Annotated in this window: 53 protein-coding genes, 1 other RNA gene and 1 pseudogene (2 of these 55 running past the window's edge); 22 read left to right on the top strand and 33 right to left on the bottom strand. The window is 61.0% G+C overall.

The features are described from left to right. The 12 genes from murB to AACL53_RS01010 all read right to left on the bottom strand — a co-directional run. Positions 1 to 758, bottom strand: partial view of a UDP-N-acetylmuramate dehydrogenase gene (gene murB, locus AACL53_RS01065; protein WP_339081587.1) — the 5' portion only. 220 nt of this gene lie to the left of the window's left edge; the window shows 758 of its 978 coding nt (coding positions 1-758); the start codon lies at positions 756 to 758; its stop codon lies off the left edge, out of view. Then, positions 758 to 2,194: a UDP-N-acetylmuramate--L-alanine ligase gene (gene murC / locus AACL53_RS01060; protein WP_339081585.1), complete on the bottom strand. Its 1,437-nt coding sequence runs from the start codon at positions 2,192 to 2,194 to the stop codon at positions 758 to 760. Before murC ends, murB begins: the two co-directional genes overlap by 1 nt. A gap of 49 nt (positions 2,195 to 2,243) precedes the next feature. After that, positions 2,244 to 3,392: an undecaprenyldiphospho-muramoylpentapeptide beta-N-acetylglucosaminyltransferase gene (murG, locus tag AACL53_RS01055; protein ID WP_339081583.1), complete on the bottom strand. Its 1,149-nt coding sequence runs from the start codon at positions 3,390 to 3,392 to the stop codon at positions 2,244 to 2,246. An 11-nt stretch (positions 3,393 to 3,403) separates the two neighbouring features. Beyond that, positions 3,404 to 4,585, bottom strand: coding sequence for an FtsW/RodA/SpoVE family cell cycle protein (locus tag AACL53_RS01050; protein WP_339081581.1), 1,182 nt, complete (start codon positions 4,583 to 4,585; stop codon positions 3,404 to 3,406). After that, positions 4,582 to 5,997 (bottom strand): UDP-N-acetylmuramoyl-L-alanine--D-glutamate ligase, encoded by a 1,416-nt coding sequence (gene murD / locus AACL53_RS01045; RefSeq protein ID WP_339081579.1) that lies wholly within the window; start codon positions 5,995 to 5,997, stop codon positions 4,582 to 4,584. The genes AACL53_RS01050 and murD overlap by 4 nt, the downstream gene beginning before the upstream one ends. A 36-nt stretch (positions 5,998 to 6,033) precedes the next feature. Beyond that, the gene (gene mraY / locus AACL53_RS01040) at positions 6,034 to 7,116 is read right to left on the bottom strand and encodes a phospho-N-acetylmuramoyl-pentapeptide-transferase (RefSeq protein WP_339081577.1); all 1,083 of its coding nucleotides are present in this window, start codon (positions 7,114 to 7,116) and stop codon (positions 6,034 to 6,036) included. 34 nt (positions 7,117 to 7,150) lie between these two features. Further along, positions 7,151 to 8,569 carry a UDP-N-acetylmuramoylalanyl-D-glutamyl-2,6-diaminopimelate--D-alanyl-D-alanine ligase gene (locus AACL53_RS01035; protein WP_339081575.1) on the bottom strand — a complete coding sequence of 473 codons (1,419 nt, stop codon included), beginning with the start codon at positions 8,567 to 8,569 and terminating at the stop codon, positions 7,151 to 7,153. 7 nt (positions 8,570 to 8,576) lie between these two features. After that, positions 8,577 to 10,022: a UDP-N-acetylmuramoyl-L-alanyl-D-glutamate--2,6-diaminopimelate ligase gene (locus tag AACL53_RS01030; RefSeq protein ID WP_339081573.1), complete on the bottom strand. Its 1,446-nt coding sequence runs from the start codon at positions 10,020 to 10,022 to the stop codon at positions 8,577 to 8,579. A gap of 95 nt (positions 10,023 to 10,117) precedes the next feature. Beyond that, a complete protein-coding gene (locus tag AACL53_RS01025) occupies positions 10,118 to 11,845 on the bottom strand; it encodes a penicillin-binding protein 2 (RefSeq protein WP_339081570.1) in 1,728 nt (575 codons plus the stop codon). Next, positions 11,835 to 12,149, bottom strand: a complete 315-nt coding sequence (locus AACL53_RS01020) for a cell division protein FtsL (RefSeq protein ID WP_339081568.1) — start codon at positions 12,147 to 12,149, stop codon at positions 11,835 to 11,837. The genes AACL53_RS01025 and AACL53_RS01020 overlap by 11 nt, the downstream gene beginning before the upstream one ends. 40 nt (positions 12,150 to 12,189) lie before the next feature. Beyond that, positions 12,190 to 13,224 (bottom strand): 16S rRNA (cytosine(1402)-N(4))-methyltransferase RsmH, encoded by a 1,035-nt coding sequence (rsmH, locus tag AACL53_RS01015; RefSeq protein WP_339081566.1) that lies wholly within the window; start codon positions 13,222 to 13,224, stop codon positions 12,190 to 12,192. After that, on the bottom strand, positions 13,221 to 13,724 hold the full coding sequence (locus AACL53_RS01010) for a division/cell wall cluster transcriptional repressor MraZ (protein ID WP_339081564.1): 504 nt from the start codon (positions 13,722 to 13,724) through the stop codon (positions 13,221 to 13,223). Before AACL53_RS01010 ends, rsmH begins: the two co-directional genes overlap by 4 nt. Positions 13,725 to 14,301: 577 nt before the next feature. Between AACL53_RS01010 and AACL53_RS01005 the strand changes: the two are divergent. Continuing rightward, positions 14,302 to 14,883, top strand: a pseudogene (locus AACL53_RS01005) (DUF2189 domain-containing protein); the annotation flags it as partial. Here AACL53_RS01005 and AACL53_RS01000 read toward each other — a convergent pair. The 14 genes from AACL53_RS01000 to AACL53_RS00935 all read right to left on the bottom strand — a co-directional run bounded on the left by AACL53_RS01000 (position 14,865) and on the right by AACL53_RS00935 (position 27,075). Beyond that, positions 14,865 to 15,086 (bottom strand): hypothetical protein, encoded by a 222-nt coding sequence (locus AACL53_RS01000; RefSeq protein WP_339081562.1) that lies wholly within the window; start codon positions 15,084 to 15,086, stop codon positions 14,865 to 14,867. The pseudogene AACL53_RS01005 and the gene AACL53_RS01000 sit on opposite strands and share 19 nt — an antisense overlap. 90 nt (positions 15,087 to 15,176) lie before the next feature. Continuing rightward, an RNA gene (rnpB, locus tag AACL53_RS00995) (RNase P RNA component class A) lies at positions 15,177 to 15,625 on the bottom strand. A 150-nt stretch (positions 15,626 to 15,775) separates the two neighbouring features. Then, positions 15,776 to 17,986 (bottom strand): ethanolamine ammonia-lyase, encoded by a 2,211-nt coding sequence (locus AACL53_RS00990; RefSeq protein WP_339081561.1) that lies wholly within the window; start codon positions 17,984 to 17,986, stop codon positions 15,776 to 15,778. Between the two features lie 205 nt (positions 17,987 to 18,191). Then, the gene (locus AACL53_RS00985) at positions 18,192 to 18,497 is read right to left on the bottom strand and encodes a hypothetical protein (protein WP_339081559.1); all 306 of its coding nucleotides are present in this window, start codon (positions 18,495 to 18,497) and stop codon (positions 18,192 to 18,194) included. Between the two features lie 137 nt (positions 18,498 to 18,634). Beyond that, positions 18,635 to 19,465, bottom strand: a complete 831-nt coding sequence (locus tag AACL53_RS00980) for a pentapeptide repeat-containing protein (RefSeq protein ID WP_339081557.1) — start codon at positions 19,463 to 19,465, stop codon at positions 18,635 to 18,637. A gap of 139 nt (positions 19,466 to 19,604) precedes the next feature. Then, entirely contained in the window at positions 19,605 to 21,227 is a 1,623-nt protein-coding gene (locus AACL53_RS00975; protein ID WP_339081556.1) for a phosphoethanolamine transferase, read from the bottom strand. Positions 21,228 to 21,331: 104 nt separating this feature from the next. Continuing rightward, a complete protein-coding gene (locus AACL53_RS00970) occupies positions 21,332 to 22,102 on the bottom strand; it encodes an N-acetylmuramoyl-L-alanine amidase (protein WP_339081555.1) in 771 nt (256 codons plus the stop codon). Then, a complete protein-coding gene (locus AACL53_RS00965; RefSeq protein WP_339081554.1) occupies positions 22,099 to 22,827 on the bottom strand; it encodes a DnaJ family molecular chaperone in 729 nt (242 codons plus the stop codon). The genes AACL53_RS00970 and AACL53_RS00965 overlap by 4 nt, the downstream gene beginning before the upstream one ends. Before the next feature lie 162 nt (positions 22,828 to 22,989). Beyond that, entirely contained in the window at positions 22,990 to 23,307 is a 318-nt protein-coding gene (locus tag AACL53_RS00960; RefSeq protein ID WP_339081552.1) for a DUF2852 domain-containing protein, read from the bottom strand. Between the two features lie 78 nt (positions 23,308 to 23,385). Further along, a complete protein-coding gene (locus AACL53_RS00955) occupies positions 23,386 to 23,820 on the bottom strand; it encodes a DUF2852 domain-containing protein (RefSeq protein ID WP_339081550.1) in 435 nt (144 codons plus the stop codon). Positions 23,821 to 23,991: 171 nt separating this feature from the next. Then, entirely contained in the window at positions 23,992 to 24,237 is a 246-nt protein-coding gene (locus AACL53_RS00950) for a hypothetical protein (protein WP_339081548.1), read from the bottom strand. 220 nt (positions 24,238 to 24,457) lie between these two features. Beyond that, positions 24,458 to 25,108 (bottom strand): TetR/AcrR family transcriptional regulator, encoded by a 651-nt coding sequence (locus tag AACL53_RS00945; RefSeq protein WP_339081546.1) that lies wholly within the window; start codon positions 25,106 to 25,108, stop codon positions 24,458 to 24,460. A 59-nt stretch (positions 25,109 to 25,167) separates the two neighbouring features. Further along, positions 25,168 to 25,854: an extensin family protein gene (locus AACL53_RS00940; RefSeq protein WP_339081544.1), complete on the bottom strand. Its 687-nt coding sequence runs from the start codon at positions 25,852 to 25,854 to the stop codon at positions 25,168 to 25,170. Positions 25,855 to 26,307: 453 nt separating this feature from the next. Next, positions 26,308 to 27,075: an alpha/beta fold hydrolase gene (locus AACL53_RS00935; protein WP_339081542.1), complete on the bottom strand. Its 768-nt coding sequence runs from the start codon at positions 27,073 to 27,075 to the stop codon at positions 26,308 to 26,310. 122 nt (positions 27,076 to 27,197) lie between these two features. Here AACL53_RS00935 and AACL53_RS00930 point away from each other — a divergent pair, with 122 nt between their 5' ends. From AACL53_RS00930 to AACL53_RS00915, 4 genes are all read left to right on the top strand, one after another. After that, positions 27,198 to 27,440, top strand: coding sequence for a zinc-finger domain-containing protein (locus tag AACL53_RS00930; protein WP_092862999.1), 243 nt, complete (start codon positions 27,198 to 27,200; stop codon positions 27,438 to 27,440). Positions 27,441 to 27,482: 42 nt separating this feature from the next. Then, a complete protein-coding gene (locus AACL53_RS00925; RefSeq protein ID WP_339081539.1) occupies positions 27,483 to 28,673 on the top strand; it encodes an FAD-dependent monooxygenase in 1,191 nt (396 codons plus the stop codon). Beyond that, positions 28,667 to 29,113: an NUDIX domain-containing protein gene (locus tag AACL53_RS00920; protein ID WP_339081537.1), complete on the top strand. Its 447-nt coding sequence runs from the start codon at positions 28,667 to 28,669 to the stop codon at positions 29,111 to 29,113. The genes AACL53_RS00925 and AACL53_RS00920 overlap by 7 nt, the downstream gene beginning before the upstream one ends. A gap of 98 nt (positions 29,114 to 29,211) precedes the next feature. Then, a complete protein-coding gene (locus AACL53_RS00915; protein ID WP_339081535.1) occupies positions 29,212 to 29,895 on the top strand; it encodes a MarC family protein in 684 nt (227 codons plus the stop codon). Positions 29,896 to 29,905: 10 nt separating this feature from the next. Here the strand turns inward: AACL53_RS00915 and AACL53_RS00910 are convergent, their stop codons facing one another. Next, entirely contained in the window at positions 29,906 to 30,682 is a 777-nt protein-coding gene (locus AACL53_RS00910; RefSeq protein WP_339081533.1) for a gamma-glutamyl-gamma-aminobutyrate hydrolase family protein, read from the bottom strand. A 299-nt stretch (positions 30,683 to 30,981) separates the two neighbouring features. Here AACL53_RS00910 and AACL53_RS00905 point away from each other — a divergent pair, with 299 nt between their 5' ends. Then, complete coding sequence (locus tag AACL53_RS00905; RefSeq protein ID WP_339086850.1) at positions 30,982 to 32,100, top strand: acyl-CoA dehydrogenase; 1,119 nt, start codon at positions 30,982 to 30,984, stop codon at positions 32,098 to 32,100. After that, positions 32,097 to 33,311, top strand: a complete 1,215-nt coding sequence (locus AACL53_RS00900) for a CaiB/BaiF CoA-transferase family protein (protein WP_339081531.1) — start codon at positions 32,097 to 32,099, stop codon at positions 33,309 to 33,311. Before AACL53_RS00905 ends, AACL53_RS00900 begins: the two co-directional genes overlap by 4 nt. On the opposite strand, the gene AACL53_RS00895 is transcribed toward AACL53_RS00900, so the two are convergent. Beyond that, positions 33,308 to 35,179, bottom strand: a complete 1,872-nt coding sequence (locus AACL53_RS00895) for an EAL domain-containing protein (RefSeq protein ID WP_339081529.1) — start codon at positions 35,177 to 35,179, stop codon at positions 33,308 to 33,310. The two genes, AACL53_RS00900 and AACL53_RS00895, sit on opposite strands and share 4 nt — an antisense overlap. 601 nt (positions 35,180 to 35,780) lie before the next feature. Between AACL53_RS00895 and AACL53_RS00890 the strand changes: the two genes are divergently transcribed. The 6 genes from AACL53_RS00890 (at position 35,781) to AACL53_RS00865 (ending at position 44,245) form a co-directional block, all read left to right on the top strand. Further along, complete coding sequence (locus AACL53_RS00890; protein WP_339081527.1) at positions 35,781 to 37,265, top strand: glucan biosynthesis protein; 1,485 nt, start codon at positions 35,781 to 35,783, stop codon at positions 37,263 to 37,265. A gap of 222 nt (positions 37,266 to 37,487) precedes the next feature. After that, positions 37,488 to 39,113 carry an NADP-dependent glyceraldehyde-3-phosphate dehydrogenase gene (locus tag AACL53_RS00885; protein WP_339081525.1) on the top strand — a complete coding sequence of 542 codons (1,626 nt, stop codon included), beginning with the start codon at positions 37,488 to 37,490 and terminating at the stop codon, positions 39,111 to 39,113. Positions 39,114 to 39,299: 186 nt separating this feature from the next. Next, on the top strand, positions 39,300 to 41,030 hold the full coding sequence (locus AACL53_RS00880; RefSeq protein ID WP_339081523.1) for an adenylate/guanylate cyclase domain-containing protein: 1,731 nt from the start codon (positions 39,300 to 39,302) through the stop codon (positions 41,028 to 41,030). A gap of 162 nt (positions 41,031 to 41,192) precedes the next feature. Beyond that, a complete protein-coding gene (locus AACL53_RS00875; RefSeq protein WP_339086848.1) occupies positions 41,193 to 43,499 on the top strand; it encodes an FdhF/YdeP family oxidoreductase in 2,307 nt (768 codons plus the stop codon). After that, on the top strand, positions 43,496 to 43,816 hold the full coding sequence (locus tag AACL53_RS00870; RefSeq protein WP_339081521.1) for a hypothetical protein: 321 nt from the start codon (positions 43,496 to 43,498) through the stop codon (positions 43,814 to 43,816). The genes AACL53_RS00875 and AACL53_RS00870 overlap by 4 nt, the downstream gene beginning before the upstream one ends. A gap of 168 nt (positions 43,817 to 43,984) precedes the next feature. Next, positions 43,985 to 44,245 (top strand): hypothetical protein, encoded by a 261-nt coding sequence (locus AACL53_RS00865; RefSeq protein ID WP_339081519.1) that lies wholly within the window; start codon positions 43,985 to 43,987, stop codon positions 44,243 to 44,245. Here the strand turns inward: AACL53_RS00865 and AACL53_RS00860 are convergent, their stop codons facing one another. Both AACL53_RS00860 and AACL53_RS00855 read right to left on the bottom strand, forming a co-directional pair. Further along, complete coding sequence (locus tag AACL53_RS00860; protein WP_339081517.1) at positions 44,246 to 44,461, bottom strand: hypothetical protein; 216 nt, start codon at positions 44,459 to 44,461, stop codon at positions 44,246 to 44,248. 73 nt (positions 44,462 to 44,534) lie between these two features. Then, a complete protein-coding gene (locus tag AACL53_RS00855) occupies positions 44,535 to 44,999 on the bottom strand; it encodes a CreA family protein (RefSeq protein ID WP_339081515.1) in 465 nt (154 codons plus the stop codon). Positions 45,000 to 45,834: 835 nt separating this feature from the next. On the opposite strand from AACL53_RS00855, the gene AACL53_RS00850 reads away from it, so the two are divergent. The 4 genes from AACL53_RS00850 to lon all read left to right on the top strand — a co-directional run bounded on the left by AACL53_RS00850 (position 45,835) and on the right by lon (position 49,957). Continuing rightward, positions 45,835 to 46,470 (top strand): hypothetical protein, encoded by a 636-nt coding sequence (locus AACL53_RS00850; protein WP_339081513.1) that lies wholly within the window; start codon positions 45,835 to 45,837, stop codon positions 46,468 to 46,470. A 60-nt stretch (positions 46,471 to 46,530) separates the two neighbouring features. Next, positions 46,531 to 46,932: a translational machinery protein gene (locus AACL53_RS00845; RefSeq protein WP_339081511.1), complete on the top strand. Its 402-nt coding sequence runs from the start codon at positions 46,531 to 46,533 to the stop codon at positions 46,930 to 46,932. Positions 46,933 to 47,121: 189 nt separating this feature from the next. Next, positions 47,122 to 47,529, top strand: a complete 408-nt coding sequence (locus AACL53_RS00840) for an Hsp20/alpha crystallin family protein (RefSeq protein WP_092862951.1) — start codon at positions 47,122 to 47,124, stop codon at positions 47,527 to 47,529. A 10-nt stretch (positions 47,530 to 47,539) separates the two neighbouring features. Then, positions 47,540 to 49,957: an endopeptidase La gene (gene lon / locus AACL53_RS00835; RefSeq protein ID WP_339081508.1), complete on the top strand. Its 2,418-nt coding sequence runs from the start codon at positions 47,540 to 47,542 to the stop codon at positions 49,955 to 49,957. Positions 49,958 to 49,989: 32 nt separating this feature from the next. Here lon and AACL53_RS00830 read toward each other — a convergent pair whose 3' ends face one another. Then, a complete protein-coding gene (locus AACL53_RS00830; RefSeq protein ID WP_339081506.1) occupies positions 49,990 to 50,847 on the bottom strand; it encodes a cytochrome c in 858 nt (285 codons plus the stop codon). Positions 50,848 to 50,953: 106 nt separating this feature from the next. Further along, a complete protein-coding gene (locus AACL53_RS00825) occupies positions 50,954 to 51,439 on the bottom strand; it encodes a cupin domain-containing protein (protein ID WP_339081504.1) in 486 nt (161 codons plus the stop codon). Positions 51,440 to 51,588: 149 nt separating this feature from the next. Between AACL53_RS00825 and AACL53_RS00820 the strand changes: the two genes are divergently transcribed. Then, positions 51,589 to 52,335 carry a HugZ family protein gene (locus tag AACL53_RS00820; RefSeq protein ID WP_339081503.1) on the top strand — a complete coding sequence of 249 codons (747 nt, stop codon included), beginning with the start codon at positions 51,589 to 51,591 and terminating at the stop codon, positions 52,333 to 52,335. A gap of 22 nt (positions 52,336 to 52,357) precedes the next feature. Here AACL53_RS00820 and AACL53_RS00815 read toward each other — a convergent pair whose 3' ends face one another. Beyond that, positions 52,358 to 53,290 carry a LysR family transcriptional regulator gene (locus AACL53_RS00815; RefSeq protein ID WP_339081501.1) on the bottom strand — a complete coding sequence of 311 codons (933 nt, stop codon included), beginning with the start codon at positions 53,288 to 53,290 and terminating at the stop codon, positions 52,358 to 52,360. Between the two features lie 144 nt (positions 53,291 to 53,434). Between AACL53_RS00815 and AACL53_RS00810 the strand changes: the two genes are divergently transcribed. The 4 genes from AACL53_RS00810 to AACL53_RS00795 form a co-directional block, all read left to right on the top strand. Next, the gene (locus tag AACL53_RS00810; RefSeq protein WP_339081499.1) at positions 53,435 to 54,457 is read left to right on the top strand and encodes an ABC transporter substrate-binding protein; all 1,023 of its coding nucleotides are present in this window, start codon (positions 53,435 to 53,437) and stop codon (positions 54,455 to 54,457) included. Positions 54,458 to 54,545: 88 nt separating this feature from the next. Then, positions 54,546 to 55,418 carry an ABC transporter permease gene (locus AACL53_RS00805; protein WP_339081497.1) on the top strand — a complete coding sequence of 291 codons (873 nt, stop codon included), beginning with the start codon at positions 54,546 to 54,548 and terminating at the stop codon, positions 55,416 to 55,418. 10 nt (positions 55,419 to 55,428) lie between these two features. Beyond that, on the top strand, positions 55,429 to 56,214 hold the full coding sequence (locus AACL53_RS00800) for an ABC transporter ATP-binding protein (RefSeq protein ID WP_339081495.1): 786 nt from the start codon (positions 55,429 to 55,431) through the stop codon (positions 56,212 to 56,214). Between the two features lie 17 nt (positions 56,215 to 56,231). Beyond that, a protein-coding gene (locus AACL53_RS00795; protein ID WP_339081493.1) for an SDR family NAD(P)-dependent oxidoreductase crosses the window boundary here: on the top strand, positions 56,232 to 56,558 show its beginning. The gene runs 444 nt beyond the window's last position; only the first 327 of its 771 coding nucleotides appear in the window; the start codon lies at positions 56,232 to 56,234; its stop codon lies off the right edge, out of view.

Below are 56,558 nucleotides of genomic sequence, written 5' to 3'. Positions count from 1 at the left end.
GCTCCGCCGACGCGCATGCCTCGGCAGCCCGCTTGGTCGACAAGCTTCCAGGCGCTTTGTCCGTGCGGATTCTTGAACGTCGAGCCGCCCGTCCGCTCTTTGATCGGCTGGTTTTTCTCACGATAGTCGGCGACTTCGTCCATCTCTTTCAGGATTTCGGCCGGATCGCCCGGCGCGCCTTCGAACGTCGCCTCGGTGAAAATCCAATCCTTGGGAATGCCGCAGTGGCGATAGGTGAAGCCCATGTCGGCAAGCGAAAGCACGTGGATATTGCCTTGCGGGTCGACAGCCCGCGCACTGACGAGGCAGTCCTTCGTTTCCCGCCCATGCGCGCCCGCGTTCATACGCAGCGCGCCGCCGATCGAGCCTGGAATTCCACGGTAGAACGCGAGCCCGCGAATTCCGGCTTCGGCCGCCGCGCGAGAAACTTTGACATCTGGAAGGGCAGTGCCCGCGCGCAATCGTTGACCGTCGACCTTGATCTCACCGAAACCACGGCCAAGGCGGATAACGACGCCCGGAACGCCGCCGTCGCGAACGAGCAGGTTCGATCCGAGCCCGACGACTTGAACGGCAACGTCGCTTAGCCGGTGCTTCAGGAAATACGCGAGATCCGCTTCATCGGCCGGCGTGAACAGCACCTGCGCCGGTCCGCCGACGCGAAACCACGTGACGTCGGCAAGCGACGCGTTCGCGCTCAATCGTCCGCGCAGATCGGGCATCGCGGCAATGAGTTCGCCGGTGATATCGGGAAACATCAGCCGTCGCTCCCGGTCCGCTGAGAGGCCTCCGCCAGCCATCCCGGAAGCGCGTTCGCCCATTCGGTCGAATTCCCCGCGCCGAGACAGACGACGATGTCTCCGGGCCGCGCCAAGCGTTTGATCGCGGGCACGAGAAGGCTCGGATCGTCGACGGCTTCCGCCGGACGCCCGCCAAGTGTTCTGATGCGCTCCGCCAGTGTACGATTATCAAAGCCGGCAATCGGGCTTTCGCCCGCCGTGTAAAGCGGCGCGACGACGACGCTGTCGGCATCCTTGAAGCACCGTGCGAAGTCGTCGAAGAGGTCGCGCACGCGCGTATATCGATGCGGCTCGACGACGGCGATCACGCGACCTTTGCTGCCGCCCCGCGCCGCCGAGAGGACGGCCGAGATTTCTGCCGGATGGTGGCCGTAGTCGTCGTAAATCCCGACGCCGTTCCATTCGCCAGCGAACTGAAAGCGCCGTTTGACGCCGGAAAATCCCGCCATCGCCGCTCTGATTTTAGCGTCCGGCAAACCGGCATCCGTCGCAACCGCGATCGCGGCAAGCGCATTGAGCGCGTTGTGCGAACCGGGGATCGGCACCGACCAGCCTTCGAGGCGTCTCGCGCCGCCCTTGACGTGGGCGGCCAAGCTCGCGTCGAAAGTCGTGGTGTTGCCGGAAATGCTGACGGACTCGAGAACGAGGTCGGCGTCCTTGCTTTGCCCGTATGTCAGCAACCGGCGGCCGTCCGCCCTGAGGTTCAGCCGCTCGATCATGTCCCTGACGACCGGATGATCAATGCAGGCAACCGCCAACCCGAAGAACGGAATATTCCGCAGAAAAGCTTCATATTCGCGGTGCATCGCCTCGATCGAGCCGAAGTAATCGAGATGCTCCGGATCGATATTCGTGACGACGCCGATTTCCGTCGGCAGCCGGGTGAACGTGCCGTCGCTTTCATCCGCCTCGACGATCATCCACTTGCCCTGGCCGAGCCGGGCGTTGGACCCCCACGAGTTGATGATGCCGCCGGTGATGACGGTCGGCTCTTCGCCCGCTTCCGTGAAGATATGCGAGAGGAGCGACGTGGTCGTCGTTTTGCCGTGGGTGCCGGTGACCGAGATCGTCGAATAGAGCCGCATCAGCTCCGCCAACATCTCGGCGCGGCGGATGATGGTCAGGCCTTTCTGACGCGCGGCGGCGAGTTCCGGGTTGAGCGGCTTCACCGCCGTCGAAATGACGACGTAGCGCGCGCCTATGAGGTTAACCGGATCGTGGCCGACGAAAACCCGGATGCCCTTGGCCCGGAGCCTTTTGACGTTAGCGCTTTCCTTCTGATCCGAGCCCTGGACCGTATAGCCCTTGGCGACCAGAATTTCGGCAATGGCGCTCATGCCGATGCCGCCGATTCCGATGATGTGGAAAGGCCCGATGTCGCGGGGCATCTGCATGGATGGAAATTACCTCGATGAGTCTATGTCGAACGCCGGATCATGATCTTCAGGTGCTCGAACGCTCACGCCCAGAACCAGATCCGCCACCAGAATACTTCCGTTCCGCTAAAGCGAGCGTAAAGTCGGCCAAATTCCGGACGGCGTCCGGGCGTCCCGCCGTTTTAGCCGCGTTCGCCGCGGTCGCAAGGGCGGCTGGCGCCTGCAAAAGCTTTTCCAGCTCGTCCGCGATGCGTTCCGGCGACAGATTTTTCTGCTCGAAGCACCAGGCACCCCCTGATTCGGCGAGCCGGCGGGCGTTGTTCAGCTGATCGTTGTCGAGCGCATGCGGCAATGGCACCAGGATGGAAGGCCGCCCGATAACGGTCAGTTCCGCGACCGTCGATGCGCCTGCCCTGCCGATGACGAGATGAGCCGCAGCCATCCGCGCCGGGAGGTCGGCGAAGAACGGCGCGATCTCCGCGCTGATGCTGGCCTCGACGAACGCCTCTTTCACACGATCCAGATCTTCTTCGCGCGCCTGCTGCACGACACGCAGCCGCTTCCGGATGTGGTCGGGAAGCGCAAAAAGTGCGAGCGGCACTGTATCGGAGAAGAAGCGCGCACCCTGGCTGCCGCCAAAAATCAAAATGCGAATGACGCCGTCGCTCGCCGGAGCCTCGTAGCGCCGCGCAGCCGCATCGATCACCGATTGGCGAACCGGATTTCCTGTTAGAACAGCTTTATCGGCGAGCGCGCCTTCGAGGAACTTGGTTCGCTCGAACGACGTCGCAATTGCCGTCACACGCTTGGCGAGCAGCTTGTTGGCGCGTCCGAGCACCGCGTTCTGCTCGTGGATCGCAGTTGGAATGCCCCGCAAACGCGCGGCGAGAAGCGGCGGAAATGTCGGATAACCGCCGAAGCCGATGATCGCCGAAGGCTTGACCAAACCGAGCACGGAAAATGCCGCCCGCGTTCCCCGTGCGAGCGCGCTCGCGGTCTTGGCGATGTCAGATGGCGAGCGTGACGCCAAAGTCGCCGAAGGAACCTGATAGACCTGACGCGCCGGAAAACCACTGCCATAGCGATCGCCGCGCATGTCGGTCATCAGGTCGACGGCGACGCCGCGACGCTTGAGTTCCTCGGCAAGAGCAAATGCGGGAAAGAGATGTCCCCCCGTTCCCCCTGCGGCAAGCATGATCGATTGCACGCCGGTCATTCAGATCTCGCTCATGATTTCGGTGTTTGTCCCGCGATTTGTACTTCGTCGATGGCCGGAATCCATCGCGGCTTTTTGAGGCGCTGCGGATCGGGTCGGCGGCGCGACAGCGCCAGCAGCATCCCAGCCGTTATCGAAAGCGCCAGCATGGACGATCCGCCCGCCGAGATGAATGGCAGCGTCATGCCTTTCGGTGGCAAAAGGCCGATATTCACACCCATATTGATCAGCGACTGCAGCGCGAAGACAAGCGCTAAGCCCTGAATGGCCAGCCGGTCGGCCGCGTTCGGCTCTCCCGCCGCGCGTCGCATGGCCCTGATGGTTATGAACGCGAAGACACCAAGCAGCGCGACGCAGGCGATGGCCCCGTACTCTTCGCCGATCACCGCGAAGATGTAATCGGTGTGGGCATCCGGGAGGATGGACTTGATCGTGCCTTCCCCCGGCCCACGGCCAAACAGCCCGCCCTCGGCGAAAGACTGTATCGCGCGCCCCGCTTGCGAACTCTCGAGCGGCGCTGAGCCGAAATATTTCAGGAACCGCGATTGCACATGCGGAAAATATTCGTAGGCGAGCCACATGCCGCCGCTTCCCACGAGAACGAGAATCCCGGCCCCTACCGCGGGCAACCCAGCCAGCAGATAAAGAAGTCCGGCCGTCGAGCTGATCAAAACCGTCTGTCCGACATCAGGCTGGGCAACGAGAAGGCCCGCGAAAAAAGCCCACAATGCCAGCCCGAACGGCAATGCCGGCATATCGCTGCGAGACGACGCCTCACCGAATAGCCACGCGATGATGACGATGAAAGCCGGCTTCGCGAATTCGGACGGCTGCAGCGAATAGCTGCCGAAGTTCAGCCACCGCTGCGCGCCATTGATTTCAGCGCCGGAAAAACGCACCGCGATCATGCCCGCAACAGCGGCGAGAAACAGTCCCGCTGCGAGACGTCTCACGCCGGCCGGCGAAAAAAACGAAATAACGATCATCAGAACCGTGCCGAGCGCCGCAAAGAATAAATGGCGCTCAACGAAGTAATACGCCGGCAAGCCCTTCTTCACCGCCACCGCGGGCGACGCTGCCGCCGACAACACGACCCCGATGACGACGAGAGAGACGAGCGCGATCAGCAGACTTCGATCGATCGTGAACGACCATTCGGCGAGCAAACTGCGGTCTGCACGCGAGAGCTTCATGGGGCCGCCCGCATCACAATCCCGGGAAGCGACGCGACAAGTCCCCGAAAACTTTCGCCGCGCACTTCGAAGTTTCGAAACTGATCGTAGCTTGCGCACGCGGGCGACAGCAGTACGACCGGTTCGGCGCCGTCGCTCAACTGAGCCTCGTGCGAAGCCGCCCACACGGCTTCGTCGAGCGTGCCGCTCCGCACGAAAGGAACCTTGCCTTGCAGCGTCGCAGCGAATTCATCCGCCGCCTCGCCAATCAGATAAGCCTTCGTAATTCGCTCGAGGTAGGGAACGAGACTTTCGATCCCGCCGGCCTTCGGCTTGCCGCCGAGTATCCAATAGACATCGCGCGGAAATGAAAGCAGCGCTTTCTCGGTCGAATCCGCGTTCGTCGCCTTGCTGTCGTTGACGAAGAGAACCTTGCCGATGCGGCCGATTTCTTCCATGCGGTGCGACAGCCCGGGAAACGACGACAGCGCACCCTGCCAATCGAGGTCCGTCGAATGGCCGAGCGCATTCAGGCACTCACGCACGGCGGCAACAGCCGCGAGAGCGTTCTGTCCATTGTGCCGTCCGCGCAGCGTCGGAATCCCGTCGAGCGAACCGAGTTTGACGGCCAAGCCTTCGCGGTTGGCACACACGATCGTATTGTCGAGCAGGCTGTATCCGGGCGCGAGCGATTTCTCGGCACTGAAGGCGATAGCCGGTCCCGCAGGCACCCGCCGTCGCAGCATCGCCAGTCCAAAGTCGTCGTCGATGCCGACGGCCGCGATATCGGCCCCGGCAACGATGCGTTCTTTGATGGCGGCGTAATCGTCGATCGTCCCATGCCGATCGAGATGATCCGCCGTCACGTTCAGCATCACACCGATCGTCGGCGCGAGCGTCGGCGTCAGGTCGATCTGAAACGACGACATCTCGATGACGTGAAACCGGCGAGGCTCCGGCGCATCGAGCGTGAGGATCGGACGGCCGATGTTGCCGCCCATCTGCGCGTCGAGCCCGGCATGCCGAAGGATGTGCGTGATCAGCGCCGTCGTCGTCGACTTGCCGTTGGTTCCTGTGATCGCGATGAAGGGCGCACCCGGCGCGTGCAAGGCGCGCTCTCGCGCGAAAATCTCGATATCGCCGATGATCTCGACGGCGTTCTCCCGGGCCCTTTTGACTGTCCAGTGCGGCAGCGGATGCGTCAGCGGCACCCCGGGCGCCAGCACGAGCGCAGCGTAGCCCGCCCAGTCCGCGACGCTGAGATCGGTCAATGGGATATCGCGGGCAATCGCGGCCTCGCGCGCAGCCACGCCGTCGTCCCAGGCGGCAACAATCGCGCCGCCGTCGCGCAGCGCTTCGGCGGCAGCCAAGCCGGAAGCGCCGAGGCCGAAAACGGCAACCGATTTACCTTTGAAAGACGTCGCGCGAATCATGGGCGAGACTCTACCGTATGTCGCGTCGTTTGGCGTCTAGCGCAGCTTCAGCGTCGAAAGACCGACAAGCGCAAGAATGACGGAAATGATCCAGAACCGGATGACGACCGTCGATTCCTTCCACCCCTTTTGTTCGTAATGGTGATGCAGCGGCGCCATCTTGAATACACGCTTTCCCGTCCATTTGAATGACAGCACCTGAATGACGACCGAGAGCGTCTCCAGCACGAACAACCCGCCGACGACCGCCAGAACGATCTCATGCTTGATCGCAACCGCGATGGCGCCGAGCGTGCCGCCGAGGGCCAGCGAGCCGGTGTCGCCCATGAATATCATCGCGGGCGGTGCATTGAACCACAGGAACCCGAGCCCGGCCCCGATGAGCGCCCCGCATATGACTGAGAGCTCGCCCGTACCCGGCACGTGATGAATTTGCAGATAGCCCGCGAACTTCGCGTTACCGGAAAGGTAGGCGATGACGCCGAACGTCGCCGCCGCGATCATCACGGGGACGATCGCCAAACCGTCGAGACCGTCCGTCAGGTTGACGGCGTTGCCGGCGCCCGCAATGACGAGCACGGCCATCAGCACGAAGAACGGCCCGAGATTGATTACGAAGTCTTTGAAGAACGGGAATGTCAGATCGGTGCTGAGCCCTTTCGGGCTGAGCATCATCAGTGCGAACCCGGCGATCGCCGCGACGAGCAGCTCGAGCAGGAACCGGATACGGCCGGAAAATCCCGCCGTCGTCCGCTTCGTCACCTTCAGGAAATCGTCGTAGAAACCGATGGCGCCATACGACAGCGCGACGAGAAGCACGACCCAGATATAGCCGTTTGACAGTTGAGCCCAAAGCAGCGTCGACACCGTGACGCCCGCGAGGATCATCAGACCGCCCATCGTCGGCGTGCCCCGCTTCAGAAGGTGCGTCTGCGGTCCGTCGGTGCGAATGGGCTGGCCCTTGCCCTGCTTGAGGCGGAGAAGATCGATGATCGCCGGTCCGAACATCAGCACGAACAGAAGAGCGGTGAAGATCGCGCCGCCGGTCCGGAAGGTTATATAGCGGAATACGTTCAGCGCGCTGATCTGGTCGCTGAAATTGACGAGCGCATAGAGCATGCGGTGAAAACTTTCCCCTTGTGATCCGCGCCGGCTAGCCGGCGGGCCCGTCTTTTCCAAATTGCATCTTGAGCGCCGCGACCACTGGGCCAAGGCGCGTCCCGTTGGATGCCTTGACCATCACGACATCTCCCGGACGAAGAGTCTCGGCAAGCACGGTCCCGATTGACTGAGACGTCAAAGCGTATCCGCCTTTCTTGGCCGCCGGTAGGGCATCGTATAGGCCTTTCATATGCGGCCCGCACGCAAAGACCAGATCGACATCCGCCTCGTCAACTGCGCCTTTCAGGCCTCTATGAAGCGCGGCCGCCTCGCTGCCAAGCTCCAGCATGTCGCCCAGGACGGCAATACGCCGCGAATATTTCGCCCGCGGCACCCCGGCAAGCGTCGCCAGGGCAGCCTTCATCGAGGCCGGATTGGCGTTGTAGCTCTCATCGATCAGTAGCGCCTCTCCGGCGCCGATATAAAGCGTACTGCGCGCACCTCGCCCGCCCGGAGGCGCGAGATCTGCGAGCGCTTCTAAGGCCTTCCGCACATCGACGCCGATGGAATGAAGTGCCGCGGCAACGGCCAGCGCATTTTCCGCAATGTGCCGCCCCGGCATGGCGAGATGGACGGGGAAGCTGCTGCCGCCCAGGGCGACCGTCATGTCGCTGCCGGTATCGGTCGCGACGAAATTCGATCCCTGGACGTCGGCGCCGGCATCGAACCCGAACGTGATCGGCCGCACGCCGAGCCGCTCCGCAGTCGCCTTCAACCGGCTCGCATACGGATTATCGAACTTGATGATCGCCGCGCCGCCGGGCGCCAGACCTTCGAAGATTTCGCCCTTGGCATCGGCGATAGCCTCGACGGAGGGAAAGTGTTCGAGATGCACCGCCTCGACCGTCGTGATGATTGCGGCATCGGGCCTGACCATCTTCGTCAGCGGCCGGATCTCGTCCGCGTGGTTCATCCCGATCTCGAACACGCCGAATTTCGTCTCGCGCGGCATCCGCGCCAGCGTCAGCGGCACGCCCCAATGATTGTTGTAGGATTTTTCGGATGCGTGCGTTGCACCGAGCCGCGATAGGCAAGCTCGCAACATTTCCTTGGTGCCGGTTTTGCCTGCACTTCCCGTCACGCCGACGATGCGGGCGTCAGACCCTAATCGCGCCCGCGCCGCAACGCCCAGCGCTTCAAGCCCGTGCAGCGTATCGGCGACGCGGAACAGCGCGCCGTCTCCCGGCTGACGCGAATAGGCTTCGCTGACGAGCGCCGCCGCGGCTCCTGCCTTGAAAGCTGCGGAGACGAACTCATGCCCGTCCCGCTGATCCTTGAGCGCAACGAAAAGATCGCCGGGACGCAGCGTGCGCGTATCGATCGAGACGTCCGTGATCGGAGCGCCCGAGCCGCCTTCGGCGTCGACACCCAGCGCAGCACTCAATTCGGAAGAGGACCAGAGAGGTTGCATCAATTCGTCAACTCGCGAGTGCCCGCCGAATTTCATCGTGATCGGAAAACGGCACGATGCGATCGCCGATGATCTGGCCGGTTTCGTGGCCCTTTCCGGCCACAAGAACGACATCCCCCGGCATCATCATTTTCACCGCCGTGGAAATGGCCTCCGCACGGTCACCAATTTCTTGCGCCCCAATCGCGCCGGCAAGAATTTCTTTCCGGATCTGGGCCGGTTGTTCGCTGCGCGGATTGTCGTCCGTCACAATAGTGATGTCTGCCCGATCGATGGAAATCCGCCCCATGATCGGCCGTTTACCCTTGTCCCGGTCGCCGCCGCAGCCGAATACGGAGATGAGCCGACCCGTCGCGAACGGCCGGCAACCGTCGAGTGCCGCCGCTAACGCTTCGGGCTTATGCGCGTAATCGACGATCGCAAGGCCGCCATTTCGCTCGCCGATGATCTCGAGACGGCCCGGCACGCCCTTGAGCCCGGCGAGCGCATTCAAGACTGCGCCCGTCTGTTCGCCGACAGCAATCGCGAGCCCCGCCGCGACGAGCGCATTCTCCACTTGATAAGCGCCGACGAGCGGCAGATCGACGGAATACTCTTTTCCATCGGCAACGACGCCGATGACTTGCCGGAAACCCTCGCGCTTGACGGACGTACACTTCAGCGTGTCGCCCTGAGCACCGACCGTCAGCACGCGATGGCCGCGCGCATTGGCGGCCGCCATAACTTCCATCGCACACGCGCCGTCGGCATTGATGACCGCAGGCTTGCCCGGCGGCAGGAGCTCCGTGAAAAGCCGTAGCTTCGCGTCGAGATAAGCTTCGACTGTCGGATGATAATCCATGTGGTCGCGGCCGAGGTTCGTGAACGCCGCCGCCGAAAGCTCCACGCCATCGAGGCGATGCTGATCGAGCCCGTGCGACGACGCTTCGAACGCGATATGCGTAACGCCTTCGTCGGCCAGCGCCGCAAGTGTGGCGTGCAGCGTCACCGGATCGGGCGTCGTCAGCGACCCGTAGACCGCGCCGCCCGGCTTCACGATTCCGATTGTTCCGATCGACGCCGCGCTATGGCCGAGCGCCGTAAAAATTTGCCGCGTGAAATCCGCGACCGACGTCTTGCCGCTCGTGCCCGTCACGGCCACCGCACATGCGGGCTGCCCGCCGGAAAGCTTTGCGGCGATTTTTGCGAGTGCGGCGCGCGGATTGTCGACTTCGATCAACGCAACGCCGGGCGGAACCGTCACGCCTTTGTTTTTACCGATGACGATTGCGGCCGCGCCCCGCGCAATGGCGTCGGCAACGAACGATGCGCCATCGACCTTGGTGCCGGGAAGACCGGCAAAAATTGCGCCCGGCCCGACAGCGGCACTTGCCGCGGTGATGCCCGTTACCTGAATATCGGCCGCGCCCGCTGGCAACTCGATATCGGCCGGAAGCACATCGCTAAGCCGCATGACCCCGCTTTTCGCCCCTCTGTTCGCCTGCCAACATTCGGCCCGACGCTTGATACGAAGCCCCATCGAGGCCGTCAAATGCGGCTGAAATACCTTTATTGACGAACGACATTGAGCTGCGGCGCAACGCCGAGCTGAGCTGCGACACGAGCGATCAGCTCTCCTGTCACAGGTGCGGCGTTCGTTCCGCCCGTCCGGTTTCCTTTCGTGTCCGCAATCCCCTTGGGCTCGAACAACATGACGAACGTCAGATATTGCGGATCGTCGGTCGGAAACGCACTGAGGAACGACGATATGACGGCATTGGACGTATAACCGCCCTTGCTCGCAATATCGGCTGTCCCCGTCTTGCCGCCGACCCTGTAGCCCGGCACGTCGGCTTTGCTGCCGGTGCCGTCCTTATTGATGACGTTGGCGCGCATGAGCTCAGCCATTTGGTGCGAAGTCGCGGCGGAGATCACGGGTTTGCCGTCGGCTGTACCCGCGTCGAATTTCCTCAGAAACGTCGGGTGAACCGTTTTGCCCCCGTTGAAGATCGTAGCGGCTGCGGCCGCGAACTGCAGCGGCGCGACTGCGATGCCGTGCCCGAACGAGGCCGTGATGGTCGACACCCGGTTCCAGCGCTGAGGCACTTGCGGACTTGCGACCGCGCCTGCCTCCGTCTGCAACGGATCCAGGAGGCCGGCTTTCTGCAGGAATGCCCGGAACTTCTCCGGCCCCGCCTGCAACGCCAGCATTCCGGCGCCGACATTCGACGAGTGGGTGAAAACTTCAGTTACCGTCAGCGGGCGACGAGAAGGGTGCATGTCCGTCACCGTGAAACGTCCGGCTTCGAGCGGCTTCGTCACGTCGAGAACGGTGTCGGGTTTCGCGAGCCCCTCGTCGAGGGCCATGGCGAGCGTCAAAGTTTTGAACACCGAGCCAAGCTCGTAGGTGCCGCCCATCATGCGATCGACGCGCTTGTCGTTGAGTGTTTGGGCGGGCCAAGTGGGATCGACGCGCGGCAGCGAACTGCTCGCGAGAATTTCGCCCGTCTTGATATTGAGAATGACACCGGCAGCGCCCTCCGGATGGTAGCGCCGCATGGCATCGTCAAGCTCGTCCTCGAGCGCGTGCTGAACCCCGATATCGAGCGAGAGGCGCACCGGCGGCCGGTTGGAAAGCACCGCCGAATGGACTGGATCGACGCCGACCTTGTCGTCGATATATTTTTCGATACCCGCAACACCCCGGTTATCGACGTCGACGTAACCAAGCGCGTGGCCGGCCATCTTGCCGCCGGGATACGCACGCTTCAGCTCATAGCGAAACGAGACACCGGGAAGTCCAAGATCGTGCACCCTCTGCGCGATGCCCGGCGACACGCCTCGGCGCACCCAGACGAAACGGCGCGATTTATCCGAAAGCGCGCGCAGCAATTCGGTCGCGTTGAGATCGGGAAGCACCGTCGAAAGCTTTTCGACGACCTCGTCGCGATCCAAGACGACACCCGGATCGGCAAAGATCGAGGGCGCTTCGAGGTCCGTCGCGAGCAACCGTCCGTTGCGATCGACGATATCGGGACGGCTGAAGCTCGTCGCCGCTACCGGTTCGGAAATCGCGAGCGCGATATCCGTATGCCGCCCGACCGCCAAAACAAGAAGCTGCCCGACGACGACGATGAAGGCCGAAAACAAAATTCCATAGACGGCCGCCTCCGCGCGACGCCGTGGAACGCCGGAAGCGGCGTCACCTCGGCCGAGGGACGACGCCCGCGCGCCCCCACCACTGACCATGTGCGCCGCCGCACTTCTGATCAGAACATCGTCGCGATCAACGGCCATCGGCGCTGCCCCGGCGCTCGTTAAGTTCCCGCTCGTTGAGTTCCGATACTTCACGTCCATGCGCGAACTGCTCGGGCCTCGGGGGCCCAAGACCAAGCCGGCGAGCCAAATCATCGATCCTGTCGGGGCGCGCGAGTGTACCGCGTTCGGCCTTCAGCACGGCGATGTCGCTGCGTGCGCGATCGGCTAGGCGCTCTTTCGCCTGCAGTTCGGCTTCGAGGCGGCGCGTATCGTAATTCAATGCGTAAAGCAGCAGCGCGCTTGCGACTGCGAAAAAGAAGGCGGCAACATTCAAGAGACGCATTTTGATACAATTCCCGTTCAGCTTGTCTCCAAGCTCAGCATTAGCGGTGTTGAGGGACCCCCATCGCGTCTAAATCCAACGGCCAAATTGCAGCGTCCGTGCGGGTTGCCGCCCGCAAACGTGCTGACCGCGAACGAGGGTTCACTTCCAATTCACCTTTAGAAGGTGTTAACGGGCGGGAGTTAACAATTCGGAAACTCGGCTCGCGGGATTTTATCGATTCCGGCGGCAAGTGCCGGGAACCGCCCGCCGTCTTCCCGCTCCGGTCGACAAGAAATTTTTTGACGATCCTGTCTTCCAGGCTGTGAAAACTGACGACGACGAGCCGTCCGCCAGGCTTCAATATCCGCTCGGCCGCCGATAGCGCGTTGGCAAGTTCGCCAAGCTCGTCGTTGACGAAAATCCTCAAGCCTTGAAACGTCCGCGTCGCCGGGTGCCGCCCGTCGACCTTCCGTCCGTGAAACACATGCAGGACGATATCAGCGAGTTCCCGCGTCCGCGTGAGCTTCGTCTCGTCCCGCTTCTTGACGATGGCGCGCGCGATCGCGCGCGAACGGCGCTCTTCACCGAACGTGTAGATGACGTTGGCGATCTCTTCTTCTTCCGCCGTGTTGAGAAAATCCGCGGCGCTCATTCCGGACGACGACATCCGCATGTCGAGCGGCCCGTCGGATTGAAATGAAAACCCGCGCTCGGCGTCATCGAGTTGCATCGACGAAACGCCGATATCGAGAACGACGCCATCGACCTGCGCGCCGGACAGGTGCTCGCGGACGGCGTCTTCCATCTGGCTGAACGGAGATTCCACGACCTTGAGGCGTCCGCCCGCTTCTTCCACCAAACCGGTAGCATTTGCGATGGCCGTCGGATCGCGATCGAGAGCAAGCACACGGCAGTTTGCGGCGCCCAGGATGGCGCGCGTATAGCCGCCCGCGCCAAATGTCCCGTCGACGTAGATCTCGCCATCATTCGGCGCGAGCGTCTCGAGAACTTCGGAGACGAGCACGGGAATATGGCGCGGAGGCTTTTCAGCTGGCCCCTGCGAGGCTCCCTCTGCCCCGCCACCGCGCGTCATTCCCGTGCCCCCTCGTCGCCGCCGTCACCAGACGGGCGGCTCCCCGCTGCAAAAAGTTTTCGCGTTACCTGGACTTTGCTTCGTGCTTCGGCCCGGCGCTCTTCGAAGCGCTTGGGCTCCCACATCTGGAACTTTTCACCAAGGCCGACAAACGAGACGGCGGCGTCCAAGTAGGCGTGGGCGCGAAGGTTTTCAGGAAGGACGATGCGGCCGTCGCCATCGATCGAGAGAACCTGGACGTCGCCGTAGAGTGCGACAGACAGTTCATCGCGCTCATTCGAATAGTCCGGCAGGCCCGCGAGAAGCCCGTCGATTTTCTTTGCAAGTCTTTCGCCGCCTGCATCGAGCGCTTGAGCATCGAGCGAGGGGTAGCAGTAGAGACCGCCAGCGATTCCGCCGGCGTAACCGTCGCGCTCGAGAACGGCGCGAAACGAGGCTGGAATGGAGACCCTGCCTTTGGCGTCGATCTTGTTTGTGAATGTCGAGACAAAGCGGTCCATCCCTCAGCTACGAATTTCGTCCTCCACTCAGGTACCTGGTTACGCTTGAGTCCGTTTGGTCCGTCCCGGCGGCCGGCTCCCCGCAGGGGAGTCGCCGGGCCGAATTAGAAACTCTTCACTTCCGTTTCAGGCGGCCGGCGCGCGGAACGCGTGTCGCCTGAAACAAATAGAAGAGAGAAAGGGGCCGTGGCGGTCGCTCGTTTTGGGCCCTCTACCAAATCGGCGCCCAGCCACGGTGTCCTGCCCGGTGCGGACGGGCCTTCATGGGATCGCATGGGATTTGATGGTCGTCAACGGATTATTAAGGATATTGGGTGGTGCGAAGCGGAATTGCATCAACCATCCACAATAAAGCGCCTCCAGACATAAAGCAGAGATTGAGATAAATCGCATAATACAATGAAAATTATAGAATTTTTTGAATAGAGACAGCGGTAACGCAGACCTGATTTGAAGCCTTCGGATAACGGCGCATCCTGAGCTCGGCAGGCGACGGGGGCGCCCACATCCGGTGCCATGGATGATTGATTGATCCCTCAATCGGTCACTTGGCGCCCCAAACTCAGCAGGTGCCGCTATGGCGAATTCCATTCCTCGATCTGGAGCCGCACATTCCCATTCCTACCCGGGCCTGAAACTGCGATGGCCAGCGTCCGTACTCTGGCGCGACACCGACCCGGCGATCCGAAAGATAACGACAACCGACGTTTGGGACTCTCTCCTCGAAGGCTTCGAGGACTTCCGCGCGATGCCGACGCATGTCTTCTTTGCGTTCTTCATCTATCCGATCGTGGGCATCATCCTCGGCCGCGTCCTCTTCGGATACGGGTTGCTGTCGCTCATCTACCCGATGGCAGCAGGCTTCGCCCTGCTCGGCCCGTTCGTCGCGATTGGACTTTACGAACTGAGCCGAAGGCGTGAGGAAGGACTTGAGCCCAATGCGACCCAGGCGCTGGAGGTCGTACACCGTCCCGGAATGGGCGGGATCTTGATCCTGGGCTTCATTTTGGCGGTGCTCTTCGTCGCTTGGCTCTACGCGGCGAACCTGATGTACACGCAGATAATGGGCAGTGAGCCGGCATCCGTTTCCGACTTCTTCCATGAGGTGACAGGCACAGCGAAAGGCACCGACCTTATCGTCTACGGCAACCTCGTCGGCTTTATGTTTGCGCTCGTCGCGCTTGTGATCAGCGTCGTGTCGTTCCCGATGCTCGTCGATCGCAACGTAAGCGTCGGAACCGCCGTTCGAACGTCGGTTCGTGCATCCGTCGAAAATCCAGGGCCGGTCGCATTATGGGGATTGATCGTGGCTGTTGGATTATTGCTCGGCGCAATACCGCTGCTCGTCGGATTGGCGATCACTCTGCCGATTCTCGGCCACGCGACATGGCATCTCTACCGGAGGCTCGTCGTCGCCCCGGAGCGCATCCCGATCAATGACGCCGATGAAGAAATACCAGCCGGCCTGTAAGCCGGGTTCTGTCTGGAGGTTGCCCTCCGCGACGGCCATTCATCTGGGACGCCTGTCGCCAGGCGCCTCGTGCAATCAACCCGGGTGGGTAGCGTGAAGAACGCGCCTTGCGTCTGCGGTTTCCCGCTCCGCGCGCCCACCCCTATTTGATCTTGCTCCCGGTGGGGTTTGCCCTGCCGCTGCTGTTACCAGAAGCGCGGTGCGCTCTTACCGCACCTTTTCACCCTTACCGCCGGACTTGGCCCGAAGGCGGTCCGGCTTGGCGGTATGTTTTCTGTGGCACTTTCCCTGGGGTCGCCCCCGGCGGCCGTTAGCCGCCACCGTGTTCCTCATGGAGCCCGGACTTTCCTCTGCCGGAAGTGTTTGCTCGCGAGCCTTTAGAGCCCGCTTCGCCACAACGAAGTCCGACAGCGACCGTCCAGCCGGCTGGTAGCGGAGATAAGCGACCTGCGAGCCAAAACGTCAAGGGGCCTGACCGTTTCGAGCGGCCAACTCGCCCCACAAGCCCGCCCCGGCGGCCGGCTTCCCGCAGGGGAGTCGCCGGGGCCAATCGAAAAACTTCGCCGGGGCCAATGAAAAACTAAACCCCCATCGCCGCGCGCATGTTGTGCGAGCGGTCGTGGACGGCACGTTCGAGGCGATTGCCCGCCGCTTTCGCCGTCAGGATTTGCTGGACGCGTTCGGCGATCTGCACCGCCGCCTCGGCGGGTGGCAGGCCGCCCGAATAGATGTTCGAGATCACCGTGTATTCGTAGCGAACATCCGGGTTGCCGCTGAACTGCGCCGCGGCCTTCTTCGAGTCATCGTCCAGCCGGTAGGCGATGTAGGCCGACATGCTGCGCGACGCCAAGGCATCGCCGCCCGGCCGCTCGCCGATCAGATTGATGACGAGCTTCGGCTGCAACGCATCGCCCAGCGCTTCGGCGAGCTTCACCCGGCCATAGGGCGCGAGGATTGGCTTGCCCGCCGTGATCTTCTGTTGGCTAAGCCCTTCGAGCAGCCTCGGAAGAAGATCCGGAATGTTGTGATGCACCGCCTCCGCCGAGAGACCATCCGAAACGATGATCTGCACGTCGGCTCTTTCTGGCTTCAATTCCGCAATCATTTCGTCTGCTGGTTTCGCGCCGCGGTCCGGATGACTGAGATGCGCTTCCTTGCTCCCAGCCGACGTCGCGACACGCCGGAAATCGATTGTCCCCATTCGCTCCGGCGTGACCTCGGCATAAATCGCTTCCCGCGCAGCCGCGAGGTTCGCCTTGATGGCGCGCGATACCTGTTCCGTCGGCCGCGGCCCCGCACTTTCGAAGCCGTAAGCGGCGGGAAGATTTTTGCGCAGCCGCTCGAACTCTTCCTCCGAGCAGAAGATCTTCGGGTTGCCCCAGTTCGGGCCGCGCTCGACGTCCCCATCTTCGTCGCGCGCAAAAATTCCACGTCCGATCGCCCACTCGAGAAATTCCGGAGCAGGCGAAAGCCCGTGAACTTCGCGCATCGTCTGATCGTCGTGCCCGCACGTATCGAAATACGCGAGCATCCGGTCGATCGAGAGATAGACGTCCATGAAATAGTTGGCGCCCGCCGCCGTCAGCAGCTCGGCGGCAATCTGCTGGCCTTCCATCGTGATCTCGGAATGCAGCGTATAGCAGGGCGCCATCCCCATCGGCAGGCCGAGCAGCTTGCCCATGAAATGATCCTGCAGGTTCGACACGATCATTTCGAAATTCGAGCGATGCGTTTCGGGTCCGATGAACCCGGTAACGTTGTTGACCATGAACGGATCGTAGCGCCGGGCGAGCCCATAGCAGAGCGCTTCCGTCGTCGTCATATCGATGCCGTTGTGCTTGCTGTAGGTCAGCTCGCTGCCCTGACCGGTTTCGAAATACATGAACTGCGCCGCTTCGCCGGCTAGGGGTCCATGCTTCGCCATAGTCACATAAGCCTGATCGAGCACGTCGGCTGTCACGTCGAACTCTTCGATCAGCGTCCGGTCTGTGCCGGCGAGCGATTGAAACATGATCTCGACCGGCGCCCCGCTTTCGAGACAGGCGAGCTGCGTCTTGACGTGCGACAGCACACAGATCTGCGTCGGCGCGCCGGTCTCCCGGCGCAGCTTGTCCAGATGCTTGAGCGTCTTGGTGATGTTCTCGACCGTATCGATCGCAGGATTGAGCCCGAGTAGCGCGTCGCCCGACCCCATCGACAGCCCGGTATAGATCAACGCCGACATCGCATCGAGATCGTCTGTCGGATGGTTGGGTTGCAGCCGCGACGACAACGTGCCGGGAGCGCCGACGAGCGTACGCGCCTTGCCGGAACGCTTCAGCTTCTTCGCGGCATAGACAAGCTCGTGCACGTCCATGAGCTTGGCGACCGCAGCCGCCATTACACCGGTCAGCGCTCCGCCGATGCGCTTGGCTTCCGAACTCTTCGCCCTGAGAAGCAGATTCTTGATTTCGCCGAGCGTCTTCGACGCGATCTCTGCGAACGTATCGCGATCAATGCCGTAATTGATCCGCATCACCGAATCGACTCGGCCCTGATCGTCCGTCAGCGGGCGGTCGTAAAGGTGTTGAAGCGTCAAACCCGAGAGGATCGACCGCGCAGCCTCGCGCTCGACATCATCCTTCGCGGCAAGCCCGCAATTGCGATCCCCCGCCTTGTCGAAATCGGCAGCGCCAAGCAGGGCTTTCAATCCGTGAAAACGGTATCGCCGGTCGAACAGGTCAATTTCGTAGAACTCGTCCGCACGAGGTTCCGGAACCTCGATTTGCCGCCACGGCTGAAGGTCGACCATGCGCACCGCCCTCGTTGCTCACGCGGCCGATGGATACTGCCCATGAAGCGCCAAGTTACGCGTCAATCAGGCTTGCGGCCGACGGAGATCAACATAAACGAAGTTCGTGGCGCGCAAGTCAAGTTCCTATTAATCAAACCAATTGGAACCAGACCGTCGCGTGCGGCCGGCTTCCCACCGGAAATCGCACGCGACTGCGAAAACGCTACCGGAGTTGAGCGGCCCGATGCGAAACTTCTGCCTGGGTCACCTCGCCCGCCTGGACGAGTGCATTGATGCAGCGAGGAGATAGCTTCTCTCCCGCAGCGCGCATGCACTGGCGAGTTTCAGGACTGTCTGACGCGAACTTGCTGCAGAGCGCATAGTAGTCGCGCGAGCAGGCGAGCTTCACGCGAAGACTGACTGCATTCGCCGCCGAAGCCCAAACGATGGGCAGTGCGGTCGCAATCGACAGTGCAATCAAAGCAACCGAACGCTGACTGAACACCTTGGCATGAATCTGCGCGGACATGACGGCCCCCCGGTCATCTAATGTGACGTTAATAGATTGAGAATAAATACTTTAACAACCGTTAAAAGCCGTATCCATTTGCCGGATTGGCGCATAAGTCAGTTTCGCGTCAGCCACGCGGGAATAGCCGGAGCGGCTTATCTGAGCGCACGATCGAGATTGATCGCCCGATCGAGACCTATGACTTCGGTGACCCCGATTGCGCCGATGAAGTTCGCACCGTCGAGATCAGCACCGGTGAAGTCCCCGCCGGAAATATCCGCGCCTGCAAAGTCCGCACGCGAGAGATCGGCGTCCTTGAAGTTGACGCCCTTGAGATCGGCACCTGTGAACTTTGCAAACCACAATACGGCGCGTTCCATATTGGCATCGCGCAACCGCGCGCCCGAGAAATCGCAGTACTTCAGAATATTCCGGTAGGTCGTCGCGAGTGTCCCTTCGCCCGGCCGTCCCTCGAGCGGATAAAAGTTCGCCCTCGACAAATCTGCCCCCCTGAAATCGGAGCCAGACAGTTCCGCCTGCACGTGCACTTCCGTCAAATTCGCACCTGCAAAGCGCGGCGCATCGAGCACGTTGTTGGAGAGATCCGCGTAGATCGTCGGGCGAAGGATCGTCGCCCCGGTCAGATTGGCGCCCGAAAGGTCGGCGCGCATCAGGACCGAACGGTCAAGCCGCGTGTGCGAAAGATCGGCACCTTTGAGATTGGCGCCCGTAAAGTCCGTGCCGTAAAGATCCGCGTTCGCGAGGTTGGCGCCTTTAAAATTCAGCTCGGAAAGATCGAGATAAACGAGATTCTTGCCGGAGAAGTCGGGCTTCGCGCCGGGTTTCGCCTGAAAGAGCGCGGTCGTAATTGAGCGGGCGTTCATCTCCGCGTTCTTCAGCACCGGACCGATGGATTGATCCGCAACCGCAAAACCGGCGCTGCACATGAAGATCGACAACGCCAGACCGGCCAACCTGCGGATCATGCTTGAACTTTCAAACGGGCCTTTTGCAGGTCGATCATGCATGAGTCCGGATCCCCCGGGGATATCATTTTCGTCGCGCTGCGAGGCGAAATCGTCGCGTTACCGCACGATTATGCTACGTTATCTCGTTCGCGTTGGATCAGGACGCCGGCTTCCGGCAGGGTGCAAAGAGATCGAGCGACGGATCGTAAACGCGGGTCGCCACGCCCATGATCCCAAGGCTCGAATGAAAAATATTGTCGTGCCCGACGCGGCTGGCGCTACGGCTGACCATGCAGCCTTGATCGAGTCCGCGAGCTTCCTTCATCTCCGGTGACAGCCAGACGACCATCGGCACGTGAATTTGTGCTTCAGGTGCGATCATGTACGGCATGCCGTGAAGGTACATGCCGTTCTCGCCGAGGCTCTCGCCATGATCGGACACATAGATCATGCCCGCATCGACACCGTGGTTCGCCGCCCCTTTCAGCGTTTCGATGAGACGCGTCAGAACATGGTCGGTATAGAGGATCGAGTTGTCGTAGGCGTTGACGATGTCCTGAAGTTCGCAGCGGCTGAACTGTGAGTCCTTGCACGCCGGCTTGAACGTCTCGAACTTTTCCGGATAGCGTTTCCAGTACGCCGGACCGTGGCTGCCCATCATGTGCAGAACGATCACCGTGTCGCGCTCTAGCTTCGCGATCCGCGCATCGAGGCCATCGACGAGAATATCGTCGAAGTTTTGGGTGCTCGCATAGAACGTCGGAGCTTTGTGACCGGTCAGCGTCTCCGTCGGAATGCGCACACACACGCCCTTGCATCCCGATTGATTTTCTCGCCAAACGACGTCGAGACCCGCGCGCTTGAAGATGTCGAGAAGATTTTCGCGTGCGTCCGCCTTGGCGTTCGTGAAGCCATCGCGGCCAAGCCCCGAGAAAATGCACGGCACCGACTGCGCCGTATCCGTGCCGCACGAGTAGGCCTGGCTGTAGTTGATGAGATCGCCGATCTTGGAAAGCCCGGGGTTTGTCGGCTCAGAATATCCATTGAGCGAAAAATGATCGGCGCGCGCGGTTTCGCCGACCACAATGACGAACAGCGACTTGCGAGAACCACCGGAAACGCTTTGGTGGGCATCCTCACCGTAGGAAGCGACGACCTTGGCCCGCTTGCGCTTCTCCTGTCGCCAATAGCTCTGCAGCGCCGAAACGATATTGACAGGTGTCAGCGTCATCTTGAGTTCGCGATGGTCGCGGCCGAGCGAGATGAAATTGCCCCATGCGGGCAGCAGCACGACGACGAGAACCAAAAGCGAAATAGCGGCCGCCTTGAGCTTGCCCGCCGTCTCCTCGCGATACGATCGTTTCGTCCATGGCACGAGCCAGAAGAGAACAGCGGGCGCCAGCCCGAGCAGAACGACATACGCAACGAGCTTGAGAGTGATGAGATCGTTCGCCTCGCGCGTGTCGGTCTCGAAAACATTGCGAACCATATGCACGTCGATGACGATGCCATATTCGCCGATGAAGTACGCGGCGGCGGCCATCACCGGCAGCAGGATCAGTAAGAGGATGCGCAGCAGTGGCTTAGCCGACAGCACCAGCAAAATGAGATACGCGACAAGCACTGTGGCCGTTACGACCGCCCCGGCGAACAGCCAATCGCCGAGATCGGACGGCGCGACCACACCGGCAAATTTGCGCCAGAAGGGCTGATTGAGAACCAGCGCCACGTAGATCGCAACGATAAGCGCCAGGAACTCCGGCCGCCGCGGCTTGAACAAGGTGGATCCTGTTTCGGTATTGCTTGAGCTTTCCGCACCCCTGCGGAATGCGCCCGAACTCAGCAGGCGCACGGTCTCGCATCAACATCAGCGGCTGGCGTCCGTCAAGCGGCGGTGCGCTTACCGGAGGCTCCAATCAGCCGCTCCAACGTGACTTCCGTTGACCGGTCGAGCCGGCCGTCGACACGGCGCGGCCGAAAATGCAACTGGAACGCCTTGAGGACTTTCTCGGTCGCCGTATCGAGCGTGCCCGTAGCCTTGACATCGTAACCGTAGGACGCAAGGAGCTCCTGCGTGCGCGCAATCCGCGAACCGGAGTCCCCGAGCCCGAGGCCGGGATCGTCCGCGCGAACGGGTGACGGACGAACCCAGAGTCCAAGCCCCTCTTTCGCCAGCAGCAGCCAGTCGAACTTTTCGCCGGGATCGATCTTTCGGCCCGGAGCCACATCCGAATGCGCAAGAACATTATCCGGCGCGATGCGATGGCGGCGCACGATATCTTTCGACAGCGCCACGACGGCCGCCATCTGGTCGGCCGGAAAATCCGGGTATCCGTGCTGATGACCGGGATTATGAATCTCGATGCCGATCGAATGCGAGTTGATGTCGGTCTCGCCGCGCCAGTACGAAACACCGGCGTGCCACGCGCGCTGCTCTTCCGGCACGAGTTGCGTGATGCGACCCGCTTCGTCGACGACGTAGTGGCACGACACGCCGCTTTCGGCACGACCGAGCCAGTCGATCGCCTTCGCCGCTGTGGACATTCCCGTGTAGTGCAGAATGAGCAACGACGGCTTCACGCCGCCGCGCCGTGCCTCGCGGTTCTCGGCCGGATGAATGTCGTGCGAAAGCGGGGTGTCGGACGGAAAGCTCACGTCGTCGGTTCCAGCGCTCTCTCGACGCGTTGTCCACGCTCTTCCAGAATTGCCTCGTATGCCGTGGTGATCGCCTGAAGACGGCGCTCTGCGCCCGCGAGGAATTCAGGTGGCACGCCCTTCGAGACGAGCGCGTCGGGATGATGACCTTTGACGAGCTCGCGATAGCGTGCCTTGATCTCCTTGTCGGAGGCCGTCGGCGAGATGTGCAGGACTTCGTACGGACCATCGGCATCGACGACGAAGCCGCGTCTGACGCAACGGAACTCGCCCGGCGTCAATCCGAAGATCTCGGCTACGTGCGCGAGATAGCGATCCTCTGCGGGATGCAGGACGCCATCCGCACTCGCAATATGAAAGAGGCATTCGAGCACGGATATCTTGAGGTCCGGCTCCCCTTCGAGAATGCGGGCGATCTGCGCGGCATACGTCTCGTAACCGGCGACGTCCTGGCTCGCCAGCTCGTAGAGCTTGCGAACATGCGCGCATTCGCTATCTGGAACCTGGAACTGCCGCTTGAAAGCTTCAGCCTCGATCGGCAATGAAACGCCGTCGGCTTTGCTCATCTTGGCGGCAAGGGCGACGACCGCAATCGTGAAAGCGACGCGCGACTGAGCCGGAGCATGACCGCCCTCGAGGCCGAACGCCCCTTTGACGTTCTCGAGGGCGGAGCGCAGTCCTCCGCCATACGCCGCAACGGCGTTCTTTAAAAATTGCCAGGGCATCGATGGTCCGTGGGTATGTTCGCCTCAAACGTGACGGCCCGCCGCGGCCGTCACTGCGAAGCATAAACGACGCGCGTCGCCAAGACCCCTAAAATAACGGCAACATAAGCGGAAAAAGGCGAATTCCCGGTATGCAACCGATGAACGGGGAACAGCAAAACGTTACGAAGCAGACGATTCGCCGTTTTTCCGGGCCTGCAGAAAAGCCTGAAAGGCCGAAGCATCTGCGGCGCGTCGCAACCCGTCGAGATACGACCGGAATTCCTCGGCCTCCTTCTCGAGTCGCGTAATCGTCGCCCGCCGATAGTCCTCAAACGCTGAATTTTCGGTATCGCGGCGCGGATTGGATTCGCGACCAGCTCCGCAGCGATGGCGCGCAAATCCGCAGCGAGCCTTTAGGAACATGACGACGGCCATAAGCACGAGCGCGACCGTCACAAAGTGCAAGAACGCCAATGGGTGAAAGAAATGGTGAAACATCAAGTCACTCCGTCCGGCTAACATTTCCCTATGACAAACGGGGCTGCTTGAAAGCAGCCCCGCTCGATTACGTAGCAATCAGGTCGTCGCGCCCTCGTTCGGAGCCGGACGATCGCGGCGCTCCGACATGAACTGATCGAACTGGGATTTGTCCTTCGCTTGCCGCAGACGTTCGAGGAACGCGCGGAATTCCTGCTCTTCCTCCTCGAGACGCTTCAAGGTCGCCTCGCGATAGTCGTCGAAGGCTTTGTTGCCGCTCGAAGCGGCGCCTCGGCCAAAATTCCGCATTTCATCTTCGACGCGTGACCGCGCCCTCTCAAAACGATCGGCAAACCGGCTTTCCCAGCGTCCACGACCGCGACCTTGGTGCCATCCGCAATTCATGCGTCCACTCCAGAGCATATAGGCCAGGATGGTGAGCCCAACCGGCCAGAAAACGATGAAACCCAAGACCATCGCGGCAATCCACGCGGGCCTGCCATAATCATCGAGCGTCTGAACCACTTGCGTCATCGCCACCCTCTCCTTGTTAGGATGTAAATGTATTTTACATTCACATAAGTGGGTCGGCAAGAGGGGAGTTCAAGAGCGTCCTGAAGGATTTTCGATTGAGGGGGACAAGAGCACCTGCCGACTCGACGAAAGGCAGTTCGATTGTGGGGTCCTAAGCGAAGCGAAACGAAACTACCGCCCGCCCCTCATCCGCTTCATGAGCTCGATCGCGATCTCATTCTTGAAGGCGAAGGGATCGACGGTCACGCTCAGGATCGTCTGGCAATGCGGGCAGGTGTAGGCGGCGCCCGCGAACGCGTTCCCCGCGTTGTTCGTAATATTGATCTGCTCTGCTCTGACGCTCCCGACCATGTTTTGACATTTGGGGCACTTGCCGGCCATCACCACCTCCGACGCTTCTTCCGGTATCGATTTCAAATCGAACGTTCGTGAGAGACGCGCTCGTGAGAACGCGTTCGCGCGATCTTAAAAGTTCGAACGCGGAGAATAAGCCGACCGTTGCAGCCCGCAGCCGAGCGTGACCACCCACTGCGAACAACGCACCGCGAGTCGAATTCCCTGCAGTATTTGTATGCGGAATGTTGCGGAGCGGACAACTCGTCGCCAGAGTTTTTCCCGCAGCCCCTGGATCGCGCTGCTAGCCGCTCTTCTTTGGCCGTGCGCCAAGCCCGTCCAAATAAATGAGCACTGCAGCGTCCAGCAGATCCTCGGGACTCATCGGAATTGGCCGGCGTGCTTCGTCACCGCGCGCGAAGAGCGACGCGATACCATGCGCTTGCGCCCAGATATGGAGCGCCATCATCATGGCCGGCGGCCGCTTGGCCTCGGGCATCCCTGCAACGAGCGCTGAACACGCGTCTTTCAGCACGTTGAACGCGCGTTCGCCCGCCACATGCAGATCGGGGAAAGCCTTGAACGACAGGCCGGATTCAAACATCGCGGAATACTGCGCAGGCTCGAGCCGTGCGAAATCGAGATAGGCGCGCCCCACGCGCTCGAAAGCTGTGAACGGATCGGGCGTGCCGCCGGCCCAGGCTTGTTTCAGCTTCGCCTCGAACGCATCGAACGCGCGCCGCGCCACGTCCGCCATCAACGCATCCCGGTCGCGATAATGCCGATAGGGCGCCGCCGGGCTGACGCCAGCCGCACGGGCTGCTTCCGCGAACGTGAACCCCGAAGGGCCCTTGAGCGCGATCAAATCGAGCGCAGCCTTCATCAAGGCTTCGCGCAAGTTGCCGTGATGATAGCCGCGCCGGCTTCCGGGAGGCGGTTCGTGATCCCAAGTCATGCGCGCTTCTAGCGGATTTGAATGCAGTCTGCACGCTCAGCCATCGGGCAAGCTGCCGATTACTTGCAGATATTCTTCAGCCCCGTAAGGCCATGGTGTGCAAGGTCGAGATGGAAATGGTCGCTGTGTAAGCTGTTGTAGTTCGGACCAAGCACCGTCATGAAATATTCGCAGGCCCCACCATGCACGGTGCGCAAGAACGCTTGCTCGCCTTCCGAGCCGCCCCATCCGCGCTGAACACTGATCGACCGGCCGTCTGCCAGAGTGAAGCCACCGATGTCGATGGCGTTCGCATAGGCGTGCTCCGAGATCGTCGCCCCATCGACACTGTTCATCGCCCTGCACGAATAGGACGCGAGCACCGTTAGGCCGACGAGTTCCTGGCGAAAATAACGCCGCGCCGCCGGTTCGACGACGTCTCGCACCCAGCTATCGATCTGCGGGATCATCGGGCAGCGAAGCGATGCCGGGGGTCTCAGTTCGACACGGCCGTTATCCGCGGCCGACATCTCGAACGGGCTTTCCGCGCCGCATACGCTTGGACCGCCCAGCGCCGATCTGGGACGAATGAATGCCGTTTGCCTGACCGCGCCGGACGCCAGACACGCCCTCTCTTCGGGCGAGCGCCACGGATCGTCCTTGACCACGAAATTCGGCCCGGTGGCGCAGCCCCATAGCAAGCCGAGCCCCGAGATCATCAGGACGGCGACAGGAGCAAATACGCTAAGACGAAAACGCGAGACCATGACGGGGGCAGTAGACGGCGTTAGGGTTAACGGCGCGTTAAGGCGTGGGTCGTCACGGATTATCGCTGCGTTTTCAGTCGGATTTGGGCCTCCGGCTTGTCGAACCGAAGGCGGAGTGCGGCGGACTCGGAAAAGTTATCCACATTCAATTGGAGGGCGACATATCCCTGAAATCCTCCCGTCATTGAGCCCGGCTATTTGGCAAAGTGCCCCCGGAGGTGCTGGGGCGGGCTCGAACTTGTACCGCGTGCGAGCCGGAATAACCGTCCTCGCGTTCTTCGATCGGGCTTGTACCGCGTACCGATCAGAGACGCAGAGACGGATCAGCAAGCTCTCGGCGGGGCTATCGATTGAGCCTCGGTGCGGGCGTGGGCCTGGCCGACCTTGATCCCGGCGTCGCGATTATCCCCCGTGTCCGCCCGGACATCAGGTCGCCCAGGTCGCGTCGCTTGCTTAAGTCGTACTGCTCTCGAAAAAAGCCAACGCCTCTGCTTTGAAACTTCGATCGCCGACCGCCCGGTTGTGATCCTTGCCGAGAATGGCAAAGGCACGCGCACCCGGAATGAGCTTCGCGAGATCTTCCGCCGACCCGCCGATCACATCGGTATCGCCGACGGCGACGAGCACGGGAGCCGCGATTTCGCCCGCCATCTCCGCCGAGATCGGCGCACGCGACGACCGGATGCACGCGGCGAGCGCTTTCAAATCGCTTTTCGTCTGCTCGGCAAATACACGAAACGTTCGAGCCGTTGGGTTCGTAACGTCGTCGATGCTCGGAGCTTCGAGCGCACGTGCGATCGGACCCGTCCCCGCCATGCCGCGCACCATGTTGATGCCGAGACCGCCGAAGACGACGCGTGCCACGCGGTCGGGATGCGACAACGACAGGAAGGCCGCAATCCGTGCGCCCATCGAGTAGCCGATCACATGCGCCCGCGCGACGCCCAGATAATCGAGCAGCCGGCGCGCGTCTTCCGCCATCAGCGGCGCCCCGTAGTCGACGAGTTCATAAAGCTTCTGGCTCTCGCCGTGCCCGCGATTGTCGAACGCGATGACGCGGTAACCGGCCTTGGTGAGAAACGTGACCCATCCCGTATTCACCCAGTTCGTCGCGACGTTGGATGCAAAGCCATGGATGAGCAGAACCGGGAGCTTCCCGTCGTCGCCGCCGCCCGTATCGAGGTAAGCGATATCGACGCCGTCGCTGTCAAAGTGGTCCATGCCGCCCGCCGCCGCTCAACTGCCGAAAGTTTTGGAGTTTTAAAGCTTTTATGTCCCCTACCATCATCGATGCCACGAGGATATGGTGCGGCCAAACATCTCCTGTCGCGGAAGGGTGAAGCATGGCCGGGGCCGTAATCCCACACTTGGCAAACGATGCTGGCGCAGAGCGAATCTTCGTTGGCGTCAAAGAGTTCAATTGCATGGGCGCACGAGCGCCGTTCGACCATCCGCATGTCTATCTCGACATGGGTCAGGACAATCAAATTCTCTGCCCCTATTGCTCGACGCTCTACATCTTCGATCCGCGCCTGAAGGCCGATGAAAGCGATCCGAAGGGCAGCCTCGTAGCTGACGCCGCTTAACGCCATGAAGGCCGGCCGCGGCATCGCCTCGGACGAAGGCTGATGACAGCGAACCCAGGAAGCGCCGTAGTCGCCGGCGCCGGCATCGGCGGACTTGCCGCAGCAATTGCGCTGGCCCGGACCGGCTTCGATGTCCGAGTTTGCGAGCGCCGTTCCGAATTCCCCGAAGAGGGCGCTGGTATCCAGATCGGACCGAACGGCGCGCGGATTCTTCGCGACCTCGGCGTCGCCGAGTTCCTGGAAAAAGCCGTCGCAAGTCCCGACGTTCTGAGCGTCCGCGACGGCGCAACCGGCCGCGAGCTGACCCGCCTCCCCCTCGGACGCTGGATCTCGGAACGCCACGGCGCGCCCTACTGGACAGCCCATCGCCGCGACTTGCATATCGCCCTCAGAGCGCGCGCCGAAGCCGAGCCGCGCATCACCGTGACACGCGGAACGGAGATCGTGTCCTTCGCAAGCGAACGCGACCGTGTTCGCGCGATCACCGCTAACGGTGAAACTCTGGACGCAGGGCTTCTCGTCGGCGCCGACGGTCTCTGGTCGGGGCTACGCGATGAGATCAACGGCAACAAAGCCGCTTTGATCCCGGTCGGCAAAACTGCCTTTCGCAGCGTCGCACCGGCCGAGCATTTGCCGTCAGGCCTCGTACCCAATGCCGTACATATTTGGCTGTCGCCCGGCGCGCACGCGGTTCACTACCCAGTCAACGGTGGCCGCGACATCGCACTCGTCGTCATTACCGATGACGCGTTACGCGCTGAAGGCTGGGATTCCCCCGCGGTTTCCGAAGCCGTCAAATTGAAGGTTCGCCTCTTTGCCGAACCCCTCCGCGCACTCGTCGACCAGGCGGCCAATTGGAGAAGCTGGTCGCTCTACCGTATGCCGCCGCTCGACCGTTGGACCTCCGGCCGCGCCGCACTGCTCGGCGATGCCGCGCATCCCGTATTGCCGTTCCTCGCCCAAGGCGCAGTCATGGCGCTCGAGGATGCAGTGACGTTGGCGAGCTTCGCCGCCGCTCGAAACGGCAGCATTGAAACAGCGCTCGGTGACTACGAACGGGTCCGCCGCACGCGCGTCGCAAAAGTAGCCGAGGCTTCCGAACGAAACGGCCGCATCTATCACATGCAAGGCGCGATGGCGCTCGCCCGCAACGCGACCATGAAGCTCGCTCCCCCCAATCGCGTCATGGCCGGCTTCGACTGGCTCTATGGCTGGAAACCGGAACGATGCTGATGCGATGGCCGTCTCTTCTGCCGAAACGCAACGACATCGTGACGCTCGGCGTGCAAGGCATTGTTGTCGATGACGCGTCGCGCGTGCTCCTCGTTCGCCACGGCTATCGCCCCGGTTGGCATCTCCCGGGTGGCGGCGTTGATCGCGGCGAGGAAATCGAGACGGCGATTGCACGCGAGGTGCTCGAAGAAACGGGCGTCATCATCTCGAAACCGCCAAGCCTCATCGGCATTTACTCACATTTCGACGACTATCCGGGCGATCACATCGTCCTTTTCAAGATCGACCACTGGCGACGCGAACGCATCCCGCCGCCGAATGCCGAAATCGCCGAACACGGCTTCTTTGCGCTCGACGCACTACCCGAACTCCTGTCGCCGGGGGCGTCGCGACGGCTGAAGGAAGTCTTCGGCGGCGGCGAGCAATCGTCCGCATGGTAGCCATCGCCGCGACGAGGGTATCGCTAATAAATTTTCGACGCTAAGAAGATCCGGCCCGCAAAATTGTGATCGGTCCACCGCAATTGATAAGCACACCCATGGAATTTTGGAGCGCGATCACCGCAAACTTCCTCATTGCGTTCCCCGCGCTGTTTTCGATTGTGAACCCACTGGGCGGAGCGCTGATCTATAGCCAGATCACGATCGGCCGGCCTGTGTCGGAGCGCACATGGCTCGCGTGGCGCGTCGCCTTCTACTCGGCGATCGTCATGCTCGTTTCGCTTCTGATCGGCGCCACACTGATGAGCTTTTTCGGCGTCAGCATCGATGCGTTGCGCGTCGCGGGCGGCACGGTCGTCGCTGTCAGCGGCTGGCGCATGTTGTATAATCCGCAGGAATCCGAAGACCGCAAGCAAGATCACGCGACGGCCGCTAAAGCTCATGCATGGGGCAGCGACGTTGCCTTCTTCCCGCTGACGATGCCGTTCACGACTGGTCCCGGAACGATCTCGGTCGCGATCGCTTTGAGCGCCACGCGGCCCACCTCACCTGTCGCCGAGCTGTTGCCCTTCTACGTCGGCGTCTGCGGTGCCGCGCTGGCGATCGCTTTGCTCGTTGGCATTTGTTACGCTTACGCGGAGCGCGTCGTCGATTTGCTCGGCCCGGCGCGCACGCGCATCCTCACCCGGCTCTCGGCGTTCCTGCTGCTCTGTATCGGCGTGCAGGTTCTGCTCACCGGCGTCCAGGGAGCCCTGGAGCAGGTCATCTCCCTGAAGCACTAAGCAGCAAGCACTAGCCGGCGCGCGCCTTGTCGGCGACGAGGTCGGCTGCTTCGCGCATGCTCGCACCCTTGAGCAGCAGTCCGAACCACGCGAACAGCTCGCGCGAAATCGGATTTTCGGCAACCCGCCATTCCGGGTGCCATTGCACCGCGAGAACGCGTTCGCCACCGGCCGGGCGAATGCCCTCGACAACGCCGTCGGCGCTCGTCGCTTCGACAGCGAGCTTATGCCCAAGATCGAGCACGCCCTGAAAATGCGCCGAGTTGACGACAATCGATGACGTCCCCATAGCGCGTTCCAGGATGCCGCCGGAAGCAAGATCGACGCGATGCTCCAGCTTGAACAATTCCTCGATCGGCAGCCCCGGCGGGGTATGGTGAATTTGCGTCCGCTGAGCTTCGCCAAGATCGCGCCTGAGCGTCGCGCCATAGGCAACCGCGATTTCCTGGAAACCGCGGCAGATCCCGAGCACTGGGCGATCCTGCTCGACCGATTCCGATATGAGCCGGAACGCCATCTCGTCCCGCCGGGGATCGAAAGGCCCATCCCCTTCGTCCGCGCTCCGGTACAGGTGAGGGGCGACGTTGGACGGACTTCCCGTCAGCAGCACGCCGTCCAGCCGGCTCAGAATGGATGCTGCGTTCGAGATGTCCGGCATCGAGGGCACGAGCACGAAGTCCGCGCCGATGAATGGCGCCGCGCGAAGGTAACGCTCGGCGACGCCCTGAACCGGGTCTTCCGGCATACGTGTGCAGCAAATGACGCCAACAAGGGGCCGACGGGACATGATCCGCTATCCTTCAACATCGCAAGAACATCTGCGGGATGCTTCGAGGTAGAAATCCCGGCAGGCATCGTTATCGACCGGCCCGATACCACCGCCAGGGCAATCGGGCAATGGCGCCCATGCATGGCTGCACAGCCGCCATATAAATGAGATTTATCTTCTCCATTTCCCAACCTAGGGCCGACCCAATATAGAGTGCGGCAACGAGAAGCCGATCCGGAGAGTCGAAAGTGGCCGCAGGTCCAAGTTTCGTGTGGGAAGATCCGCTGTTGCTGGATACCCAGCTGACCGAGGATGAAATGCTGATCCGCGACACCGCGAATGCGTTCGCACAGCACAAGCTTCAGCCTCACGTCATCGAAGCCTATGCCCAGGAAAAAACCGACCCCGGCATTTTTCGCGAACTGGGAGAACTCGGCCTCCTTGGCTGCACCCTCCCCGCCGAATACGGCGGCTCCGCATCGAGTTACGTCGCCTACGGCCTGATCGCCCGCGAGATCGAACGCGTCGACTCCGGTTATCGCTCGATGATGAGCGTGCAGTCGTCGCTGGTGATGTATCCGATCCATGCCTACGGCAGCGAGGAGCAGCGCCAGAAATATTTGCCCAAGCTCGCAAGCGGCGAATGGATCGGCTGCTTCGGCCTGACCGAGCCCGACGCGGGATCGGACCCCGGCGGCATGCGGACGAGAGCCGAGAAGATTTCAGGCGGCTACCGGCTCACCGGCTCCAAGATGTGGATCACCAATTCTCCGATCGCCGACGTCTTCGTCATCTGGGCCAAATCGGCTGAACACGGCGGCAGCATCCGCGGCTTCATTCTTGAAAAAGGCATGAAGGGCCTTTCGGCGCCGAAAATCTCGGGCAAGCTTTCCTTGCGCACATCCGTCACCGGCGAGATCGTCATGGACAGCGTCGACGTACCCGAAGACGCGATATTGCCGAATGTCTCCGGCCTCGCCGGACCGTTCGGATGCCTCAACCGCGCGCGCTACGGCATTGCTTGGGGCGTGATGGGAGCGGCGGAATTCTGTTTTCACGCCGCGCGGCAGTACACGCTCGACCGCAAGCAATTCGGCAAGCCTCTCGCCGCCACGCAGCTCGTACAGAAAAAGCTCGCCGACATGGAAACGGAGATCACGCTGGGCCTGCAGGCCGCGCTCCGCGTCGGCCGCCTCTTCGACGATGGACAAATGGCGCCCGAGATGATCTCGCTCATCAAGCGCAACAATTGCGGTAAGGCGCTCGACATCGCGCGCGCTGCCCGCGACATGCACGGCGGCAACGGCATATCGGAAGAGTTCCAGGTCATGCGCCACATGTTGAACCTCGAAACGGTCAACACCTACGAAGGCACGCATGACATTCACGCATTGATCATCGGCCGCGCCATCACCGGCCTCCAGGCATTCGCATGACGGCATCAGCAGGTATGAAGCCGCTCGCGGGATTGCGCGTCCTCGAGCTTGCGCGGGTCCTCGCGGGTCCCTGGGCCGGACAGACACTCGCCGATCTCGGCGCACATGTGATCAAGGTCGAGCGGCCCGAGGGCGGCGATGAAACGCGAACGTGGGGTCCGCCCTTCGTCGCCGAGAGCAAAGGCGGAGCATCAGCCGCCTATTTCCACGCAACGAACCGCGGCAAAAAATCGATCGCGCTCAGCTTTGATCAGCCAGCCGGCCTGAACGCGGTGCTGGCACTCGCGAAAGACGCTGACGTCATCATCGAGAATTTCAAAGTCGGCGGCTTGGCGAAGTACGGCCTAGACTACGCCGCAATAAAGAAAATCAATCCGCGCATCATTTATTGCTCGATCACCGGCTTCGGCCAAACCGGCCCATACGCATCTCGCGCAGGCTACGATTACATCGTGCAGGGCATGGGCGGCATCATGGACCTGACCGGCGCACCGGACGGCGAACCGCAAAAAATCGGCGTCGCGTTCGCAGATATTTTTGCTGGCGTCTACTCGACCATCGCCATTCTCGCCGCGCTCAATTCCCGAAACGCGACGGGCGAAGGCGCCTACATCGACATGGCGCTCCTCGATACGCAGGTCTCCGTGCTCGCCAACCAAGGGATGAACTATCTCGTTTCAGGAAAACCACCGCGCCGTCTCGGCAACGCGCATCCGAACATCGTCCCCTATCAGGTGTTCACCGCGGCGGACCGCCCGATAATCATCGCGGCCGGCAACGACGGACAATTTTCCCGTGTCTGCGAAGTTCTGGGACTGTCGGGGCTCGAAGCCGACGAACGCTTCAACACGAACGCGCGCCGCGTGGCCAACCGCGCGGCTCTCGTCCCTCTCATAGAAGCAGAAACGGCGAAGAGATCATCCGTCGATCTGCTCGGAGCCTTAGAGGCCGCTGGCGTGCCCGCGGGCCCCGTGAACCGGCTCGATCAGACATTTGCCGACCCGCAGGTCATCGCGCGCCAACTGCGCCAGGACTTGACCCGAGCCGACGGAACATCGGTCCCGGCGATCCGCAGTCCGATCGTCATGAATGGCGAACCCTGCGTTGCCACTGTTCCAAGCCCAGAGCTTGGCGAGCACACGTCGGACATCTTAGATTTGCTGGCCGAACGAAGCGATCCATGGACCGCCTTCCCGAAGGACGCCGGCTAAATCTCGCGAAGCTTCGGCAGCGCACTCGAATACGTTCGCGGATGTTTCGGACCGGTCAAATGCGCGTAGGCTCGGATCGGCATTGGTTTGCCGAAGAGATAGCCTTGAAGTTCGTGGCAGCGAAGAAGCCGAAGCATCGCAACCTGCTCATCCGATTCGACGCCTTCCGCCACGACGCGCAATCCCATGGCGCGACCGAGCCCGATGACGGAATTGACGATCGCGGCGGCGTCCGAATTGTTGATCATGTCGGAGACGAAACTGCGGTCGACTTTGATCCGGTCGAACGGAAATGCCCTGAGCGTGCTGAGCGACGAATATCCTGTCCCGAAATCGTCGATCGCGACGCTGACGCCGAGATCCTTGATCTCGCGCAACGTCATCTTAGCCGTCGCCAAGTCTTGGATGAAAAGGCTCTCGGTCACCTCGACCTCGAGCCGTTCCGGTGCGAGACCCGTCTCGGACAGCACGTCCTTCACGAGCTGTGCGAAATCGGCCTGGACGATCTGAGCCGCTGAAACGTTGACAGCAACTTTGAGCTGCGCCGTCCAACGCGCCGCTTCCTTGCAGGCTTCCCGCAGCACGAATGCGCCCATGGCAATAATGGCGCCGCTCGTTTCGGCGGCCGGAATGAAATCCGCGGGAGATATCGAACCGTGCTCCGGATGGTTCCATCGGAGCAGAGCTTCGAAGCCGCCGACTGCGACCGTTCGGGCATCGACCTGAGGCTGGAAGACGACCGACAGCTCGCCCTTGTCGACAGCAAGACCCACGTCGCGCTGCATGATGCGGCGCCGGTGCTGCTCGCGCTGCATCTCCGACTCAAAGAACGCGTACCCGCATCCACCTCTCTTGACGCAGCGCCGTGCCGTCTCGGCATGCGCGAGCAAAGCATCCTGATCTTTTCCGTCCGCCGGGAAATTCGAAACGCCAACCACCGCTTCGACGGCAATCCGCTCGCCGCTTTCCAGGTCGTAGCGGCCGCTCAAGCCCTCAACGAGCTGGCGGGCGAACTCTTTGCATGCGTCACCCTCGGCGTCGACCGTCGTGGCAACCAGAAACTCGTCGCCGCCCATACGGACGATCAGATCGGATTCGGATGCAACCAATCTGAGACGATCGGCAACTTTCCTGAGCACGATGTCGCCGACCGAATGCCCGTGAAGGTCGTTGATCGCTCTGAAATCGGCGAGATCGACATGGAAAATGCCGACCGACCGCCCCATTTCCGAGGCGCGCTGCAGCGTCAGCGCAAGCCGCTTCCGAAGCGTCGCGCGATTGCCGAGCCCGGTCAAAGGATCGAAGAACGCAAGCTCGTTGAGCCGCGATCGCGCATCCGTGCTCTCGATCGCCATGGCGCAGATGTTCACGCACTTGGAAACGATCAGACGTTCGAGGTCAGTCGCTCCGCGCGATTTACGATAATAAAATGCGAATGCCCCGAGCACCCGTCCGTCCGGCGCCTCGATAGGGCTCGACCAGCAGGCACGCAGCCCGTGGTGCAAAGCGTGGTTCTTAAAATCTTCCCAAAGCGGGTCGGTTTGAATGTCCTGAACTTCGACCGATTCCCTCCGGAAAATTGCCGTACCGCAGGAGGCGACATTGGGCCCGATGGCAACCCCGTTCACCCATCCGCTGGCTTCCGGGAGACTCGGACCCGCAATGAAACTGAGACGGCCGTCGTCGTCGACGCTGATAACGGAACAAATGACTTCGGGGGCGAGCGCTTCGACTTCATGGCAAAGCAGGGTCATCATGTTCAGGAGGCTTTCGCCGGAAGCAATTCCGACAAGCATCTCCCGTTGAAGAGTTTGCAGCCTCTCCTTGACGAAGTCAGCATTTGCAAGCGGGGGGCCGCTCAACATCATGGCTCGACAATTGCTCCGAAGCGTCGCACGAAATTGACCTATAGGGACACGAGCACACTGACCGGTATGTAAAGAAAAAGTTGCGGAGAGTTTAATCTGAAGTCCACCAATGTTCTTGTGAGTGGCATCAGAGATGAAATCAACAATTTGGCTAACGAGACTTTGTTTGCTGGTCCCGAATTGAAACGCCCGGGCGATCGATATCGCCACGCCTCAACATCATCGCAAACGAAACATTAACGCGGGTGGAGAGCTTCAGGGACCGTTGCTGATACCCCGCTCCCGAGTGAGCGGACGGGTTGAGAAAGCGGAGCCCTAGCGGTAGGACGCCGCAGTCCAAATATCGTCAAATTCAGGTCTCGCCGCCGGGGCATGATCCGCCCATAGCAAAGACCAGCCGGCCGAACTGTATGACCTCACCGGACGGCTTCTGGCGCGCCTAGTTGAAATATCCTCTTTCCTAGCAGATATAGGCGACGCATCACCGTTATTTCCCACCCACCTCTGGTCACACCGGAATAACATGCCCTTCATGCTTGACCGTCGACACGTCTTGGCTGGCGCTTTAACCAGTGCCGCGGTGGGATGGAGCAGTTCCGCAATGAGCGATGCACCGATAGGGGCCGCCACCCTCGGATCGCCGCAACCGTTTTCTTTCGATGACCTGAAGGCAAGAGCGAAAACTTTATCGCAAACCCCCTACGCCCCCGCGCCGCAGCCGGACGATCCGCTTCGGGGTATGACCTTCGATACGTTCGCCCAGGCTGTCTACAAGCCGGAAATGGAGCTTTGGCGGGACGTGCCGGGCGCCCAGACCGTGCGCCTCTTCCCTCAAGGGCGGTTCTACGCAGAGCCGGTAGGCATCTACGTGCTCGAGAATGGCTCGGCCCGCGAGGTGGTTTACAATCCCGACTACTTCAACATGCCGGCGGATCATCCGCTCAGAAAATTGAAGTCGGCGGGCTTTGCCGGTTTTCGGTTGATGAGCCGTGGCGGCGCGAGCGATTGGCTCGCCTATCTCGGCGCTTCCTATTTTCGCGCCTCCGACCCCTACGACCAGTATGGCGGATCGGCGCGAGGGCTAGCCATTAACACCGGCGAGCCCGAAGAATTCCCGCGCTTCACGAACTTCTGGCTGGAGCCGAACGGCAGCGGCATGACCATCTACGCCCTGCTTGAGAGCAAGAGCGTGACGGGCGCCTACCGAATGGACAGCCGGCGCATCGAAGGCGGCCAGGGCGGCGCGATCCAGGACATCGAGTGCGAACTTTATTTCCGCGCCCCCGTTCGTTTGCTCGGCATTGCGCCGCTGACCGGTATGTTCTGGTACGGCGAAAACTCCGGGCACTTCCGCGGCGACTGGCGCCCGGAGGTTCACGATTGCGACGGCCTGGCGATGTGGACCGGCCGCGGCGAACGCATCTGGCGGCCGCTTTCCAATCCGCCCCGCATCGTCACCAACAGCTTCATCGACGACAATCCCAAGGGTTACGGGCTGATACAGCGCGACCGCAACTTCGAGAACTATCAGGACGACAGCCTGTTCTATGACAGGCGGCCGAGCATGTGGGTCGAACCGTTGTCTGGCTGGGGCAAGGGCGCCATCAAACTGGTGCAGTTGCCGACACCGAATGAAACCGAAGATAACATTGTCGCCTTCTGGAATCCCGAGCAACCGATCGTGGCCGGATCGGTCATCAACGCGCGGTATCGGTTGTATTGGGGACTGGACTCACCGCCGACCGGCGACGTCGCCCGCATCGTCGCGACGCGCGTCGGCCTTGCCGGTCTCGGCGGCCGCGACCTCGACCTCCGCCATACCAAGCCGGGCGCGCGGAAATTCATGATCGACGTTGAAGGCAAGACCTTGGAGGACGAGGTTCGCTACGGCGGTCTGGAGACGATCGTCACGACATCCCGCGGCACGATCACCGGCGTCGAAGCGTTTCCCGTTGTCGGCACCAAGCGCTGGCGCATGATGTTCGACTTGGGTGACCTCGACGGCCAGCCCGCCGATCTCCGCGTTTTCCTTGGGAAGAAGGGAGAAGCGCTGAGCGAAACCTGGCTCTACCAGGCTTTCCCCTGACGCGGTCGTCTACCCGAAAACTGGAAAAACGCGACGTAAGCCCGGATCGCTAGAACCTGGCCGGATGATTGGCAGAGCTTTCGGGCTTGAAAGGCAACGGGCGGAACGATCGCCCCGCAGCGAGGTTCAGTGTCGTGGGGCCCGGAAGCAAGCGCTAAGCAAGAGCTTCCGCGTTTCTCGCCATAGATCTCGTCGTCTAGCGATCGGAGGCATCGGCTGCACATGGTCACCACGGACCAATTGCGAGCGCTCTTTCCCGAAGCTGCAAACCTCAAAGCCCATTCTCCGCCGCCTCCCATCGATCAGCGCGATATGCTCGTCGACGGCGCGCTCAAGCGCTGGACGGGCGAGACCATTCCCGTCCGCTCCGCGATCTGCGCCCGCAAACCGGATGGGACTCTCGAACAGATCCCGCTGGGAAGCTATCCGACAGCGGGAATTCCGGAGGCGATGGAAGCACTAGATGCAGCCGTCGAAGCCTACGACGACGGCCGGGGCGAATGGCCGACGATGGCAGTCTCCGAGCGTATCGCCTGCATGCTGGAATTCACGCAGCTGATGATTGAGAGCCGAGCCACCATTGTGGAACTCATCATGTGGGAGATCGGCAAGAGCCGCGTCGATTCCGAAAAGGAGTTCGACCGTACCATCGACTACATCAAGGCGACCATCGAGGCACTGAAGGAACTCGACAACGCCAACTCACGCTTTCTGGTGGTCGAAGGCACGATCGGCCAAATCCGCCGAACGCCGCTCGGCGTCGTGCTTTGCATGGGCCCCTATAACTATCCGGTGAATGAAACCTTCGCGACGCTCATCCCTGCTATGATCATGGGCAACACCGTCGTCTTCAAACCGCCGACATACGGCGTGCTTCTGTTCAACCCCCTGCTCCAGGCCTTCAAGAAGGCCTTTCCGCCAGGCGTGATCAACACCGTTTACGGCAAGGGCGAGGAGATCGTCCCCGCGCTGCTCGAATCCGGAAAGATCAACGTCCTCACATTGATCGGCTCGAGCAAGGTTGCGGACCACCTGAAGAAGATGCATCCGAAGGTGAACCGCCTTCGTGCTATCCTCGGCCTCGATGCGAAGAACGCCGCAATCGTGCTTCCTGACGCCGACATGAACCTCGCCGTGAAGGAATGCGTGACGGGTGCGCTCTCCTTCAACGGACAGCGTTGCACGGCCCTCAAGATGTTGATCGTCCATCGCGATATCGTCGATAGCTTCGTCAAACGCCTCGTCGCGGAAGTCGAGAAGCTGAAGATCGGAATGCCTTGGGAAAAGGGCGTGGTCATAACCCCGCTTCCCGACCTTTCCAAAGTTCGGCACATGACGCGACTCGTCGAAGACGCAAAATCGAAAGGCGCGCGCGTTCTCAACAAAGGCGGCGGAACAGTATGCGGAACGCTCTTTGCGCCAGCCGTCGTCTACCCCGTCAAGGAAGACATGCTTCTCTATCGCGAAGAGCAGTTCGGCCCCATCGTGCCCGTCATGTCTTTCGACGACGTGGAAACGGCGCTCGAATACGTCATCACGTCCGAGCACGGTCAGCAGGTGTCGATCTTCAGCGAAAATCCCGAAACCATCGGCAAGCTTGTGGATCCGCTCGTCAATCAGGTCTGCCGCGTGAACGTCAATTGCCAATGCCAGCGCGGACCTGATGTCTTCCCGTTCACGGGACGCAAGGATTCGGCTGAAGGAACGCTCTCTGTGACAGACGCATTGAGATCGTTCTCGATCCGCTCCATGGTTGCCGCGAAGCAGACGGACGATTCAAAGCGCATCTTGAACAAGATCGTCCGAGACCACGACAGCAACTTCATCAACACGGACTTTATCTTCTGATCGGCTCGAACGCGAACACGGCGGTAAATTTCGCCCTCTCGCCTTGTCCGTTCGTCCTTTGGCGGCGCATTAGAGCAGCACACCACATAATATCTCGCGAAGAAGATCTTTTCGGCGCACAATTGGCTTGACCAACGCCAAGAGAAATAGCACGGCGATGCGGGGAATCCCTTCACCGGAGACGCCATGCAGGTCCTTCTGCGAGGAGACTGGAGACAAAGGCTCCGCCTCATTTCAGGGCTGATCCTTTTTGCCTTCGCAACGACCCACTTCCTCAATCACGCCCTCGCGCTATTCGATCTGCAAGCGATGTACGAAGTCCAGCAATGGCGCTGGATCGTAACGCGCTCGTGGCCGGGCACGATCATCCTCGCAGCCGCGCTCGTCACGCACATCGTCCTCGCGCTCGACAAGCTTTCCGACCGCGCAACACTGCGCCTGCCGGCGTGGGAATTCATCCAGCTTGCCCTAGGTCTCGCCATACCGTTTCTGCTTCTGCCGCACATCGTCAACACACGCTTTGCACGCGACGTCTTCGGAGTGAACGATACATACCTCTACGAACTCGCACGGCTCTGGCCAGACAGTGCCGTGCTGCAAAGCACGCTTCTGCTGCTCGTCTGGATTCACGGCTGCATGGGAATTCATTTCTGGCTGCGCCTTTACGCGCCCTACCGGAAATTCCAGCCGCTTCTGTTGTTGATCGCGATCGTCATTCCAATTGCAGCGCTCGGTGGCTTCATGGTCGGCGGCCGCGCCGTCGCACAGATGATCGCCGATCCGAAAACGTTCGACGAGGTGAAGCAGCTTTCTCACTGGCCGAGCCCCGACAACGCCGACCGGCTGGCTGCCATGCGCCTGATCGTGCGCCTTGTCTTCGCGGCGATGCTGACGGCTGCTCTCGGTCTTCTCGTCTGGCCTTCCATTCAACGCCGCTACTGGCCGCACTTCATAATCAACTATGTCGGAGCTGGTTCCGCGAACTGCACATTCGGACCGACGCTGCTCGAAATCAGCCGAATGAACGGCATCCCCCACGCGTCCGTTTGCGGCGGCCGCGCCCGCTGTTCGACATGCCGGGTCAGGGTCGAGGAAGGCATCGACGCCATCCCTCCGGCGACGTTTCCCGAAGCCGTCACGCTCGCAAGTATCGGTGCGCCTCAGAATGTGCGCCTCGCCTGCCAAGTGAGACCGCGCGGCCCGATGACGGTCACAAGGTTGCTCAGACCGTCCACTGCAAGCCCCGCGGATGTCGACGAAGCGGAGCGCGGTTCCGAGGGCATTGAGAAGCCACTCGCCGCTTTCGTTCTCGACTTGCGCGACTTCACGCGGCTCTCACAAAAGAAAATGCCTCACGACATCGTCTTCATGCTGAACGAAGTCTTCGCCGCGGCCGGCAGCGCCATCGCAGTCCACGACGGCTGGATCGATAAGTTTATCGGCGACGGCTTGCTCGCAGTGTTCGGCGAAAAGCATGGGATAGAAATCGGCTGCCGTCAGGCGCTCAGGGCCGCGCGAGACATCGATCTCGCACTGGACCACATCAACGCCAAGATGGAAGCCGAATTCGGCCGACCCCTTCGCGTCGGCATCGGCATTGAAGCCGGTCCGCTATTGATGGGGCGCATTGGCTACGGCCCGAACGTCGATATGACCGTGATCGGCAGTGCCGTGAACGTAGCGAGCCGCCTCGAAGCCGTCGCCAAGGACAAGGGTGCCCAGGTCGTAATATCTCGCGAGGTCGCAAGGCTCGCCGGGTGGACACCGGCTCCCGATCTACTGTCAAAGGTGGACATTCGCGGCGTCAGCGAACCCCTCGAGATCGTCGCAATCCCGCGCGGACGCGATCTCCCGGCGAGCCTCCTCGCCTCGATGGAAGACTTGGACGAGCGCGTCACCGGCAGAGCGGCCTTTTGAGGCACTGAGGGGCCCCCCACGTTTGTCGCGGCATAAAATACTGAAAAATATTGCGATATTCCGTTTCCGCATAACGGTTATTCCTTGCCCGTGCGTTGCGGACACCCATCATTTCGCACATGCACAACGAGAGCCGGGATGGCAAACGTGGGTGAAGGCGCGATGGGCAAACCTGAATTTATTGGCAAGAAGTCGAAAGCAGCCGGTGGCTGGGGCGCGCTGAAAAGCTGCGGAAAGAAACTGCTCGCAAGCGGCGCACCGCTTTCCGGCGCCGTGACGATGCTGAAAGCCAATCAGCCGGATGGCTTTGACTGCCCGGGCTGCGCCTGGGGCGACCCGGAGCACGGTTCATCTTTCGAATTCTGCGAAAACGGCGTGAAAGCCGTCGCCTGGGAATCGACGGACAAACGCGTCAAGCCTGACTTCTTCAAGAAGCACACGGTCAGCGAGCTTCGCACCTGGACGGATTACGACCTCGAGCGCGAAGGCCGCTTGACCCACCCAATGCGCTACGACGCTGCAAGCGACCGTTACGTACAAGCTGGCTGGGACGAAGCCTTCGGTGAAATCGCCGGCGTCCTGAATAGCCTCGACAGCCCCGACCGCGCCGAATTCTACACCTCTGGCCGCGCGTCGAACGAAGCCGCCTTCATCTATCAGCTCTTCGTTCGCCTCTACGGCACGAACAATTTTCCCGACTGCTCGAACATGTGCCACGAGGCGAGCGGCGTCGCACTCGACCAAGCCGTCGGCATCGGCAAAGGCACGGTCCTACTCGAGGATTTCGAGAAGGCTGACGCGATCTTCGTCATCGGCCAGAACCCCGGCACGAACCACCCGCGCATGCTCGGCGATCTCCGCCGTGCGGCGCTCCGTGGTGCCCGCATCGCCGTCTTCAATCCCGTTCGTGAAAAAGGCCTCGAACGCTTCGCCGACCCCCAGGACAAGCTGGAAATGATCACCGGCGGCTCGACGCCGATCGCCAGCGAATACTTTCAAGTCCGCGTCGGCGGCGACATGGCTGCAGTGCGCGGCATGTCTAAGGCCATATTCGCTGCCGATGACGCAGCCCTCGCGGCCGGACGCCCGTCTGTCCTCGACCACAACTTCCTGAAGCAGCACACGTCGGGATTCGAATTCTATAGGGCAAGCGTCGACGCAACGACGTGGGACCAGATCGAAAATCAATCCGGCCTGTCGCGAGCGCAGCTCGAAGAACTCGCACAAATCTACATCGGATCGAACAAAACGATCTGCACTTGGGCGATGGGCGCCACGCAGCATCGCCACTCGGTGGCAACCATCCGCGAAATCGCGAACTTCATGTTCCTCCGCGGCAATATAGGCCGGCCCGGCACGGGGCTATGTCCGGTGCGGGGACACTCCAACGTTCAGGGCGATCGCACGGTCGGGATCAACGAGAAGCCGCCGCGCCAATTCCTCGATGCGCTCGAAAAGGAACTCGGCGTTCCGATGCCACGCCGCAACGGCCACAACGTCTTGGCGGCAATCGGCGCAATGCTCGATGGATCAGCGCAAGCTTTCATCGCGCTCGGCGGCAATTTCGCCCGCGCGACACCCGACAGCCCGTTGATCGCCAAAGCGTTGATGAACCAGAAGCTCACCGTCAATATTGCGACGAAGCTCAATCATTCGCATCTGCTTCCGGGTAAGGTCAGCTATATCCTTCCTTGCCTCGGGCGCACAGAAATCGATCGCAATGCCGACGGCGTCGCGCAAATCGTAACCGTCGAAGACTCGATGAGCATGGTGCACGGATCAGGCGGCATAAACCGGCCGGCTTCCCCGGAGCTTCGCTCCGAAATCGGCATCATCGCCGGCATCGCGGACGCGACAGTCGGATCGGCGACAGTTGATTGGAAGAGCCTTGCGCATCACTACGACCGCATCCGCGATTTGATCGCGCGCACCATTCCGGGCTTCCACGATTTCAACGAACGTGTCCGCCGCCCGCGCGGTTTCCGCCTGCCCAACGGCGCCGCCGAGCGCATCTGGCATACCCCGTCGCAGAAGGCGACCTTCTCCAACTCGGAGCTTCCCGACCAGACCGAGCACGAACTCGCTATGGCCGAACAAGGCACATTCGTGCTTCAGACGTTTCGCTCGCACGATCAATATAATACGACCGTCTATGGCCTCGATGATCGCTACCGCGGCGTCTACGGAGAACGCCGCGTCGTATTCGTCAATCCGATGGACCTCGCAGAAATCGGTGCCGAAGCCGGCGATCGCGTCGATATCATCGGCAGGCACGACGACGGCGTCGAGCGGATCGCCGAGAGCTTCCGCGTCGTTCCATATGAACTCCCGCGCGGCTCCGTCGCCGGTTATTATCCTGAGCTGAACGTTCTCGTCCCTCTGTCGATCGCCGGCGCCGAGAGCGATACGCCGACATCGAAATCAGTGCTGGTGTCGTTCCGCCTCTGCGAGCAAGCTAAGGCTGCATGAGCGCCGACCCTAAAGACGAAATCACGGAAGAAATAATTCTCGAGGCCGTCGCGGCCTTGAGAGCTGAAGAGGCAGCGCTATCGCCGCTGGGTGCCGCGATACTCGCCGCACTGCATTTCGGCGTTGCGAACGACACCAGGACTTTTTCCCGAAAATTCGGCATCGCCCACGCCCTTGCACTTCGCGAGATCACGGCGCTCTCAGGCGATCTCGATCTTTTGACCGTGATCGAACGAAATCCGCGCACGCAACGCACCGAAATCGCATTGAGCGAGCAAGGCCTGCACCTGTTGTCACGTGCGACAGGAACGCAATAAACGCCGCCATATCGCCGGCACTTTCTCACGGTAAACACAGCCATCCCTTCAACCTCGGCTGATCGGCATATGCTTTGAGCATTGCTTCTGTCCGATGCCGCCCCCGCTTCGATTCTATACGTGCATGTGCTAAACGTCGTGCGTGGGGGAGAACATTCGGAGGCACCGATGGACTCGTCTCACACCTACCAGCCCGAAGCCCTCGAGCGTATGACTTTGGTTCTCGAGCGCGCAGCAAAAGAACTTCGCCTCGATGGCTCTCGTCCCGGCGAAATAGAGCGGTTGGCCACCTGCATTCTCTCGATCGGAAATGCGTACAGCGACGTCAATCGTCTGCTCGAGAAAGCAGTGCGCCTGTATCTTCGCGGCGGGTCTCTCGGCGTCGAACCACGTCGGCGGATTGGTTCCGAAACGATCTTTGTCTGTTAGCTAATTGCGGGGTGAGAGACTCGGAATGACGTCGTTGTCGGCATCCGTTCCAGACAACACGCCTGTGCGCACCGACAGGCTCCGGTCGCTGTGGAAGCTGTAACCCATTGCGATGATCCCGGCGAGGACGCCAAGGGCGAGAAGCCACGGAAACCGGAAGCGCAGCGAGCCGGCACGGTTCGACTGCCCTTCAATCTTCTCGGGAGTAATGGCCATCGCGTCCTCCAGGGTTCGCCGCCTGGGAAAAACCCGTGCTCGGCCCCTCAGGTTCCAAAGCTCCCGGCCGCAGCTAGTGCGCGCCCCACGGCATGACGGGAACAGTCGAAATAGCGTTATAGGGTGAGCCTTCGATTAACCGGTCGCTGATTGCCACATAAACAAGCGTGTTACGCTTCCTGTCCACCGTTCGGAATACGTGAGTGTGCTTGAAGAAAAGCGACGTGCTCGCCGAATAAACTTCGTCTTCATCGGGAAGTTTGGAAATATCGGCGCTGATCGGTCCGACCTGCCGGCACGCAATGGAAAACATCGAAGGATCTTCAGCCAAGCCGAACGTCCCTTTGAGACCGCCCGTTCGCGCCTGACTGATATGGCACGCGACACCCGGCACCTTGGGATCATCGAAGCCGCTCACGCAGACTTTATCGTTGGCGCCGAAGATTCGAAATGTCGTGCTCACGCAGGCGATGTCGTCCGCGCTGGCGCTCCAGGCCGAAAGCATCAAAAAGACCGTAGCGGCCGGAAAATATTTCATCACTCTCTCCCTCGCGCCTGATTGCCGGCGCACGGAGAAAGTGGATATCACGGCCTCGCGGCGCAAGAAGGACTCCTGCGGGCTTCAGCCGTTGCGGTCAATCGCTCATCATACGATATGCGTGTCGCGGCTCGGCCATCTCGCGCTCAGATCCGAAACGAGTATGCGACTACCGCTGTCTGAGATATCGCGCGGGCACTTGGCCGGCATCGACCAGTGCCTCGATGCAGTCTCTCGAAAGCACCCTGCGATTGCTCTCGAAACATCTGCGCAGCTCAGAACTTCCCTGCTTGTACTTTCCACAGAGGCTGCTGTAGTCGGAGGAACACGCGTCCTTGACCTTCCGGGAATAGGCAAAGCCCTGCGTGCCGAACAACGTCAGCGCTGCTGTGGAAATTACAATTGTTTGAACTATTTTTATCGTCTTCATCGCTGCTGTTCGGACCTGAGCGGCCCACCCCTTATTGTAAACACGCGTCCGCCAATGCCACGACATTGAGTTACGCGGCCCGGATTTCAAGCAAATAGAGCACCTTGTTGCACATATGCCGCCGGCGACGTAACGGGCCTTTCCTGCAAGCAATCTCCGAACCTTGCAACCACTTTATTGATAACCATGTTCTAGAGGCCAAATAGCGGCCGGGTTGCGGTCGTCTGCGCAGTCATTATTGTCCGCGTGTGTATTTGGATCCGACCTGGGTTTATTAGATTGCGAAAACGTATTGTACCGGGAAGCAGCGGCGCAATTTTTCGAAGCCGGCGCCCTGAAAGAAGCTGCATTTTCGCGGCAGCCGTCTTTGGTTTTTCCGTTCTGTCGAGCGCTCATGCCTATGCAGTGAGCGACAGCGTCAGACAGGCCTGCAGAAACGATTACTATCAGCACTGCAGTCAGTACTCGGTCGGCACGGAAGAGCTTCGCCAGTGTATGCGGAAGGTCGGCGACGGCTTATCGACCCCTTGCCTCGTCGCGCTCGTGCAGGAAGGGGAAATCACCAAGGCAGATGTCGAACGGCACAATGCCGCCAAGGGCGGCAAAAGCTCAGCCAAGAACGTTGCCGACAACGCAAACTCCAAAGCCGCGGACGACCCCAAGGACGTAAGTAAGAAGAACGCACTGAAGAAGCAGAAGATCGCGAAGGCGAAAATCGCTACAGGTCCAGCCAACGCGAAGAAGGTTTCGACAAAGACAAAGGCCGCCCACAAAGCGACGCCAGTTAAGCCGGGTAAAAAAGCAGACAAGAGCGTTAAGAACACGAAGAAAACAGCAAGTCCCGGCGCTGGCGGCCGGCTCCGCGAAGCGGAGTCGCCAGCGCCCCCAAAAAATGCCGGCAAAAAGGCCTCGACCGCCAAGAACAAAAAGGCCGTGACGAAGCCTGTCGGCGCCAAGCCAAGCGCGACAAAGGCGAGCTCCAAAAAGACAGTAAAGACGGTGAAGAAGGCGAAGACGATCCCTGAAGAACAGGCTCCCTGAGGAACTTTGGCTGGGGGCAAGCGACGTAACGAGGCCCGAGCTCATTCTTACGGAGATCTCATGTCAGAGCATCATTTTCACGCCGTCGTCTGGATCGACCACCACGAGGCCCGAATCTTTTATTTCAGCATATCGGACGCAAACGAAATCGTAGTCCGCCCGAAAGATCCGACGCGCCATATCCACCACAAAGCGAATACCATCGGCAGCGGCCACGCGCCCGAAGATCCGGACTTTTTGCAACGCGTAACGGACGCGTTGGCGGACGCCGGAGCGATACTTGTCCTTGGTCCGGCCACCGAAAAGCTCGTTCTGTTAAACCATATCGACCGTCGCGCCCCCGCGCTTAAATCAAAAATACGAGGGGTGGAAACAGCCGATCATCCGACTGACGGTGAGATTCTGGCCCTCGCACGCAGGTTCTTCAAAGACGATCACATGGAACCGCCGCGCGTCCAGTAAACTAAAAAATAATCACCTGACGGGACGTTGCATTCAAGGGACCCGGCCGGATCGACACCCTTCCCCAAAGAGACACGGGAGCATTGACGACGATCGAACGCCCTCCTTGGCGACAGATCGATCTTATGGCGGTAGTCTCCTCACGGAGCACCTTTCTCGACGGATCAATCCGCAAGCGAAAGAGTATTCATGTCAAACAGAGATCCGATGACCTGGATGTTGGCCGAAGCCGTGGAAACGTTGACGCGCGCGGAACGCATGCACCGGCAGATATTTTCTCTGCAGCGATCCGGAGCCAGGAACGAGCCTGCTTGGGAACCTCCGATCGACGTGCTGGAGACGGAGAGGGAAATTCTGGTCTTTGTCGCTCTTCCGGGCGTTGATCCGGAAATGGTCGAAGCCTCGATCGAGGACGGCATTCTCATTGTATCGGGCCGCCGCGTTGTCCCGCCACAGCTTCGCAACGCCGTGATCCATCGCCTCGAACTTCCGCAAGGCCGCTTCGAGCGTCGCGTGCAATTGCCGGCCGGCCGGTACGGTGTCCGTCAATTCGTATCGAATGGCTGTTTGGTATTCTCGCTGACCAAAGCAGGCTGAGGTAATTTCAATGATACTCGGTGACTCGAACTCCTCCGGCACGAGCGACAATACCGCCCCCCGGACAGGAAACGGCACTCCAAATATCGCCCTGCCGTCAGACGCCCTGATCGTCCTGCCGGTCCGCAAAGTGGTCCTCTTTCCGGGCCTCATTCTTCCGCTCTCCATCGGCCGCGATAAGTCGATCGCCGCCGTCCAGCAAGCTGTGCGGGAAGAGCGCCAGATCGGACTGTTTCTGCAGCGCGATGCCGATAACAACGATCCGGGACCCGACGATATTTATCGCATCGGCACGCTTGCCAATATCGTTCGCTATCTCGCGACGCCGGATGGAAACCACCATCTCGTTGTCCAAGGCGTCCAGCGAATTCGCGTCGAGGAATTTCTTCCCGCCACACCGTTTTTGGTCGCGCGGGTCGTCCATATTCCGGAGCCGGACACGAAATCGACCGAAATCGAAGCACGCTTTCGCAATCTCAAAAGCCAGGCACTCGAGGCGGTGCAGCTCCTTCCGCAATCGCCTCCCGAATTGGTGACGGCCATTGAGAATACGGCGACACCCGCGGCCCTCGCCGACATGGCCGCCGGTTACATGGACATCACGCCCGAAGACAAACAGGCAATTCTCGAAACGGTTGATCTCTCGACGCGCATCGAGCGCGTCTCGACCTTGCTCGCCGAGCGCATCGAGGTGATGCGAATTGCCCAGGAGATTGGTCGTCAGACGAAAGCCGCGTTCGACGACCGTCAGCGCGAAGCCGTCCTGCGTGAGCAAATGGCGACCATCCAGCGTCAACTCGGCGAGGGCGATGGCAAATCGCAGGAAGTAGCCGAACTCAGCGAAGCCATTGCGAAAGCGCAGATGCCGGCCGACGTCGAGCAGCATGCGCGCAAGGAACTCGCGCGCTATCAAAGACTGCCCGAGGCTGCGGCCGAGACCGGCATGATCCGCACCTATCTCGACTGGCTGATCGAACTGCCTTGGACATTACCAGAAGAAAAACCGATCGATATCGCCGAAGCGCGCCGGATTCTAGATGAAGACCATTTCGGGCTCGACAAGATCAAGACGCGCATCATCGAATACCTCGCGGTTCGCAAGCTCGCGCCGCAAGGCAAAGCGCCGATCCTCTGCTTCGTCGGTCCCCCGGGCGTCGGCAAAACATCCCTAGGCCAGTCGATTGCGCGCGCAATGCAACGCCCGTTCGTGCGCGTCAGCCTCGGCGGCGTACACGACGAAGCGGAGATCCGCGGCCATCGCCGCACGTACGTCGGAGCGCTGCCGGGCATCATCATTCAGGGCATCAAGAGGGCCGGCGCCCGCAATTGCGTGATGATGCTCGACGAAATCGACAAGATGGGCCGCGGCATCCAAGGCGACCCATCGGCTGCGATGCTCGAAGTGCTCGATCCCGAACAGAACAGCACCTTCCGTGACAACTATCTCGGCGTCCCCTTCGATCTGAGCCGCGTCGTTTTCATCGCAACGGCGAACATGCTCGACACCATACCGGGACCGTTGCGCGACCGCATGGAGATCATCAGCCTTGCCGGCTACACCGAAAGCGAGAAGCTGCAGATCGCCCGCCGCTATCTCGTCAATCGTCAGCTCGAAGCGAACGGATTGAAGCCCGGCCAGGTCACGATCGACGACGCGGCTTTGGCCGCCATCATTCACGGCTATACGCGCGAAGCGGGCGTGCGCGGACTCGAACGTGAAGTCGGCAAGGTATTCAGAAACGCCGCCGTCAGGATCGCCGAAGACAGCAACGCCCACGTCGACATCACTTCGGCCAGCCTCCCGGATATACTCGGCGCACCGCACTTCGAAAATGAAGTCGCGATGCGAACCAGCGTACCCGGTGTCGCGACGGGCCTCGCATGGACGCCGGTCGGAGGCGATATCCTATTCATCGAGGCAAGCAGGTCGCCAGGGAAAGGCGGCTTGATCCTCACCGGCCAGCTCGGCGACGTGATGCGCGAGAGCGCTCAAGCCGCAATGACACTGGTGAAGAATCGCGCCGAATCCCTCGGTATCGATCCCGCCGTTTTTGAGAAGAGCGAGATCCATGTGCACGTCCCGGCCGGCGCGACGCCCAAGGACGGCCCAAGCGCCGGCGTCGCGATGTTCATGGCACTCGTCTCGCTCCTCACAAATCGCACGATCAGAAACGACACCGCGATGACGGGAGAAATCTCGCTGCGGGGACTCGTCTTGCCTGTCGGCGGCATCAAGGAAAAAGTCGTTGCCGCGGCGGCCGCCGGAATTACGCGCGTTATGCTACCGGCACGAAACCGGCGCGACTTCGACGATATTCCGCAAGACGCCCGCGATCGGCTGGAATTCATATGGCTCGAGCGCGTCGACGACGCCGTTGCTGGCGCATTGGATAAAGGCCCCGCCTCGACGAACACAATCGTCGCCTGATTCAAAACGGAAAAGGCACGGTGACGAGAGCCTCACGGCGCCGGTTTGGTAGCTGCGGCGTCTCGCGCCGACTTGCGCTTACCCATATACGCGAGATAGGCGATGACTGCATCGACGTCGCTATTTGAAATGGCCGCCTCGTCGAAGGCATCCATCTGCTGCTGCGGCCACGTACGGACAGCCTTTGGATTGCGAATGATGGCGCGAATCCCCTTGGGGGTAATGTATTCGGTGACGTTCATAGGTTGACCAAGATCGGGTCCCATCTCGCCATCCCCCGCACCCTCGATGCGATGGCACGACATGCAGGTCTTGGCGAACACGCTCTGCCCCCGCCGCTCAGGCGCGTCGTCTGCGACCGAGCGATCGACGGCCATTTGCGGCCAGCGCTTGAGAGGATCTTCGCCCCCTGACAGCGACACCAGCGAAAACGGCCATTGCGCATCGCCGACGCCGGAACGCTCGGGATTTTCCCAGACCAGATAGAAAGGACCGGCGCTGACCGTCTGCCCCGGAAGTTTTGGCCACGGCGCGGCCGGGTCTTCGACGGCGATCCAGGCCACAGAGCCGCCCGCGGAACTCTTCGTAAGCAGCGCCTTCGGAATTTGCGACGCGTATCCGTCGCTGGCCCGCGCCTCGATCGTATCGAAGTTGCCGTTCAGCGCTGGCCCGATCAGCGCGAGAAGCGGCACCGCGCGATACTTCATGTCACGATGATATGCGGCGTCCTTTGGGACGGCCAGAAAAGTTGTATCCGGCCTCGCCAGCAGTTCGGCTGCCGTGACACGTCGCGCCTCGCCGCCGAAAGTGAGCGTGAGAACGCGCTCGGCGGCGGCGCAGGTGCCGGCACCGAAAGTCCACAGGACCAGGAGCGCCAGAGTCCGGAACATTCCATTTTCCCCAAAATCATCCCGCCGCTAACTGACGATCTTCGTCGAGAGCGGCTCCACCTTCACCCCGGCGGGCCGCACGTCAAGCTGCGAATGATCGGAGCGATTATGACTGAACTTGCGCGGCACCCGAGGGCAACGGGGACTGCCCGGCACCCGATTTCTTGAGTGACGCGATCCTCTCCTCGACAAGAGCCTCGAGCTCAGGGAGCAGAACGACGCTCTCTTGCTCGTTGGGATCTGTACGCGCTATCACCGCAGACGCCGGCTTGTCGCTGATGTTGATCGGCAGATGCGGCATGCCGGCGGGAATATACACGAGGTCGCCAGCCCGGGTCGGGATGCAGTGTTCCAGCTGATGCCCGAAAAGCGTCAACACCTCACCATCCAGCATATAAATTGCAGTCTCGTGATTCTCGTGAAGATGCGCCTTGGCCCGTCCGCCCGCCGGGACGGTCAAGAGATGCATGCAGATGCCTTTTGAGCCGACGGTCTCGGAAGCAATTCCACAGAAGTACGTCAGACCCTGTTTCCCATCATAGGTATCCGCCGCACGAATAACTCGGCACGTGAGATCTGGCGAAGTAGCCATTCGAAATCACTCCTTTCCTCTGGTCGTTGTTCGTGACAAAACCGGCTCCAGGGTTTGCGGATCAATCGATTTCGCTGCAGCCATTCAAAAAAAGCTTGTTCGAGCTTAGCCAAGCGCCCTGTTTAGTTAAACGAGCTAGGCAACGAAAAATGACAGAGAAAAAGAAAGATGTCCTGCAGCCCGTCGATGACGCGGCACGGCGCCAGGCAAAAACGCTCGTACGCTCCGCCCGTTACGCTTCGCTGGCAACCATCGATCCGCTCGACGGCTCGCCCTCCGTCAGCCGCGTGAGCCTCGCGACCGCAATGGACGGTTCGCCGGTATTTCTCATCTCTCGGCTTTCGAGCCATTTTGCGAACCTTGAGGCAGATCCGAGATGCTCCCTACTTGTCGGCGAGCCCGGCAAGGGCGATCCGCTCGCCTACCCCCGCATGACGTTGATCGGAACCGCCGAAAATCTCGGCCAGGGTCCTGAACGCGCACCTGTCAAAAGCCGCTTTCTCAGGCGCAATCCGAAAGCCGCATTATATGCCGACTTCCCCGATTTTGCATTTTGGAAGTTTACAACCTCGCGCGCTTCGCTGAACGGTGGCTTTGGCCGAGCTTACGCATTGGCGTCGAGCGACCTCGCAGTGCCATCCGGCGCCCTGCAATCGCTGGGCGAATTTGAAGAAGGCGCGGTCGAACACATGAATGCTGACCACGCCGACGCCGTCGGGCGCTACGCCGTCAAATCTGGGGCAACCTCCGCCGAAGGCTGGCGTCTCGCAACCATCGATCCCGAAGGCCTTGATATGACGTTCGGTGACGACGTTGCCCGGCTCTGGTTCGACGATCCACTGAAATCGGCGCAGGAACTCCGGCCCGTCCTCGTCGCCCTCGCCAAGCAGAGCTAGATCGCCAGGGGCGCCATTTCGTTCAAGCCGTCTTCCCGGCGGCCGCCGGCTTGCGCAATTGGCTAGCGTGCCGGCTGAGAAAGCGCACGAAGCTGCGAACGATAGGCCGGTCGTCGTCGACCTTGCGGTAGGCGGCGAAATGGCTCGATAGAAACTGATAAGCCTGCGGCTTCAGCTCCCGCATGAGGCCCTGCTGTACCCAGCCCTCGGCGACATGGCGCGGCAGAAAGCCGATGAAGCGGCCTGACAGGATCATCATCACCTGAGCCTCCATCTGCACAACCTGCCCCGTCGCGCGCGGATGATCGGCGCGATAAAGATCGTCGAGGTGGCGATAGCCGCGGACGGAGAAGAGCGACTTTCCGATGGCTTCCCGCGTAACTGCTGCCGACGGCACGTCGAAAAGCGGATGCCCCTTGCCGCAGTAAAGTCCGTGCGGCTCCCGATGAATAGCCACGTAGGTGACGCCGGGCACCTTTTGCGACATCGGCCCGATGACGACATCGCGGCGGCCGTCGGCGATTGCCTGCTCGAGCAACTGGGGTGTACCGAGTTCGAGGTCGATGAAAACGTTTTCCGCGTTCTCCATGAAGCGGCCGATGACGTGCTGCAAACCGAGATATGGATTTGTGACGACACCGTCGACGATGCCCACGCGCAGGCGCCCGACGAGCTGCCCGTTGTGCTGGCCGACCCGCTCCTCGAACGAGCTGATGTCGGCAAATAGTTTCTGCGTTGCGAGATAGGTCGCTTCGCCAAACGGCGTCAGCTGGAAACCGCGCCGCCCCCTGATGCAGAGCGGCGCCCCGAGTTTGCGTTCCAGCGCTGCCAGATGCGTGCTGAGCGTCGGCTGAGACAGGTTGAGCGCAATTTGTGCATCGCCGAACCCGCCTGCCTCCACCAGCGTCGCGAACACCCGGAGCAGGCGAATATCGATATTGTCGAGCCGGCGCATTCGCTCTCCCTTTCAAACCGCGTTCGACCCTCACATTGACAGTTTTCGATGTATTCTTCCAATAATCAATATTGGTCTCGATGTGAATTTACCCGAGATTTCAGGGCGACGGTGGTCTGATCATTTAGGGGAATGCCGATGCACATGACGAGGAACGTCCGGCGAGTTGCCGGGGCCGGATTTGCGATGGCCTTGGGATTGAGCGTATCGCTGGCCGCGACTGCAGCGCGGGCCGACGAAACCATCCGCATTCTCTGCCCGACGTGGAGTGGCTTCGCTCCCGTTTTCGTGGCGCAGGACCTCGGATACTTCAAGAAACTCGGCATCGACGTCAGCATCAAGTTCGAAGATGAACGCGCGAACGTCATGGCGGCCATGGCACGCGGCGACATCGAAATGGATATGCGCACGGTCGGCGAGTATCAGGGGAAGCCGCGCGACGCCCAAACCGCCGGCATCATCATCGGCACGATCGACGAATCGCTCGGCGGCGACGGCGTCATCACCCCAGGGGAGATCACATCGGTCGAACAGTTGAAGGGCAAGACAGTTGCATCGGAGCCCAATATTCCGGGGCGCCTGCTGCTCCAGATGGCTTTGAAGAAGAAGGGCCTCTCCCTATCCGATCTCGTCGTCAAACAGATCGCCACAGCCGACACCGTCGCCATTCTGACCGATTCATCGATTGACGCGGTCGTGTCCTACCAGCCGTACCTGTCTCAGGCCGTCGATAAGGTCCCTGGCCGCAAGCCTCACATTCTCGTCTCGTCGGCTCAGTACCCGGGCATCATCGTCGATATCATCACAGCCCGGCAGGACGATCTCAAAGCCAATCCCGAGAAGTACAAGAAGTTCATGATCGGCATCTTTAAGGCGGTTGAATATTTCAACACGAACAAGGCCGACTTCATCAAGCTCGCGGCCCCGCACTTCAACTTGACGCCGGACGAGTTCGCGGCGTCGATCGAAGGCAGCCTGGTCTATACGGGACACAAGGAAACCTCCGGCTATTTCGGCAAGCCCGGCGCGCCCGGCACGCTGTTCGGAACCTTCGACGAAGTGATGCAGCTCAATCTCGAAAACGGCGCCGCCGAGAACAACCTCAAAGCCGCCGAGCAGATTGATAATTCGATTGTCGCCAGTATCACCGAAGCCGATCTGAAGTAGACTAAAATCGGTGCCGGGCGGGCAGCTCCGTGCAGTGGAGCAGCCCGGCACAATCAACAGTCAATAGAGCCGACTCCGGGATCACCGCGTGACCATCATCAAAGCGACAGTGTCTGCGGCGCCCCATGCGCCGGTCGAGAACGCGGCATCCACGCCGCGTCCTCCACGAAGAAAAGCTCCGCCCAATCAGTTCTTCGCGTTTCGCGGAACGCTTTCGAAACGCGCGCAGATCCTTACCGCCATCGGCGCGACCCTGTTCGTCTTGGGCGTATGGGAACTCTCGACCCGCCTCGGATTGATCAACGCAACCTTCCTCCCGCCGCCGAGCGTCACGCTCGAGACGCTGTGGAACATGATCCTTCACAAGAACCTGCTGATGCACGCAGGCATCTCCACGCTGCGCATATGGGTTGCATTTGCGCTGGCCGTCGTCATGGCAGTGCCCATCGGCATCGCGATGTCGAGCTTCCGCGGAGTGGGCGCAGCACTTGAGCCGATCGTGGACTTCATTCGCTACTTGCCGGTGCCCGCGCTCGTGCCTCTCAGCATCATTTGGTTTGGCGTCGGCGAGACGACGAAAATCTTTCTGCTCTGGCTCGGCACGTTCTTCCAGCTCGTGTTGCTCGTCGCCGACGATATGCGCCGCGTCCCTCAGGAATACGTCGAGATTTCCTATACCGTCGGCGCGCGACCGCGGCAGATGCTATCGGACGTCGCCTTCCGGGCGATGCTGCCGAGCCTGTTCGACAATCTGCGCATCACGCTCGGCTGGTGCTGGACCTACCTCATCATCGCCGAAATCGTTGCTGCCGATACCGGCCTCGGCTTCGTCATCTGGGCGGCACGCCGCTACATGAACACGTCGGAAGTGATGGCGGGCGTGGTGACGATCGGACTGATCGGCCTCATCACCGACCAGATTCTGCGCCTCGTTCACAAGCGCTTATTCCGCTATCTTTGAGAGGCACGCCGTGGCTCCCGCTCCCTATCTCGTTTTCGATGGCGTCGGCAAATATTTCGGCGATCTCGAAGTCGTAGCTCCGTCCTTCAACCTCACCATCAAGCGTAACGAATTCGTCGTCTTTCTGGGGCCATCCGGCTCCGGCAAGACCACGTTGATGCGAATGGTCGGCGGCCTCGAAACACCGAGCGTCGGCGAAATACGCCTCGACGGTCAGCCGATCGGCGCTCCCGATCGCGAGCGTGGCATGGTCTTCCAATCCTACTCTTCTTTTCCGTGGCTGACCGTTTCCGAAAACGTCGCCTACGGCATGAAATACCGGCACGACATGACGCCGGAGAGAAAGAAGAAGCGGCTCGATCACTATCTCGAGCTCGTCGGCTTGACGGACTTCGCCGACTTCTATCCGAACAAAGTCTCGGGCGGCATGCGGCAGCGCATTGCCATTGCTCGCACGCTCGCGGCTGGCTCCGAAGTTCTCCTGATGGACGAACCCTTCGGCGCGCTCGACGCCCAGCGGCGGGAAGGATTGCAGCTCGAATTGCGCCGCATCCATCGCCAGGACGCCAAGACCATTATTTTCGTGACCCACGACGTCGACGAGGCCGTGTTTCTCGCAGACCGGATCGTCGTCTTCTCGAAGCGGCCCGCACGAATGCTCGAAGACGTCGATATATCGGCAGAGTTGGGCCCGGATCGCACGATCGCGCTGCGCGACAGCGAGCAATTTTTCAAACTTCGAACGCGCATCTTGAGAATGGTGCGCGCGGCGACCGGGGAAGAAGAGAAAGTATAGGACCCTGAGGAAAGAGCGTGATCAACTTTCAAAATAAGTCCGTGCTCGTCACGGGCGCCAGCCGAGGCATCGGCTTTGCTGTCGCGGAAGCGTTCGCGGTTGCAGGCGCCGACGTCGCGATCCTTGCAAACGACGATCTCGTCCATGATGCGGCCGCCCGCCTGTCGGATGCGTGCGGACGCCCTGTCCGGGCTTTCTTCACCGACATCACCGACAAGACGGCCTTGCAAACCGCATTTGCATCGATCTCGACGCTCGACGTACTGGTGAACAACGCCGGGCTCGAGCTCATCACGCCGCTGACGGATCCAAGTGACGAAGTCGACGCGACCTTTGCTCGGATT

This window comes from Hyphomicrobium sp. ghe19, from assembly GCF_902712875.1.
Classification (GTDB): Bacteria; Pseudomonadota; Alphaproteobacteria; order Rhizobiales; family Hyphomicrobiaceae; genus Hyphomicrobium_B.
Note: the sequence above shows the minus strand (reverse complement) of the source record. Positions and strands in the feature narration are given on the sequence as shown.

Excerpts from the sequence above, each read along its gene's own strand:
- AACL53_RS00955 (WP_339081550.1), bottom strand. The coding sequence starts at position 23,820 with ATGACGCAAGTGGTTCAGACGCTCGATGATTATGGCAGGCCCGCGTGG.
- AACL53_RS00870 (WP_339081521.1), top strand. The coding sequence starts at position 43,496 with ATGAGCGCCGACCCTAAAGACGAAATCACGGAAGAAATAATTCTCGAG.
- AACL53_RS01035 (WP_339081575.1), bottom strand. The coding sequence starts at position 8,569 with ATGCAACCTCTCTGGTCCTCTTCCGAATTGAGTGCTGCGCTGGGTGTC.
- AACL53_RS01010 (WP_339081564.1), bottom strand. The coding sequence starts at position 13,724 with ATGGACCGCTTTGTCTCGACATTCACAAACAAGATCGACGCCAAAGGC.
- AACL53_RS00980 (WP_339081557.1), bottom strand. The coding sequence starts at position 19,465 with ATGATCCGCAGGTTGGCCGGTCTGGCGTTGTCGATCTTCATGTGCAGC.
- AACL53_RS01050 (WP_339081581.1), bottom strand. The coding sequence starts at position 4,585 with ATGAAGCTCTCGCGTGCAGACCGCAGTTTGCTCGCCGAATGGTCGTTC.
- murC (WP_339081585.1), bottom strand. The coding sequence starts at position 2,194 with ATGCAGATGCCCCGCGACATCGGGCCTTTCCACATCATCGGAATCGGC.
- AACL53_RS00860 (WP_339081517.1), bottom strand. The coding sequence starts at position 44,461 with ATGGCCATTACTCCCGAGAAGATTGAAGGGCAGTCGAACCGTGCCGGC.
- AACL53_RS00965 (WP_339081554.1), bottom strand. The coding sequence starts at position 22,827 with ATGCCCTGGCAATTTTTAAAGAACGCCGTTGCGGCGTATGGCGGAGGA.
- AACL53_RS00815 (WP_339081501.1), bottom strand. The coding sequence starts at position 53,290 with ATGCGCCGGCTCGACAATATCGATATTCGCCTGCTCCGGGTGTTCGCG.
- AACL53_RS00880 (WP_339081523.1), top strand. The coding sequence starts at position 39,300 with ATGCAGGTCCTTCTGCGAGGAGACTGGAGACAAAGGCTCCGCCTCATT.
- AACL53_RS00935 (WP_339081542.1), bottom strand. The coding sequence starts at position 27,075 with ATGGACCACTTTGACAGCGACGGCGTCGATATCGCTTACCTCGATACG.
- AACL53_RS00890 (WP_339081527.1), top strand. The coding sequence starts at position 35,781 with ATGAGCGATGCACCGATAGGGGCCGCCACCCTCGGATCGCCGCAACCG.
- AACL53_RS01025 (WP_339081570.1), bottom strand. The coding sequence starts at position 11,845 with ATGGCCGTTGATCGCGACGATGTTCTGATCAGAAGTGCGGCGGCGCAC.
- AACL53_RS00855 (WP_339081515.1), bottom strand. The coding sequence starts at position 44,999 with ATGAAATATTTTCCGGCCGCTACGGTCTTTTTGATGCTTTCGGCCTGG.
- AACL53_RS00895 (WP_339081529.1), bottom strand. The coding sequence starts at position 35,179 with ATGATGTTGAGCGGCCCCCCGCTTGCAAATGCTGACTTCGTCAAGGAG.
- AACL53_RS00830 (WP_339081506.1), bottom strand. The coding sequence starts at position 50,847 with ATGTTCCGGACTCTGGCGCTCCTGGTCCTGTGGACTTTCGGTGCCGGC.
- AACL53_RS00960 (WP_339081552.1), bottom strand. The coding sequence starts at position 23,307 with ATGTTTCACCATTTCTTTCACCCATTGGCGTTCTTGCACTTTGTGACG.
- AACL53_RS00885 (WP_339081525.1), top strand. The coding sequence starts at position 37,488 with ATGGTCACCACGGACCAATTGCGAGCGCTCTTTCCCGAAGCTGCAAAC.
- AACL53_RS00940 (WP_339081544.1), bottom strand. The coding sequence starts at position 25,854 with ATGGTCTCGCGTTTTCGTCTTAGCGTATTTGCTCCTGTCGCCGTCCTG.
- AACL53_RS00920 (WP_339081537.1), top strand. The coding sequence starts at position 28,667 with ATGCTGATGCGATGGCCGTCTCTTCTGCCGAAACGCAACGACATCGTG.
- AACL53_RS00915 (WP_339081535.1), top strand. The coding sequence starts at position 29,212 with ATGGAATTTTGGAGCGCGATCACCGCAAACTTCCTCATTGCGTTCCCC.
- AACL53_RS00905 (WP_339086850.1), top strand. The coding sequence starts at position 30,982 with ATGCTGATCCGCGACACCGCGAATGCGTTCGCACAGCACAAGCTTCAG.
- AACL53_RS00925 (WP_339081539.1), top strand. The coding sequence starts at position 27,483 with ATGACAGCGAACCCAGGAAGCGCCGTAGTCGCCGGCGCCGGCATCGGC.
- AACL53_RS00945 (WP_339081546.1), bottom strand. The coding sequence starts at position 25,108 with ATGACTTGGGATCACGAACCGCCTCCCGGAAGCCGGCGCGGCTATCAT.
- AACL53_RS00985 (WP_339081559.1), bottom strand. The coding sequence starts at position 18,497 with ATGTCCGCGCAGATTCATGCCAAGGTGTTCAGTCAGCGTTCGGTTGCT.
- rsmH (WP_339081566.1), bottom strand. The coding sequence starts at position 13,224 with ATGACGCGCGGTGGCGGGGCAGAGGGAGCCTCGCAGGGGCCAGCTGAA.
- AACL53_RS01020 (WP_339081568.1), bottom strand. The coding sequence starts at position 12,149 with ATGCGTCTCTTGAATGTTGCCGCCTTCTTTTTCGCAGTCGCAAGCGCG.
- lon (WP_339081508.1), top strand. The coding sequence starts at position 47,540 with ATGATACTCGGTGACTCGAACTCCTCCGGCACGAGCGACAATACCGCC.
- AACL53_RS00875 (WP_339086848.1), top strand. The coding sequence starts at position 41,193 with ATGGGCAAACCTGAATTTATTGGCAAGAAGTCGAAAGCAGCCGGTGGC.
- AACL53_RS00840 (WP_092862951.1), top strand. The coding sequence starts at position 47,122 with ATGTCAAACAGAGATCCGATGACCTGGATGTTGGCCGAAGCCGTGGAA.
- AACL53_RS00930 (WP_092862999.1), top strand. The coding sequence starts at position 27,198 with ATGGCCGGGGCCGTAATCCCACACTTGGCAAACGATGCTGGCGCAGAG.
- mraY (WP_339081577.1), bottom strand. The coding sequence starts at position 7,116 with ATGCTCTATGCGCTCGTCAATTTCAGCGACCAGATCAGCGCGCTGAAC.
- AACL53_RS00820 (WP_339081503.1), top strand. The coding sequence starts at position 51,589 with ATGACAGAGAAAAAGAAAGATGTCCTGCAGCCCGTCGATGACGCGGCA.
- AACL53_RS00865 (WP_339081519.1), top strand. The coding sequence starts at position 43,985 with ATGGACTCGTCTCACACCTACCAGCCCGAAGCCCTCGAGCGTATGACT.
- AACL53_RS00990 (WP_339081561.1), bottom strand. The coding sequence starts at position 17,986 with ATGGTCGACCTTCAGCCGTGGCGGCAAATCGAGGTTCCGGAACCTCGT.
- murD (WP_339081579.1), bottom strand. The coding sequence starts at position 5,997 with ATGATTCGCGCGACGTCTTTCAAAGGTAAATCGGTTGCCGTTTTCGGC.
- AACL53_RS01030 (WP_339081573.1), bottom strand. The coding sequence starts at position 10,022 with ATGCGGCTTAGCGATGTGCTTCCGGCCGATATCGAGTTGCCAGCGGGC.
- AACL53_RS00845 (WP_339081511.1), top strand. The coding sequence starts at position 46,531 with ATGTCAGAGCATCATTTTCACGCCGTCGTCTGGATCGACCACCACGAG.
- AACL53_RS00900 (WP_339081531.1), top strand. The coding sequence starts at position 32,097 with ATGACGGCATCAGCAGGTATGAAGCCGCTCGCGGGATTGCGCGTCCTC.
- AACL53_RS00825 (WP_339081504.1), bottom strand. The coding sequence starts at position 51,439 with ATGGCTACTTCGCCAGATCTCACGTGCCGAGTTATTCGTGCGGCGGAT.
- murG (WP_339081583.1), bottom strand. The coding sequence starts at position 3,392 with ATGACCGGCGTGCAATCGATCATGCTTGCCGCAGGGGGAACGGGGGGA.
- AACL53_RS00810 (WP_339081499.1), top strand. The coding sequence starts at position 53,435 with ATGACGAGGAACGTCCGGCGAGTTGCCGGGGCCGGATTTGCGATGGCC.
- AACL53_RS00910 (WP_339081533.1), bottom strand. The coding sequence starts at position 30,682 with ATGTCCCGTCGGCCCCTTGTTGGCGTCATTTGCTGCACACGTATGCCG.